We start from the raw sequence: 56,148 nt of genomic DNA on the forward strand, positions 1-56,148 counted from the left end.
CGCCTTGCCTTCGGGCACGACTGCGCGGCTGTCCGGAACTGCCTAACCGGCTACTTGGCCTCTCTCAGCACGAGTGAATTTGACTCATCCTGGATGAGATCAATCCGGGTTGCCCGCCCAATGACCCTCGCGCGATATCCGGCCTGTCAGGCGGGGGCGTGCAATGGAATCTTTGACTTGCGGTAAGCGTGGTAAGGCCAACAAATCAAGCCGGCCAAGCGTCATGTCCGCGCTCAAACTGTCTCTTCTCGCGTCGGTTGCCTGCGTTTCCGTCAATCCGGCCCGCTCGGAAACCATCACCATTTCGGCGCCTCAAACGGTGCCGGTGGCCGCCGTGACGGATCCGACAGGCATCATCAACATCACGCAGACGGGATCTATCGTCACGCAATCTGGAGCCAACGTCCAACCCCTGATGTCTCCGGGCCTCGGTGCATGGACGGTCAACGTCGACGGTTCCTCGCAGGTTCTTGACGCTGACGCTAACTCGAACATCTGGCTGCGCGCTGGAGGAACCGTCAAAGTGGGCGCGACGGGTACGGTCGAAGGCGCCAGAGACGCTATCCTGATCCAAGGTGGTCCGGCTGACGTTCAGAATGACGGGATTATCTCGGCCAGTTGGATCGCCGTTCACGCGCTTGAGGGAGGCACCGTCGAAAATCGCAATACGATCCTCGGCGGTGTGGTCTTCGCGACCTCACCCACGGCCGGGCATTTCATCAACAACGGCAACGTATCCAGCAATGGCGGCGGCTTCGGCGTCATCATGAACGGGGGCGGGTCGCTCGAAAATTCGGGGACCGTGGCCTTCACCAACATCGGCCAGGGCTTTTGGAGCCGGGGAAACACGACATTCGCCAACAGCGGAACATATACGGCCCATGGGGACAGTTCGTTCACCGGCCCGATCTACGCGGTACTGTTGCAGAACGGCAATGTGGTGGCGACCAATTCGGGAACCATCGAGGGCCGCGATGTCGGTCTATTCGTTTCACAAGGAACCGCCGAAATTGTCAATTCCGGCACCATCAACGCCACCGATGTACATGCGGTGGTCCTCCAAACCGCCGGCGCTGCTTCCTTCAAGCAAACCGCGGGAGCGCTTAACGGGGGGACGCACGGCCTTTCGGTGGTGACCTCAGGCGACACGACCGTGACCATAGAAGGCGGCTCCATCAAAGGCGGGCTGTCGAGCGCAAGCGGCATAGGTGTGCGCTTCGGCGGCAGCGGCATGACCCAGATGAGCGTCGCCAATGCATCGATCACCGGCGTTGCTGCGGCTATCCAGGGCGGCACGGGGCGGTTCGACCTTTCGCTGCTCGGGGGCAGCGCCATCATCGGCAATGTGAGGCTTGGTGCGGGAGACTCAAACCTGACGCTGGAGACCGGAGCCTCCGTTCAAGGCAACATCGACGGCGAGGCGGGGAGCAACACGCTCCTGCTGACAGGGTCAGGCGATGGCAACTTCCATCGGGACCTGCTCAATTTCGCTTCCGGCAAGCTCGACGCGACCGGTGGGACATGGACGCTCGGCGGGAACGCCGCTTTTTCCGGCGGAATGGAGCTTGTCGCCGGCTCGCTTGCTATCGATGGAAGCCTGACAGGCACGGTAGCGGTCAGAACCGGCGCTACTCTCGGCGGCACAGGCACCGTCGGTGCTACCACGATCGAGGCGGGTGGCATCCATGCGCCCGGCAATTCCATCGGCGTGCAGACTGTGGATGGAAACTACGTCAACCACGGCACGCTCCAGATCGAGGCGACACCGGCGCTCGCGGACCAGGTGAAGGTATCGGGGACCGTCGACATTGCCGGCGCGACGCTCGCCCTGGATTTGTCGCCTAATCAGGCCTCCGGTTGGAGCGTTTCAAACGGACCTTTTGTCATCATCGACAATGACGGCTCGGAGGCGGTAACCGGAGCGTTCGGCGCGGTCGACAAGAACCTGCTCTTCCTCGACGAGAAGCTCGACTACGCCGGCGGCGACGGCAACGACGTGACCCTCCAACTGGTCCGAAACGATATAGAATTCTCCCAGGTTGGCATTACACCCAACGAGCGCGCAGTCGCCGGAGCGGTGGACAGCCTCAGCTCCGGCAATCTGCTTTGGAACGCCATTGCCCTGCAGAGTGATGCCGCCGCCACCCGCGCCGCATTCGACCAACTGAGCGGCGAAATCCATCCGTCGATCAAAGCTGCGCTGGTCAGTGATGCGCACTTATTGCAGGACCTGGTGAACGAAAGGCTGCGTATTGCATTTGCCGGGGCAGATACCACTGCACCGGTGCCGCTGATGGCGTTTGGCGATGGCGCGCCGGAACTGGGACCGGCGGCAACCGACCGTATCAACGGGTGGGGAGCCGCCTATGGCGGCTGGGGCGAGGCCGACGGCGGAGGCACGGCGATGCTGAAACGCTCGACCGCGGGGTTGGTGGCCGGCGCGGACGGTACAATGTTCGATAGCTGGCGACTTGGTGGCATGGCGGCGTACAGCCACACTAGTTTCGACCTCCCTGGCCGCGCCTCCTCCGCCGACAGCAATAACTTTTCCCTCGGCGTTTATGGCGGCACCCGGTGGAACCGGCTCAGCCTGCGCGCGGGTGCGGCCTACACCTGGAGCAAGATCGAAACGGCGCGTTCGGTCGCCTTTCCGGGCATCGCCGATAGCCCTGCAGCGAAATACCAGGCGGGCACGTTCAATGTCTTCGGTGAGGCCGGATACCGTGTCGAGGCCGGTACACTCGCCTTCGAACCCTTCGCCAACCTGTCCTATGTTGGTCTTCATACGAATGCCTTTACTGAAAGCGGTGGCGCGGTCGCTCTTCATGCCGAAAGCGAGACCACCGGAACAGCTTTTACGACGTTGGGGCTCCGCGTCGACAGCGATCTCGGCTTGTCAGGCATCCAAGTCTCAGCAAGGGGCGAGATTGGCTGGCGCCATGCCTATGGCGACAACCCATTGCTCTCAACATTCACCTTCAGGGGGTCGGACGCATTTGGTGTCGAGGGAGTGCCGATCGCCAGGGACGCAGCTGTCGTTGATGCCGGACTCGACCTCGAACTGACGGATAGGGCGGTTTTAAGCGTCAGCTATAACGGCCAAATGGCCTCCGACGCGCAAGACCATGCCTTCAAGACAAGGCTACAGGTGAATTTTTAGCCTACAGGGGGCGTCCGCTCATCGGCAACGCAAGCAGCTCTCCCTTCATGCAATACCTTGGTCCGTAGTCAACGGCGCGGAGTTCTCGTCGTCGATGACCCAAGCGGCGCTCAAACAGCGACAAAGGAGGATCGAACGATGCCCAGCGTGTCGGCAGCCGGCAAAACGGAATTGCATGCATCTGTTTCCGGACGGCGCCCCATTTTTGCCCGCGTCTGGCGCGCCCGCACAAGATTTCCCGATTTTGAAGCCTACACGCACTACCTTTATGAAAGTGGTGTCCTGAAGATCGAGCGTATGCAAGGCTGCCTCGGCGTTCAGATGTTTCGCAGCATCACCGGCGATGTCGCGGAATTTACCGTCACTTCGTTTTGGCCGACGCTTGAGGCAATACGTGTCTGGTCAGGTGACGACCTTACGCGCACGCGGCACCTGGAAAGAGATCCCGAATTCCTGCTCGAACTGCCGGAGCGGGTCGCCTTGGTCGAGGTCTACGCCAATGACTGGCTGCTCCCGGCATAGAAGCCCCGCATGATGTTGTTGCTCGGTACAGCTTAAGTCCTCACCTGCAAGTCTCTAGGAGCTCGGCTTTTTCCGATCGCTTTTCGGGGATGTCCCAAAGCTTGCGCGATATCGTTTTGCGAAATGAGACCGCGAGGCGTATCCCGCCGCCTCTGCGGCTGCAAAACTCGGCGCGCCCGACACAAGCGCATTTCTGCCCGCCTCCAGACGTTCCGAGCAAACAATCTCGCGAAAGGAGCGTCCTTCGCCTGCAAGACGCCGGCGGAGAGTGGACGCCCCGAGTCCCAACCGGCCTGCCATGCGGGCCACCGTCCAAGAGCTCGCGGGGTCGGACCTCACCAGCCACGCGATCCGCTCGGCGAGGCTCGTTTCGAACAGCGGGCTAGCCGCCGGCCAGGGACGCAGAAGTGTCAGAACCTCGCTGAACCGCAGGACCTTCACCCGTTCGCCAATATCAGTGTTCGCAATTGCGCTGGCCGCATGGACGAGAGCATCCATGAGGTCTTGGCTTAGCGGCACCTGGAAACGCGTGCTCGCATCCTGTTTCGGTTTGGCCCCCGCCCCGACCTCCGGCTCAATGCCTTGCGGCAGCGAACGCACTTCGAGCAGCAGGGACTCGTAAGGCGCAGAGAGGCTCGCAGGCACGTTGACCACGTCCATTGGCACTTTGCTGGGCAGGATGAAAACGGTGCCGGGTTCGAATGTATGCGCAGCGTCGCCCAGCCAAACTTCCTTGTGCCCGCGCAGCATGATGCCGAGGATAGGGGCGGGGAGTTCTACCGACTTCAGTCGTTCTCGAGCAATCGAGCAATAGGAGAAGAGTTGGTCGCCGTGAAAGAAGCGTCCATTGGTGCCGTCTGGCGCCATCAGATGGCGCAGCCGCCTGACAAGGGCTGCCTTCAGCTCGGCGTCAGCGCCAGATTTGAAATGCATCGTCATGGGAGAAGGATACCGCAAAGGAAAGCCAGCACGAACCCTCATGGGAGCGTTTCGGGCTCATCCGCGATCTAATGCGGGCCTTGGTCATAGGTTTAGTTCGGCATTGTCTCGCCACCAACCCGTGGAGATAGACATGAACTCGCTGACCGTTCCTTTCCTGGTAGTGGCGCTGACCACTTCCAGCGCCACCGCCGCTGAACTCGAACTCTGGCGCCTGGACTGCGGCAAGATTGAAGTCCGCAATCTCGCTCTCTTTTCCGACACCTACAATTACGCTGACCAACAGCGGACCTTGACCGACAGTTGCTACCTCATCCGCCATGACCAGGAGTATATGCTTTGGGACACAGGGCTGCCGAAGGCGCTGGTCGGCGCCAAGGTTGATCCCGGGTCTGCTCTACAGCCAAGCCTGTCCAAGGACATCGAAACGCAGCTTGCCGAAGTCGGCTTGAAGGCAGGCGATATTGCCAAGGTCGGGATCAGCCACAACCATTTCGACCATATCGGCCAGGCCGCGAGCTTTGCCGGTGCAACATTGATGATTGGCGCAGCGGACTTCGCGCAGTTCAAGGCCAATCCGTTGCCTTTTGCCGTCGATCCTGGCCTCATTGCGCCATGGCTGACTGGAGGCTCCAAGGTCGATTTGATCACGGGAGACCGCGATGTTTATGGAGACGGAACTGTCACCATCTTGTCGACACCAGGCCATACGCCGGGGGAGACCAGCCTGTTGGTCCGTTTGAACAAAACAGGGCCGGTGTTGCTGTCAGGCGACGTCGTGCATTTCGAGGAGCAGTTCGCCAACCGCGGCGTACCCCCCTTCAATTTCGATCGTGCCCAGACACTGGCTTCCATGGATCGTCTTACCGGGATAGCGAAGCAACTGCATGCGAAGCTGATCGTCCAGCATGACGCTACAGATGTGGCCTTGCTGCCGGCGTTTCCGAAAAGCGCAGAGTGAAGGACGGGCATGTATCGAGCGCGGAGATGCCGAAGGGGAAGCGGCGGACCGGTGTCTCCCGGTTTCCTCACTGGCCGCCCCATCTCACTTGCTAACCAAGCCCCAATCGCTCTAGACGGTTCGGCTTCCGCCGGAGAAGCGGTCCGTGCGCGCCTCGATAGCCTTCGTGACCGCGATCATGTCGAGATCGCCATGGCCCAGAGCAAGGGTCTCCGCGTAGAGGTCGCAGCAGACCTCCAGCACCGGCACGGCGACACCACCACTGCGGGCGGCCGGCCGTTCTTCAGAACGTCTGAAATCGCGGCATGAGCGGAGAAATCGCTTTTGACCAGCTTTGGTGCCTTGAGACGCGAAATGTCGCTCGCCATCTGGCTTGCTGCCAGGACTTCCGTGACCTGATGGAGGTCCAAGCCGCCACGCCTGGCGAAATGCAAGCACTCCGCCAAGCCGGTGACGGTCGCCAGCAGGAGGATGTTGACTGCAAGTTTCATCAGGAGCGCCTTTGGGACGGCACCGCACGCAATCGAGCTTTTGCACATGGGCGCCAACACTGGCCGTGCGCTGGCAACTGCCGCTGGATCGCCGGCAAGCATGGCGATCAACTGGCCAGCCTCGGCCGGCTTGCGCGAACCCGAAACGGGCGCCTCTACATAAGCCCCGCCGGCTGTTCGAATATCCTTTTCCAGCCCGAGCGAAAAATCAGGTGATGTCGTGCCCATATGCACGATGACGCGCCCCTTCACATGCCTCGTAAAACGGCTCGAAGACCGATCGAGAACCGCGTCGATCGCCTTTCCGTCGCTCAGCATCAAAATCACGATGTCGGACGACAAAAAAAGGTCGTCGCGGCTTGCCGCGATCCTGGCTCCGGCCCGTTTGAGTCCCGCGGCTTTTCCAGCCGATCTGTTCCACACCGTCAGGGGCCCGGCATTGGCCAGGTTCAGCGCCATCGCCGATCCCATATGGCCCAGCCCAATGAAGCCTATGCGCGGCGTCTCACCCATCATGAAGCTCCTGTGAAGCGCCCGGCACCGACCTGCAGCATTGCAGGCCGCGGCGTACGTACACATCGGGCTCCGCGAGACCAACGGACAAGCTTTCGGGCAAGGTGAGCATTTCTCATCTTGGTGGTGCTGCTATGGATGGCGCAGATGCCGTCGCGTGTCCGTCACGGGACCGCGGGTCGTCCTTCGCTTGCGCACCGATGAAGCGTTGTGACGGTCAGCCGGGACTTAGCGCGACCAGAAGCTCACGCCTGGCCCCTCAGGGAAAGCCCGATCCTTTTTGCGCTGCCTGAACCCCTGGTGTCATGAGCAGGAAATTGCTCTAGTGGCGCCAATTGAGCCCTGAGCTCCTGCATGATCCAGCTCCTGAAGGATTTGATCTCAGGGCGGTCGAAGGATTTGTGCGTCCCCACCAGCCAGTACCGTGTCGCAAGCGAGATGGCTGGGCCAGCTATTTCGACAAGGTCGCCGGCATCGATGTAGCTGTTCATCACCGGCTTCCGGCCCATGGCGATGCCGAGTCCTTGCACCGCCGCCTCCGCGGCCAGCTGTATCGTGTCGACCTTGATTGTGCGGGAACCTGGAACCGTCGCGATCCCCTTTGCCTGAAACCACGCCGCCCAGTCTTCGGAAGCTGCCGTGAGATGGATCAACGGCCCCCGCTCGATAAGTCCGTTTTCATCGCCCGAACCTTTGGTGCGGGCGAAATCTGGCGAGCAAACCGGTACGAAGGTTTCCGCGACCAGCTCCGTCCAGGATTCGCTGGGTCGCGATGATGTAGCCATACGGATTGCAAGATCGAAACCATCGGTCAGAAAATCAACATGGCGCCGGGCCGTGTCGATCGTGATGCTGATGTCCGGATAACGCTCCGTGAATTTTGTCAACCGAGGCAGCAGCCAGCGATTTGCGAATGTCGGCGCCACACTGACCGACAGTGCCCCCGTTGCCTTGCGCCGGCCTGGAAAAACCTGCGTCGCACCCGCCAGGATTGCCAGCGCGTGGTGAACTTCGGCCGCGTAGGCTTCTCCTGCCTGGGTCAAAGTGAGGCCCTTGGCTTCCCGCAAAAAAAGCTCCGCACCCAACCAGTGTTCGAGCGTACGCAATCCGTGGCTCACCGCGCTGGGCGTGACATGCACTTCTTCGGCTGCGAGCTTGAAGCTGCCGAGTCGGGCGGCAGCTTCAAACAGGCGCAACGTGTTCATGGGAGGAAGCCTGAAGCCCATTTCTGTTTGATCTCAATCTCGGGGTCCGGACCCGCAAAGTACTCCCATTACGCTTGTCGCGAAGTCAATGTTGATGTTGTCACTGCTACAATATCCTGGGGACCCATCTGCCGGTGAGCCCTTCTCAAGAGTGGCGAATAAGTCTCGTTTGCGGTGAGGTCGACGCACGGACTCCTTTGGCGAGGAAAGATCCTGCCAGGGAGCCTGCCGTGACAATGAAATTCACCCAGATGCGCGTCAGACCTGGACGCGGAACTACGCGCTGGCTGGCGCGCTTGCTCCGGGCCATTCTCAACCGGCGCCAGGTGGTGGCAATGCTGGAAATGGACGAGCACGAACTGAAGGATATGGGGTTGTCGAGGCAGGATGTCCGGCAGGTGCTGAAATTGCCTTTGTGGCTCGACCCAAGCTCACCGCTCAACGAGGTGGCCCGGCGTCGGATTGCAGAGTAAGATCCGGCTCGCGGTCGCTGTGGTTCATCGACCATTGCAGCAGGAACGCCAGAAGCCCCACGATGACCATTGAGGCCCAGGCCACTCTGTAGGAGCCGGTAACATCATAGGACACACCGCCAAGCCATGAGCCAGCGAAGCCGCCGAGCTGATGGGTTAAAAAGGCGATCCCGAAGAGCGTGTTGAAATGGCGCAGGCCGAACGCGTTCGAGATCAGGGCTGAGATGAGAGGTACCACCCCGAGCCAAAGAAAGCCCATAACACCGGCGAAGGCCAAGGTGGAGAATGTGCTGACCGGGAATGCAGCAAAAACTGCGATAGTCAGTGTGCGCAGAAGATAGATCAGAGCAAGCAGCTCTTTTGGATTGTGACGGGCAGCCAGCCTTGCCGTGACAAAGGAACCGATCGCATTCATGATGCCGATAACGCCCAGCGCCAGCGCGCCTACCTCCGTGGAGACACCGCAGATCCCAAGATAGGTCGGTAGATGAACAGTGATGAACTGGAGCTGGAATCCGCAGGCAAAGAAGGCAAGCGACATCGCAATGAAGCCTGGGTGCCGCAAGGCCGCGAGAATCGCCGACGTCGTCCGCGAGGCCGTTGCGACAGGCAGCTTGTCCACTGTTGGCTTGCCGCCGACAAGGAACGATATGGGCACCATTGCCAGAGCAAGCGCAGCATAGACCGCCAATGCCACCTGCCAGCCGGCGTGATCGATCAGCGATTGCCCCAGAGGCGCAATAGCAAGCGTCGCCAACGACCCCGCTGCCGACACAACGCCGAGCGCCTGGACGCGCCCAGGCGCCGGGACACTGCGCGATACCGCGCCGAGAACGACGCCAAAGCCGCACCCGGCAATTCCGATCCCGACGAGAACGCCTGCGCCCAGATTGAGGCCCGTGACCGGTCCGCCCCAGATCATCAACAAAAGCCCTGACGCATAGATGAGCGCGCAGCTTATCAGGATCGGGCGGGGACCATAACGGTCTCCTGCAACGCCGACGACGGGTTGTGCCAGTCCCCACACAAGGTTCTGCAAGGCAAGCGCAAAACCGAACGCGCTTGCCGAAACACCCATGTCGGCACGGATGGGCTGTAGAAACAGGCCAAGGCTCTGTCGCAGTCCCATGCAGATCGACAGGATGGCCCCGCCAACGATGATGAGCAGCATCGGCGAGGGGGGTGCACCACTTGGTGCGACTTCATCCGATGAACCGTCAATGGAAGAGCGCAACGGTACCCCCGAAAAAAGGAAAACGGCGGATCATTGATAGACCAGCCGTCGAAGCATCTGGGATGAGAACGGCTCGTGCCAGACGAGAGCCATTCATCTTCGGCGAGGGGTCCGCCTAAATCTGGCTATACATGAATTTCCCGTCGGCACCCTTCTTCCATCTGTAGACGACATAGTCGGGATTGGTCGTATCGCCCTTTTCGTTGAAGCTGCGATCGCCAAGCACGGTATGAAACGTACCGTGTTTCTTTATCTGCTCGGCCACCGTCGCCGGGTCGGTGCTGTTGGCGGCTTTCGCTGCATCGGCGATCACCTGGACCGATGCGTAAGCGTAAAGCGTGTAGGCTTCCGGCTCGAAGCCCGCCTTGCGGAACGTATCGACCGCACCTTTGGCCGCTTCGCGATTGCGCGGGTCCGGCGGGAAGGTGAAGATGAAGCCATCGATAGCGTCTCCGGCGATTGACGAGATCTCCGTCGACACGGTGCCATCATCGGACATCACCGTGGCCTTGAGCCCCTGATCGGCGAGTTGCCGAAGAATGAGGCCCGCCTCCGTATGGAGACCGCCATAGTAAACGACGGTGACACCGGCATCCTTCATTTTCGCAATGAGCACGGAAAAGTCGACGTCGCCCGGATTGATGCCCTCATACATCACTTCATGCACGCCCGCGCCGTTCAGCGCCTTCTTGGTTTCGTCCGCGACCCCCTGGCCATAAGGCGTCTTGTCGTGAACGACGGCGATCTTGGCATCCTTGAAGTTCTTGGTGAGGTAGGCACCCGCGACGATGCCTTGCTGGTCGTCACGTCCGCACATGCGGAATGTGTTCCACAGGCCGCGTTCTGTGTAGCGCGGGTTTGTCGAGGCGGGGCTGATCTCCAGGACGCCGTTCTCGGCCAGCACTTCGGAGACCGGTATCGAAACGCCCGAGTTGTAGTGACCGACAACGAATTTCACCCCGTCGGCGACGAACTTGTTGGCGACCGAAATGCCTTGCTTGGGGTCGGAAACATCATCGCCGACCACGATCTTGAGCTGCTCCCCATTGACGCCGCCACCCGCGTTGATGTCATCCGCCGCCTGCTGTGCGCCGCGCAGAATCTGGGCCCCGAACGCGGCGTTGGGGCCGGTTATCGGGGCGCCGACGCCGATAAGAATCTCGGCATGCGCACTGGTTCCAAGGACCGCAAAGACCGCGGCAGCCATGATCGGCACTAATCGTTTTCTCATCACTGTGCTCCACTCGTTGGATGGTGAGGTTCGTTCGTCCCGCGGCACTCACCATTTTGCCGAGGGTGCTCGATCACCGGCGCAAGGCTCCGGATAACGGCGCGTATGGTGGAAAGCTGTTCAGACCTTCTCTACGTCGGCCTTTCCCAGCAGGCCGGACGGGAGGAAGATGAGAACAAAGACGAGGATCGAGAAGGCGGCCACGTCCTTGTAGTCGACGGTGAAATAGGCTGACCAAAGCGCCTCGATGAGGCCGATGAGCAATCCACCCAGCACCGCTCCCTGTATGGAGCCGATGCCGCCCAACACCGCGGCGGTGAACGCCTTCACGCCTGGAATAAAGCCGCTCGAGAATGAGATGACGCCGTAATACATGACGAACATCGTGCCGGCGACGGCTGCAAGGGCGGCACCGAGTATAAAGGTAAGGGAGATAGTCCGGTTGACGTCGATGCCGAGCATGGCCGCCATCCTGGGGTCCTGTTCGCAAGCCCGCTGCGCGCGACCGAGCGATGTCTTGTTGACGAGAAACCAGAATATGCCGAGGAGCACCGAGGTGACGGCCAGGATCACGATCTGCTTGAGCGTCACCACGACGCCGTAGAATTCAAACGTCTGCGAGATCATGGGTGGGACCGGCTTGTTGCGGGGGCCCTGGACCACCTGGACGAAATTTGAAAGCATGATCGAGACGCCGATCGCCGTTATAAGCGGCGCCAGGCGAAATGAACCTCGAAGCGGCCTGTAGGCGATCCGCTCGATCATCCAGCTCCAGAGCGCCGTCAGAAGCATCGCGACGATGGCCATGACCACCAGGGCGACAGCTGCCGGCACCGAGTAGAACAAACTCACAAGGATGAGGAAAACAATCATGGCGATGAAGGCGCCGATCATGAAGATATCGCCATGGGCGAAGTTGATCATGCCGATGATCCCGTAGACCATCGTATAACCCAAAGCGATTAGTGCATAGATTGACCCTAAAGTGACGCCGTTAAAAACCTGCTGCGCGAAATATTCCATGCCGTCCCCTGAGTGCGAAGCCTTGCTCGCGCACAACAGATGATGCAGGTCACACCGTCTCAAGCGACTTGTTCTCGTCGGGAGTGAATAGCGTTCATGCCGCCGGAGCAGGCTGGGTCAGGCGGTCCAAACGAGCGTGGATGAGCGGCGCTAATGCTGGCTGAGGATCGTTCGCTTGCCGCGCCGGATGCAATTCCTCTACCAACGACGGGTACCCACGTACACCCTGCGGATTGACGGCAAGCTTGTGGATGAGCATTGCCCCACTCTGCTGGAACGGTCGACGGAAGCGGAGCGGTCAGGGTTCCCATTCCTAACTAACTCCTTGGCTGTCGGCCGTTCCCCTTTTAAGGGTGCTGCCATGTTGGAGTCTGGCGAGGAACCGCTTCGTGGGAAATTCGGAGCCGATCGAGTTTTGGTTCGAGTTCTGCTCTCCATACGCCTTCTTCGCGGCGCCGCAGATCATTGACATAGCGCAACGGCACGGCAGGTCGATTGCTTGGCGCCCCTTCCTGCTTGGGCCAGTGCTGAAGGTCACGGGGATGAGCCCCCTGCCTGGGCAAAAACTGCGTGGAGAATATGCTTTGAGGGACTGGCAGCGGTTGGCTCGGCTGCACGGAGTGGGCTTTTCGTTGCCAAAGCTATTTCCTTTCCCGTCTTTGGCGCCGGCGCGCATGACCTACGCCATCGAAAGCATTGATCCTGAAAAGGCCGGCCTTCTGGCAAGCCATTTGCTATCGGCGCTGTTCGAACGGAGCGAGGATATAGGAGACATTGCGGTTTCGGCCCGCCTCGGAGCAGAGATTGGGCTCGACGCGGCCGTCCTGGCGGACGCAGCCCGTGATCGCTGCTGGAAGGACATGCTGCGGATGAAAACGGATGAGGCGATCAGCAGAGGCATTTTTGGATCCCCATTCGTTCTTGTCGACGGCGAAGGGTTTTGGGGTTCCGACCGGATGGCGATGATCGATCTCTGGCTGTCGCGCGGGGGTTGGTAGAGCGGTTCCTGGCGCAAAATCCCGAAATTCATCTCAAAACCTTTGTCTACCTAATTTGTAGACAAAGGAGAGCATCTGTTGGACCGCGGCACGAGGGCGTGATTTTCCAATCGCTACCCGCGAGCGGAAACAATGATCTCCCGAGGAAGCAGTTGAGGGAACCGGATAGTAGTAGCGTGCGCTCTTGCACGCACGAGACGCTCGCCGGATGCAGACGCGGGCCCTTGAAGCTGGCTGCGCGTCGTGAGCATCTCGCTAGATCAAATTGCGTAGCAAAGCCTCGGCCAGACACAACTTAACTTGACGTCGACGTCATCACTGTCCGAGCTGGATCCTGATGTCGCGGGGAGCAGCGAAGTGTTGCAGGTAACAAAACGGCGGATGGCGGCTTGAGGAGGGTCAGGCCGGCACCGGTATGGTGCGATCGCGCAATTATGCGGGTCGCGGCTTTCGCTAGAGTGGCTGGACGGCGGATCTGATCCGCCAAGGCCGGCGCCTCTCAGGCCCAACCCATTCCCCCGCCCCCTGAGGGCGCCGGCCGCCCCTTCTTCCAGTGAGATGCCCTGCCACGAATCGGTGCCTCGACCAAGGGTGAGCCGGCCGCCCTGCTTGGGCTGCGAAGTAACCACACCGTCGACCTCAGGCGATCCACCAACTCGCTGTTTGGCGCTGGTCAAACCGACATTGGCTTGGCACAGTCGCGCAAACAGGAGGTCCTTCATGGCCAAGAATGCGTCGGTGCAAGCGACAAAGCCCAGGCCGTGGACCGAGATGGCGACGCATCTGGTCGATGTCGCGATGGGCCGCGAGCCTGCCGACCTCGTCATCCGCAACGGGCGCTGGGTGAACGTCCATTCCGGCGAAATCATCGCCGGCACCGACATTGCCATCGCCGGCGGCCGCTTCGCCTATTGTGGGCCGAATGCCAACCATGCCATCGGCAACGGCACCAAGGTGGTGGACGCCGGCGGGCGCTATCTGGTGCCGGGCCTTTGCGACGCGCACATGCATGTCGAGAGCGGCATGGTGACGGTGACCGAATTCTGCCGCGCCGTCATTCCACACGGCACCACCTCGATGTTCATTGACCCGCATGAGATTGCCAACGTCCTTGGGCTGCCGGGGGTGCGGCTGATGCATGACGAAGCCGTGGCCATGCCGATCAACGTGCATGTCCAGATGCCCTCCTGCGTTCCCTCGGCGCCGGGACTGGAGCATGCCGGCGCCGAGTTGACGGTGGCCGATGTCGAGGAGGCCATGACATGGGAAAACATTATCGGCCTTGGCGAGGTGATGAACTTTCCCGGTGTCGCAGCCAACGACCCCGTCATGTCGGGCGGGATTGCCGCGACGGTGAGGGCTGGCAAGACCGTGGGCGGGCACTACGCCTCGCGCGATCTCGGCCTGCCGTTTAACGGCTATGTCGCCGGCGGCCCTGAGGACGATCATGAGGGAACGCGCGCGGAGGACGCCATCGCCCGTGTGCGCCAGGGCATGAAGGCGATGCTGCGGCTGGGGTCGGCCTGGTACGACGTCGCCGCGCAGATCAAGGCGGTGACCGAGAGCGGCGTCGATCCGCGCAATTTCATCCTGTGCACCGACGACAGCCATTCCGGCACGCTGGTCCAGGAAGGTCATATGGACCGCGTGGTGCGCCATGCCATCCAGCAGGGACTGAAGCCGGTGACGGCGATCCAGATGGCGACGCTCAACACCGCCCAGCACTTCAACCTGGAGCGTGAAATCGGCTCGATCGCGCCCGGGCGGCTGGCCGACCTTTTGATCGTCTCGGATCTCACCGCGATGACAATCGACGAGGTCTATGCAAGAGGCGTCAGGCTCGCCAACGGCGGCAAGCTCGAAGCCGATATTCCGGCCTATGATTATCCGAGCGCGGCCAAGAACACCGTCAAGCTCGGCAAGCTGCTGAAATCACGGGATTTCGACATCGCGGCTCCCAAAGGCGCCAACGAGGTGAGGGTGCGGGTTATAGGTGTCGTCGAAAACCAGGCGCCGACGCGGGCGCTCGAGGCGGACCTGCCGGTCGAGAACGGGCTGGTCGCCATGGATCGCCGCAACGACATCTGTCAGATCGCGCTGGTCGAGCGCCACAAAGGCACAGGCGGCATCACCAACGCCTTCGTTTCCGGTTTCGGCTATATGGAAGATTGTGCCATGGCGTCGAGCGTGGCGCATGACGCGCACCACATCATCGTCGTCGGCACCAACAAGCAGGACATGGCGCTGGCGGTGAACAGGCTGGGAGAGGTCGGCGGCGGCGTGGTGCTGTTCTCCAAGGGCAAGGAACTGGCCCTGGTCGAAATGCCGATCGCCGGGCTGATGTCGGACGAGCGGGCTGAGGTTGTCGCCGCCAAGGCCGAGAAATTGACCGACGCGATGCGCACGATGGGCTGCTCGCTGAACAACGCCTATATGCAGCACTCGCTGCTGGCGCTGGTCGTCATCCCGGAACTCCGGATTTCTGATGTCGGCCTGATCGACGTGACGACATTCAAGAAGGTCGAGCTGTTCGTCTGAGGTTGGGCATTGACGAGGACCTTGACCGTTAGCCGCCGGTGGCGATTGTCAGTACCTTGAACGGGGTGGTGATGACGATCTCGGCGACCGAGCCGACCGCCTTGCCAAGGCCTTCGCCTACATCGTCGAGCTTTCCCGAAGGTGGTTCGTCGGATGCCAGACCTGCAGGCGTGCGCAACCGGTCGCCGAGCAATCGCACCAGGATCGGGTTGTCGGCGAATTTGGCATGGTTCAGCCGATCGCCGGATTTCAGCTTGCTCAGATCGACGACCGAAACGCCATAGCTGGCGAGATCGGCCGCGTCGTCGTAATCACCCACACGCGCCTTCTCTCCCGAGAGGAAGGAGGAGACTTTGAGGGCCCGGTCGTCGCCGGAAAGCAGCACAGCGAACGGCTTGTCGGGCTTGCCGTAGCGGATCATCTGCTTCTTGAAGACGTCGACATCGATATCGGGCGAGGCCAGGATGACGTAGCCGAGCTTGCCGCCGAGATCGCGGTCGCCCGTGATTGCGAGCTGGCGCAACGCCTCCATCGTCAACCAGGTCCCCATCGAATGAGCGACGATGTCGATGCTCTTGACCTTGGTCCCGGCGAGCATCCTGAGCGTCGCTTCAAGGTCGTCGCGCGCTGCGTTGGCGCTGTCCTTATCGTAGAGATAGCCCGTTGTCTTGCCGCTGGATGCCCAGGAGAACAGCACCGGAGTGCCGGGATACTCCGTGTCATGCGCGATCTGCGTCAGCCGATAGACGCCGTCGTCGAAACCGTTGTTGAAACCGTGCACGAAAACCAGCGCCCGGTCGCCGCGCAAGGCGATATCGGTTCCCACCGCCTTGGCGAATTGCGAAGCGTCCCCGTAGTGGACGACATCCGTGGCGGTGAACTGTTTGGCCGGGTTAGAGTTGGCTGAGCCCTGGGCCCGCTCTATCGCCCCCAGCTGGTGGGTTTTCGGCACGGTGACATCGACGCGGGCATAAGCGGTCGTCAGCGAGCGGTCGCCGTCGAACACCTGGCGCGGATCCGTCTTTGCCTGCTTGCGGGTGGTGGCGACGAAAATCTCGTGGGTGGCCGCGATATCGGCGGCGGGCGCCGCGATCGTGGTGCTGTTGAGGAGATCGTGCGTGTTCCGGCCGGCGCAACCGCTGACGGCGAGCGCAAACGCCACGACGATGAAACTCTTCACACGCACGGTTACGCCGGCTCCAGCCAAGTGGACGTCGAACGCGTGACGTCGCTGGCTATTCCGATAGAGCCGGAGGCCTGCGCGGTCCAGTTCAAAATGAGCGGTTTGCCTCGAGGCAGCGTACGCCCGGCCGGCCGGCGTACGACACCTATTGGCCTAGCAGGCTTATGCGGTCGGTCACTTCGCGGTCGCTGGCGAAACCATCGTCCTCGCGCAGCCGCTGTCCGATCATCTTCACCAGGGCCGGATTGTCGGCGAATTTCGTATGGTTGAAACTGTCGGTTCCCTTGACCTTGGATAGATCGACCACGGTGACGCCGTAAGAGGCGAGGTCGGCGGCATCCTTATAGTCGCCGACGCGCGGCCGCGAACCCGCGATCATCCCGGAAAGCCGCAGCGCGCGATCGTCGTCCGACAGCAACAGGATGAACGGCTTGTCGGGCTTGCCGTAGCGGCGCATCTGGCTCTTGAACACGTCGACATCGATGTCGGGCGAGGCCAGCACGACGTCGCCGAGCTTGCCGCCGAGGTCGCGGTCGCCGCTGATGGCCATCTGGCGCAGCGTTTCCATGGTGACCCAAGTTCCCATCGAATGGGCGACGATGTCTATGCGGCGCGCGCCCGACTGCTGAAGCATCCGCAAGGTCACTTCGAGCTGATCGCGGGCGGCACTGGCGCTTTCCTTGTCATAGACATAGTCGGTGGTCCGGGCGCCCGACGCCCAGGAGAACAGAACGGGCGTTCCGGGATAGCCGGAATCGTGGACAAGCTGTGTCACGCGATAGACGGCTGCGTCGAAGCCCGTGTTGTAGCCATGCACGAAGACCATTACGCGGCCGCCGCGAGCCGCGATATCGGCATTGAGCGCGCTGGAAAATTGCGGCTGCGTGTCGTAGCCCACCACCTCAGAGGCCATGAAATACTTCGCCGGATCATTCGACTTGCCGCGCGAGCGCCGCTCGATCTGACCTGCCTGGTGAACGCCCGGGACAGTGACGCTGACGCGGGCGTAGTTCAGGGTGGCCGAGCGCTCGCCGTCGAAAACCTTGTTCGGGTCATCGGACTTCTTGCGCGTCGTGGCGATGAAGATGCTGTGGTTGCCGGCGATCTCCGTAACCGGCGCGGCGACGACGGCGCTGCCGAGCAGTTCCTGCGTTTGCGGCCCGGCGCACCCGGCGACGAGCAACGCAAAGGTAACCACGAGAAACGTCTTCAAATGCACTTTCGAAATTCCAACTCTGGCCAGCCGGCCCATCCTACCCCCACGACAACCTCCCGGACAGGGAGAGTGCGGCAGAACTAAGTCGCTTCGAGCCGAAATCTGGTCAGCGGCCGATGACAGCCATCGCACTGTTGCGCGAAAGCCAAAATGGCGGAAGGAACGCGGGAATATTGGAGAATGGCAGCACCTCGGGCTTCAGGCGTATGCCGAGCACATCGCCCATGAAGGCGCGCCGCGCCTGGATGCGCCTCCAGGCCTCAGGATAGCGGGCGGCGATCTCCTCACGGAGACCATCGTCCGCGAGCGCGATGCCATCTTCGATGTTGGTCGTGAAATAATCGCCGCCGGTCGCAGGAATGATGTCGACCTGCAACGCCATGCCCGATCTGAGTTTGATATCGGAGCCGCAAAACACCGGAGAATGCATCCATTCGTCGATATGGACGAGGTGGCCCGGATTGAGTGAAACGCCGAAGAACGGGTCGCCAATACGGTCATGCACGGCTTTCCACAATGTGCCGCCGGTGGTGCCGATGCCGATCGCTTCGTACCAGTCGACGACGGCTGAGAAGTAGGGCGCGACCAGCTTCTCGACATAGTCACGGATAGCCGGTGGAAGTTCGGAAGCATCCTCGGCGAGGAAGCCCGCACGCGCGTTGAGCGCTCCCTGGATGCCATAGGCCATGGTGATCGGAGCGCCGCGCGAAATGACGTCGAGGCGCGGGCTTGGCAGGCCGTAGGGCGCGCGCCTTCCTGCAGACAGCATCGGGTGGCAGCCGAGCGGCAGGCCGTTCATGCCCATCAGCCGGGCGGCCTGCAATTCCGTCATGCCCGGCTCGATTCCTTGCAGGACATTGCGCAGGCCCTGCGAGCTGAAGGTGGCGGCGAATTCGAAAGCAGCCAACTGGTCGGCCTCGTTGATGGCACGCAGGCCGTCAGCGGGGTTCATCAGAAGGTTTGCGGCGTTCACCACGGCGCCCTTGTCGCCAACGAGCGCCCGCAGCGTGTCGGCGATGAAGGATGGCAGGTCAAGTGTCATCTCGCCAAAGCCGGCATCGCCGGCCCCGAACGGTTTCCAGCCGATGGCGCCGATGCGCTGTCCTGGCCTGAGGCCGGACTCGGCCAGGATGTCGGGCAGCGCATCCGAGCGGTCGCGCGGCTGCGCCGGCAGCGAGAACGTCTGGTAGAGGACGCGCTGGTAGGGGCCGTCGCAGATCTCGGCATAGCCCCAGCCCTCATTGCCGACGAGCAGCGTGGGCTGTCGCTGGGGAACCACGATCAGAAGCGTTTCCTCGAAGCGCGGATCATAGCCGGAAAGGTAGGCGACGTTGGCGGCATGTTCGCGGTCGCCGTAGACGACCACGCCATCTAGGCCGGCCGCCGCGGCGAGCGCCATCAGCGCCTCGATGCGGGTCTCATGGAGGCTTCGCGCAATCAGCGGCATCACCGTCGGCTCGCCGAACTCGGGCAGCGACATGGATTTAAGGCCAACCGATGCTACAGGCATGAACAAACGCTCCCAAGTGCTTGCTAGGATTCTCTGAAAGCCCGTTATGGAGGGCAGGAATCGCGCGACAATGGCGTCGCGTGCATGGATATGCAATAGGCAGGGCCCGAGCTGCATGACGGCTGGGTGCGGAATGCGCGTTCGATCAATGGCTGATTGCGCGAAGGTGCGGCAAGGTGGGTCTTCAATGAGCAGTTTCTCTTCGCGCGTTGCCGTCGCTGCCGACGCGATCCGCCAGATTTTTCCCGAGACGCCGTTACAGGAGAACGACTATCTGTCGAAGAAGACTGGTGCGCGGGTGCTGGTCAAGCGTGAGGACCTGTCGCCGGTGCGGTCCTACAAGATCCGTGGCGCGTTTAATTTCTTCCGCAAGACGCTTGCCGCCGGGAACCAGGCCGAATTGTTCATCTGCGCTTCGGCCGGCAACCATGCGCAAGGGTTCGCTTTCGTCTGCCGTCATTTTGGCAAGCAGGGCGTGGTGTTCATGCCGGTGACGACACCGCAGCAGAAGATCGACAAGACCAGGCTGTTTGGCGGCGATTTCGTCGAGATCAGGCTGGTCGGAGACTTTTTCGACGATTGCTATCGCGCCGCCTTGGACTTCACCGAAAGTTCGGGTGCCCACATGGTGCCGCCCTTCGACCACAAGGACATCATAGAGGGCCAGGCCACGGTCGCCTTTGAGATCTCAGCGCAGATGCCGGGCGCGCGCATGCCCGACATCATTATGCTGCCGGTCGGCGGCGGCGGATTGGCGGCCGGAGTCACGCATTACTTCCACGATCAGGGTCGTGAAGCCCGGTTCGTATTCTGCGAACCGGCCGGGGCGCCAAGCCTCCGCGAGAGCCTGTCGGCGGGAAAGCGCATGAAGCTCGCCAAGGTCGACAATTTTGTCGACGGCGCGGCGGTTGCCGAGATCGGCCGCGAGCCGCTGCGCCATCTCAAGGATTTCCCGGCCGACTCTGTGCGGCTGATCCCCGAAAACCGGCTCTGCGCGACCATGATCGAGATGCTCAATGTCGAAGGCGTCGTTCTGGAGCCGGCAGGCGCGCTGGCTATCGATGCGCTGAAGGATTTTTCAAGGAAGGAGATAAAAGGCAAGACGATCGTCGCGGTCGTTTCCGGCGGCAATTTCGATTTCGAGCGGCTTCCCGACGTCAAGGAACGGGCGCTGCGCTTCGAGGGACTGAAGAAATACTTCATCATCCGCTTCCCGCAGCGGCCAGGGGCACTGCGTGACTTCCTGGAAATGCTCGGACCCGACGACGACATTGCTCGCTTTGAATATCTAAAGAAATCGGCGCGCAATTTCGGCTCGGTGCTCATCGGCATCGAAACCAAGGATTACCGCAATTTCGAGCTGCTCAAGGCGAAATTTGGGGCCGAAGGCGTCCAGTATCAGGACATCACCGACAATGAGACATTGGCCGGCTTCATCATATGAATAATCCGGGCAAGGTTTTCGTCGCCCTGTTTTCAGGCATCAATGTCGGCGGCAACCGCATCGTCAAGATGGCGGAGTTGCGGTCGTTCTTCGAGGATCTCGGTCTTTCCGATGTCGCCACCTATGTCCAGAGCGGCAACGTCGTCTTCAAGGGCAGGGAGAGCGACCGGGCCACACTGACGAAGCGGGTCGAGGCGGCGTTCGAGAAGAAATGGGTTTTTCTTCGCGCATTTTGGTGCGTGATCTCGAATGGTTCGAGCGTCTGGTGGACGAAAACCCTTATCCGGACGTCGCTGCGGACCCCACCAAACTGCATGTCTACGCCCTGCAGCGCGAGCCGACCGCCGAGGAGGAGGCGCGGCTGGCGAAAAAGTGCACCGGCCCCGAACGTTTCAAGGTTAAAGGCGATGTGCTCTACCTGCATGCGCCGGACGGGCTTGGCAAATCGGTTTTTGCCGGGCTAATCCCGCGTACGCTCAAAGTGCCGGGCACCGCACGCAACTGGCGTTCGGTGCTGGCGCTGCTGGAGATGGCCGATGAGGCCGGTAGCGATGGTTAGATCGGAACCAGTTGTATTTTGAATGGATCGAGTTGATCCAGCAAGGTTACTGATAGGGGATATTATCCTTTGCCCTTTCTCGTACTTGCCTCCCTGTTTGTCAGCGCCTGGGTAGGCTTGGCGCTGCATGAGGCTTCTCACGCCGCGGCCGCGCGTTTGGCGAATTTGCAAGTAAGGGAAATTCGCGTCGGCAAAGGACCGACAGTGTTGCGCACCCATCTCGTTGAGGCAGATGTCTATCTTGGACTCATCCCTCTGGGTGGTTGGGTCAGGACATTTCCTTCATGGCGCTTTTCGAAATCTGCGACGCTGTCTTTTTACGCCGCAGGGCCGGCGATGGACATCGCTTGGCTCGCCGTTTTGATCACGACATTGGTCACCTATCGTGATTCAGAACTGGTTGGCACTGTCCTGGCGCCGGCGATCATAGTGCAGGGTATGATGCTGTTCGGGAATCTTGTGCCGCACCATAGCACAGTCTTTGGCAAACGCCTGCCCAACGATATGATGGCATTGTTGAAGACCGCTTTTACAAAGGGCGATCCAAATGCTGCATATCGCGAGAGTTATCTGAACGCGGTGCGGCGATACGCCGATGCTACGGAAGCGCCTTTTCGACCGTCAAGTCGTTCCGAACGAATCGCGGCCTATCTGTACGGACGGCATGCGTCATCGCCGCAAATGAGCGACCAGGAAATTGCCACGCTTGAGCATGAATTGGCTTTCACGACGTACCGAAGCGAGCAACTTCTCATAATCGATGAGATCACAACCAATATTCTAGCCCGCAAGAGCCGGCACCATGATGCTTGCCTCGATCGCCTGACTGCACGGGCTGTCACACTTTCTCCTGAAATGCCGACGCTGAAGGGAACCCGTGGCGCCGCGCTTGCGAGATTGGGACGCTACGAGGAGGCGCTGACTATCCTTGACGGCGCCGACCACTCCAATGACTTCAACCGCTGCCTCAATGCAGCCTTTCGGGCATTGGCCCATTTCCATCTGGGCAGAGGCGAGTTGGCAGCAGCGGAATTTGACATCGCAGCTGCCATCTTGCGAACCCAGGACTGGGCAAACTGGATTGGCAGCGAAATAGTAAGCGCCATCGGAACGGAGATCGGGTATCCGGCACAGACGATTGAGGGTCGCTCCGCAACCACGGAGTCGCTTAAGAAGCCTGCTTCCAGTCGACGGTCAGCTCTTCGCGGAAGGCAAAGCGCTTGATGTGATCGGCGGCTACGCTTCCCAGGCGCTCGATCGATCCGGCCTCATCCGTCGACACGGTGATATGCTGCGCTGCCGCATCGGCATCCATGACGGTGCGGCCCAGCGACGTCAGGTCGATGGTGCGGTGGGTCGGGTTGAACTCGACGGGAAATTTATGCGCCCAATGCTTGCACAACTTCTGCAGATAGCGGCTGGCGCGCGCGGTGGCGGTGGCGACATCAGAATGGCTGGCCGGCATGAGTGAATTCCTTCCTCGTTCAGGCGCAATTCACTATGGAAAGCGATAGGCACAGTTCTCCGCAAACACCGCTTGACACTTTCTGGAATTGTTTTTGGCGCTGGCTGACGGCAGGGCGCGGTGTGCGCCAACATAGGTGGCGCGACCCGCGATCGCAAAGGCGGCCGGCTTTTACCCCGGCCGCCTCGCTTCAAGATGACGGGATCGGCTACCAGCTCCCGCTGTTGGCCATCGAGGCCCACGGCTCGGCCTTTTCCTTGGCTGGGCCTTTCTGCAGAAGCTCGATCGAGATGCCGTCCGGCGACTTGACGAAGGCCATGTTGCCGTCGCGCGGAGGCCGGTTGATGGTGACACCCATGTCCAGGAGCCGCTGGCAGGTTTCGTAGATGTCGTCGACCTCATAGGCGAGATGGCCGAAATTGCGCCCGCCCTTGTAGTCCTCCGGATCCCAATTGTAGGTCAGCTCGACCAGCGGCGCCTTTTCGTTGATGCCGCTCTGTTCGTCTTCCGGCGCGGCAAGGAAGATCAGGGTGTAGCGACCCTGCTCGCTTTCGAAGCGGCGAACCTCCTTGAGGCCAAGCTTGGCGCAGTAGAAATCGAGCGATGCGTCGATATCGGCGACGCGGACCATGGTGTGCAGATAGCGCATATGATTTCCTCGATGACTGGTTTGCGGCGCAACATACGGTTGGCCGGCACAAAGGGCAATCGTGCGGAGGCAGCAATGCCGACAAAGAACAAATCCGGTATACCGCCGTCGAACCGTAAAAAAAGGCACGGAAGGTCTTGCACAGACCGGAAGCCACAGTGTTAATCTGACGGTAAGAATCAGTTGCGGTGTTCTGGAAAGAGGGGGCATTCTAATGGGGGAAAAGGCCTCTTTGACGGGCCGGGACGGACCCCTTGGCGAGGCCTTGCATCAAGACGCAGGCGGCCATGCCGCTGAATTGCTCGAAATAGCCGGCGCCATAAAGTGGTTCGATGTTGCCAAGGGCTATGGCTTCATCCTTCCCGATGACGGTGTTTCGGGCGATATTCTCCTCCATGTGACATGTCTGCGACGAGACGGCTTTCAGACCGCCCTGGAAGGTGCGCGCGTGGTTTGCCTCGTCAAGCAAGGCGATCGCGGATTGCAGGCTTTCCGGGTGCTGTCCATGGATGTCACCACCGCGGTCCACCCAGCGGAAATGCAGGAGCAGCGCACGCATGTCGCGGTGACGCCGGAAAGCGGTCTCGAGCGCGCTCTGGTCAAATGGTTCAACCGCACCAAAGGGTTTGGGTTTCTGACACGCGGCGAGGGCACCGAGGACATCTTCGTTCACATGGAGACCTTGCGCCATTACGGCATCACCGAGCTTCGTCCGGGGCAGGTCGTGCTCGTTCGCTTCGGCCGTGGCGACAAGGGCCTGATGGCGGCCGAAATTCATCCAGACGTCGGGACCCTGCCGGTCTCGCATTAGCGCGGGCTCCATACCCGCATGCGGGGTGATGCTCTTCCCTTCGTTTGACCATGATCTTGTCGGAAACCCGGTTTCCCTTTTAGGGTTCGTGGTCTAGGACGCTGTCCGGTCGAGGATTTGCATGGCACACAGGAACTGGCTGACGGCGGGCGTTATGGTCGCTGCGATCGCCGTCATCGTCGCGGTAAGCGCCTTCTTCTACTTTCAGAAACCCAGCGTCGCCGATGGCCAGGCGATGATGCTTCCGGTCGACCCGGCTCCGCTTGTCGCGGTTACCAAGGGCGGCGAACATTCGTTCTCGATCGAGGTCGCGGACACCGAGGCGGAGCGCGAGGCCGGTCTGATGTTTCGCCAGGACATGGCCAGCGATCATGGCATGCTGTTCGTCTTCGAGGAGACACGCGAAGTCAATTTCTGGATGAAGAACACGCCGATGCCGCTGGACCTCGTCTTTATCGGCCAGAACGGCAGGATCCGCGCCATTAAGCAGGGCGAACCTCTGTCTGAAGCAGTGATCTCGCCTGGCGAGCCGGTGCGCTTCGTGCTGGAGCTAAAAGCGGGGACGGCGGCGAGCGACGGCATCGCCGCCGGCGACTTGCTGCGCCACCCGGCCATAGGGGGCGCCGCGGGCGCCGGTGTGCCGCCCGCGGACAAGGGCGATTCGCCCAATGTCGATTCCGACTGAGCGCGCGGACTTAATGGCGATGCAGTTTTTTTCGCATGACGGCTTCGATCTCGCGTTCCTCGACCGCCAGCCGGCGTCGGGAGAGGGCGACCCGGTGCTGATGATCCATGGTTTTGCTTCGAGCCATTATGTCAATTGGGTATCGCCGGGTTGGTTCAAGACGTTGAACGAGGCGGGCTACCGTGCCATCGCCCTGGACAATCGCGGCCATGGCTCATCGTCGAAGAGTTATGAAGAGGCCGACTATACGCCGGCGAAAATGGCGTCCGATGCCGCCGCCTTGCTCGATCACCTGGGCATCGAGCGCGCCCATGTGATGGGCTATTCGATGGGCGCTCGCATTGCGGCGTTCCTGGCACTGTCCGACCCGCACAAGGTGGCGACGCTGGTCTTGGGCGGCCTCGGCATAGGAATGGTCGATGGCGTCGGCGATTGGGATCCGATCGCCGCGGCATTGTTGGCCGAGGACCCGGCCGCGACCGCCCATCCGCGCGGCCGCGCCTTTCGTGCCTTCGCCGATCAGACCCGCAGCGATCGGCGCGCGCTGGCCGCCTGCATTGTCGCCTCGCGCGAACTGTTGAGCGCCGACGATATCGCCCGTATCGCGCAGCCAACGCTGATAGCTGTTGGAACCCGCGATGATATCGGCGGCTCGCCCGATGAGCTGGCGGCGCTCATGCCCAATGCCCGTGCCTTTCACATCGAAGGCCGCGACCATATGCTGGCGGTTGGGGACAAGACGTTCAAGCAAAACGCGCTAGAGTTTTACGCGCAACATCCGCTCTGAGAGATAGCCCGGCACAGACGTGCACGGTGGGCAAGGGGAAGGGCAGCTATGCCGGGCGCCGTCGCCCGCAAGACATTCGGCAAACGATCAGTCGTATTGGCCGTTGTGGCGCCTTTACCTGATCGCATCCAGTCGCTCCAGCGACCGTAGCAGGTTCAGCCGGGCCGGAGGGCCGAAGCGCTGTCGAAATTCCTCCGTGTGGAAGATATGCGGCCGACCGAGGAAATTCCTCAGCACAGCGCCACGGCCGGCCCGCCACATCGGTTCTTCCACCCAGCCATATTCCCGGCGCACCGCCTGCTCGTAAGCGTCGAAGGCATTCGGCGCGGCGCCCAGGATGGACAGATCCATGTCGAGGAAGAAAGCGGCATCGCGTGTAGCGGCCGCATCTTCAAAATGAGGCAGGTCGTGCGTGACGGTCGCGGCGATCATGGCCATGACGCGGTCAAGACGAGCGGCATCGGCGCGCCCGGAGAGCTCTCTCCGGGCAAGGTCAGCACTTTGCGTCTCGTTGTCCTTGGCCTTGCTGTCATAGATCGCATCATGGAACCAGATCGCCGCCTCGACAGCCTCCGGATCGCTCAGGAGCTCCCGATAGTCGGCGGCGAGCGCCAGCATGGCCTCTACATGGGCAAGGTTGTGATAGTGCCGGCCTTCGGCCCGGTAGAGTGACGAAACTGCGCCTTTCAGCGCGTCATCCATCAAGGGTTCGTTTTCCATGGCTGCTTGAATTCCCGCGAACCAAATCCATTTGACACAGCACTAAGGAAAATTGAGTTCAATCGTGCCATGATCTGCCTTATATGTGCGGCGGGACAAGAGGCAAGCACGGTAGGCATGCCTGGCAGCACGCAGGACGAGACGGCGATGAACAGCATCAGCATTTCCCGGCACAGCGCTTTGCAGCCTGTCGATCCGATCTGGCGTTCGATCCGCGATGAAGCCATGGAGGCGGTCAACCGGGATCCGTTGCTGGCGGCGTTCCTCTATTCGACGATCCTCAACCAGGACAGTCTCGAAGAGGCGGTCATCCACCGGATCGCCGAGCGGCTTGCCCATCAGGACATCGGTTCCGACCTGATACGCCAGACTTTCAAGTCGATGCTGGCCGACGACAAGGATTGGCCGACGACGGTGCGCGTTGACATCCAGGCCTATTATGATCGCGATCCTGCCTGCGACCGGTTCATCATGCCGGTGCTCTATTTCAAGGGTTTTCACGCCATCCAGACCCATCGCCTGGCGCACTGGCTATGGAACCAGGGCCGCAAGGATTTCGCCCTCTATCTGCAGAGCCGCTCGTCCTCGGTCTTCCAGACCGATATCAATCCGGCTGCCCGAATAGGCAAAGGCATCTTCATCGATCATGCCACCGGTCTCGTCGTCGGCGAGACCGCGGTGATCGAGGACGATGTGTCGATCCTGCACGGCGTGACGCTGGGCGGCACCGGCAAGGCCGGCGGCGACCGTCACCCCAAGATCCGCTACGGCGTGTTGATCGGCGCCGGCGCCAAGATCCTCGGCAACATCGAAATCGGCCATTGCTCGAAAATCGCGGCGGGTTCCGTAGTGCTGTCGCCGGTACCGCACAACAAGACGGTCGCGGGCGTGCCCGCCCGCGTCGTCGGCGAGACCGGCTGTGACCAGCCCTCGCGTCAGATGGACCAGCTTCTGCCATCGAAGAAGATGGATCAGGTGGTCAGTTTCGACATCTGATTTTCCACGCCCGGCGCGTTGCCTAGGGTGGTTGCGACGCGCCCGGCGGCGACGTCGTTGCGGTGCAATAGCGCCGGCTTGCCTTTACATCGCCATCGTCGACGTGCCAGAAGCGCCGTTCAAACCAGCAAGCCGATGATCGGAGAAGACTGTTGAAGCCTGACGAAATCAGAAAGCTGGACGCCTATTTCAAGCGCGTCTTCCAGAACCCCAAGCTTGAGGTCAAGGCACGGCCGCGCAAGGACGATTCGGCCGAGGTCTATGTCGGCGACGAGTTCCTCGGCATCGTCTTCAAGGATGAGGACGACGGCGACTATAATTTCTCGATGGCTATCCTGGACATCGATCTGGCCTGAGGCGGATGGCTGGCCGGATCCGCGTAAAGCGCGGCCGGCTTGCTCCCCATGTTACTCAATGTTCCGTCTTCAATATGCGTGCGGCCTGCGACTCGATCGACGTGTCGAGCGCCTGCCAGTCTCCGAGAAATTCCTTCGGGAAGCGGTAGGTGAGGCTGAGATCCTCGCCGACATGGATGTCTCGCTCGCAAGGCGCCAGCGACTCGTCGGCGCTCGGCCCGCCCAGGCATCGGGCCACGAACGGCTCCTTGCCGGTGCGCTTACCGACAATCAGTTCCTCGTTCATATAACCTGACTTCTCGTTGAAGCTGTATACAGTCGTCCCGCCTGGCCCCGGAACGCCGGGCTGGGTGATAAGGGCGCTATAGATCGGCGCGAAGCGGCCGCTCATGTCGCGCGACATCACACGCTGTTCGAAGGTCATGAAGATGATGGTCTTGCTCGTCCCCGTGTGGTTGAAATCATCGCGCGCCGCCTCGCTGTAGCCGGTCATTTGGGGGTAGCGAAGGTAGAGGTCGAGCCGTGATGCGATGCCGTCGCGGCGGGCCTGTTCGAAGCGGATGGCATTGGCCGGCACGGCCATGACATTGTTGCCGATCACCACCTTGTGGATCGTCTGGTCGTCGGTATATCCCGCCATCGCTATCGAACGGCCGAACCATTTGCCGCCAAGGCTGATCGCGATGGACAGCACGGCCAGCGCCGCGAAAGTCTGGAACACCCGCCTCATCAGCCTGGAATCAACGACGGTGGGCTCGGCACCATCGGCGATCGTAGCCTGTTTCATCTTGCTCCTCGGATCCCGCCTGTCCCCTGCCGGCACATTTCCTGTGGCACGGCTCTTGCGGGGATATGGATCGACTGTGCGATTTCATGGTAAACGGATAGTAAAGATGATCTCGCTGGGACCCACTCTCTTCGCTTTTGTCGTCGGACTGACGGCCTGCGGGCTGCTCGGATCCATGATGGAGTCGATATCCGGCCGCAAGCTCGCCTTCGCCGAACCCTATCTGTCGCCGTCGCATGTGCTGCGCTCGCTTGCGGCGGCTGCCTGTGCCGGCCCGTTCATGCTTTTCAATGATGCCCTCGATGCCCGGCGCGATGGTCGCATTTCGTTGCTGATGCTGATGTCCTGCGCCTGCACGGCCATCGCCTGGACATTGGCCCTGGGCGTCGTCGTGCTCGCCATTGCCTCATGGGCAGTCCGCCTCCTAGGTTGAGGACTTCCTGCCTGAGAGACGATTCGGAGACGACAATGCCGCTCTATGCGATCGATGGAAAACAGCCGAGCTTCGCCGATGCCGACAGCAACTGGGTGGCGTCAGATGCGACCCTGATCGGGGATGTTCGCGTTGGCCGCAATGCCGGCTTCTGGTTCGGTGTGGTCATTCGCGGCGACAATGAGCCCATCACGATCGGCGACGACACCAACGTGCAGGAGCACACCGTCATGCACACCGATCCCGGCTTCCCATTGACCATTGGCCAGGGCTGCACGATCGGCCATCGTGCCTTGCTGCATGGCTGCACCATCGGCGACAACAGCCTGATCGGCATGGGAGCCATCGTGTTGAACGGCGCCAGGATCGGCCGGAACTCCCTGGTCGGAGCCGGCGCACTGGTCACCGAGGGCAAGGAATTTCCGGACAATTCACTGATTGTCGGCTCGCCCGCGAAAGCCATCAGGACGCTGGACGACACAGCAGTGGCCAAGCTGCGCGGCTCGGCGGCACACTATGTCGCCAACGGCAAACGCTTCAGGGATGGGCTGACAGCGGCCTGACACGCAATAAGCACTGCACCAATGCCATCACCGTGTCAGCTACTGTCCTAAAGTTTGTCCAGATGCGGCGTTACTTCTTTAGGTTCGTCGCCTACGCGACTGTGCTTCCAGACTTTCTCGAAAATGCGTCCCTTGTCCGGATCCGCATTGCCCCGGCTTTGGTCGTTTCGATTTCAAATGCGGCAGTACCCTTTACGAGATCGCTTAGTTTGCTGAAGCCATAGGCGCGAGGTTTGAAATCTGAAAACAGAGTTGAGAGCTGTTTTCCGAATGCACCTAGCGGTACCCAGCCATCTTCGCTTTCCATCTGGCTGATAACCTTCTTGAGCATGGGCGTCGCTGCGCTCGATAGTTTGAGCGTTTTTGCTGCCGGTACCGCTCCCTGAATTTTCACCGGGCTTCGCTCGAAATCCTCCGTGTAGATGAAGCGGCGACAGGCTAGCCGAAAACTCTCCGGGGTCTTCTTTTCGCCGAACCCGAATACAGCGACGCCTTGTTCGCGGATCCGCGAAGCCAGCCTGGTGAAGTCACAATCGGATGAAACCAGACAAAAGCCGTCAAAGCGACCGCTGTGAAGTAAATCCATGGCGTCGATCACCAGTGCGATATCGGTAGCATTCTTGCCGCTGGTGTAAGCGAATTGCTGATGCGGAATGATCGCGTGCCTCGCCAGGAGTTCCGCCCATCCCTTGGAATGCGCGCTGGAGAAGTCGCCATATATCCGGCGCACACTTGCCTCGCCGATCTTCGCAATCTCCTGGAAGAGACCGTCGGCGATCTTGGCGGACGCATTGTCGGCGTCGATAAGAACGGCAAGGCGTGGCAAGCCACTTTTGGTTGGCATCGGACAGTTTCCTGGCATGTTAAGCGCTATGAACCGCCCGCCAAGCACAGTCGCGCCGAAAGGCGGAGCCGGCCCGGGGACGGGGCCGGCTCCTTGACCCGGTCGTTGGGGACGGGGAGGGTGGGGGCTCGACCGGGTTTCTCGTCGGCGTGTCGCATTCGGGCGGCGCGCTGGAACTCTGTTCCACGCATGCCATCATCCCAGGTCGAGACCCGGTTTGAACGACATGCGTCCGCGTCCTCAGCGGACGCTGGCGACCGCGTCGGAACGGCCGTCATTGATCGTGACCCAGACGCCGGAGTTCTGATCCGACTGGCGCTTGAGGTAGGTGTAGTCGGTGTCCGTCCAGGACAGGACCTTGGTCTCGAGATTGTCGAGGATGAACTCGCCCAGGCTGGTGCGCACGGTCAAAACGGCGTGACCGTCGCCATTCGGCTGGCGCGCCACAGTCATCAACAGATTGCCGGCGGGTACACCAGCATCCATGAGCTCACGGCGCTTCTCCAGCGCGTAGTCCTCGCAGTCGCCGTAGCCATTCTCGGGATAGGCCCAGTATTCATCGACACCGTAGTTCGCCATGTCGGTGCGCGGCTTAACCTTGCTGTTCACTGAATTGTTGATGTTGACAATCGTCGCCCAGAGCTTGCGGGTCAGTTCAACCGGGGCTCCCTTGCGGGTCATCTGCCTGCATTCGCCAGCCACGCGCTGGCAAAACTCATAGTGACCAACAGGCTGCGTGGTACGTCCGCCGGTATGCATGTAGGTCGGTCCCGCGGCATATGCAGAACCCAAGGCGGAAAACTGGATTGCCATCGCCACCAGCAACAGCATGCCCCTCGTTTTCTTCATTGTTGCAGTCTCCCCGTTCGAAGGAGACATTGCCAGATGTGGATTTATTTGACGCAAAAGCGCGAAGCAGATATTGAGTAAAACGCCAATAGAATAAGCATAAAATTTGAATCATTTAAGTATTAAATTGTTGAGTCCCGTGGCCACCAGCTCGCCTGCGGCGCACTATGAGACCTTGCCTTCAATTCCTGAATGCTCCCAATGGGCGCTTGGAACAAAAAAGCCGGCCGCGAGGGGCCGGCTTGGTGCTTCTCGTGCCGTCTGTCAGGTGCCCGGCGGACTGAATTCGGAATCGAGCGTTTCAGGACGCTGAATGACAGCGAACTCAATAGCGACGCCGTCCTCGAAATGTCGAACGACCTGCCCGCGCATGGTGCCAAGCAGGACCTGGACACCGATTGCGGGTTTGACCTCGATTTCGACTGCCGCGCCGGAAAGCGACAGGTCGATAATGCGGCACTGGTATTGGCGACCGTCGGCGAGCTGCAGCACACTGGTTGGATTGCGCGGCGCGACACGATCGTGACGTCGGTCTTCCGGGAGGTCGAGCTCGTGCTTGTTGGCGAGCCAGGTCAACTGCGCGGCAAGCTTGTCCTTCTTGCGGTCCGACGCGATGACCGTCATGGCGAAGCCGTCGGGCAGGGTGCGTGTGACGACACCTTCGATACGGCCGATATGGTCGATATAGGCGATGATCTTTTCGCCGGGCGTCCCGATGGTCTCGGTTCGAAGTGCTACATTGCCCGGAGACATGTCGACGACCTGGCAGGGGTGCTCGGTGCGGTCTTCCAGCATGAAGCGGCCATAGATCTTGACCCGGACGCGCTGAAAGTTGCGCCTTTCAGCTTGGGACGGCGCGTGATCGACCGCCGTTGACCTCATGACCGCCTACACCCCCATTTGGCATTTCCGCGCGCCGATGCGGGGAACTCCATCGAAGAACTACAACAAAGCAGGTTAACAAAGGGAAAAAGCCGGCCCGGTGACTTCAGGATTTGCGGCCTATTCTTCACGTCCGCCGTCGAAAACGACGAGATGGCGGATGCGCCGCGCCCGACCGAGCGTCGATATCGTCTCCGGCGCCTCGAATTCATCGGGCACGAGCGACGGGACATCGATCGCCGACCGGTTGCTCGTCAGCTCTTTCTCCGGATCTATAACCCGGATGGAATCGATCAATGCATCCGTGATCGGATCGGCACCCAGCCAGAACGGCTTTTCCACCGCGCTAATGACGCCCAGGCAACGCGGGTTCTCGACACCGCCGTCGAGCGGCAAGGCGAGCAATTCGAACTTGTTGGATCGGCCGCTTCGGCTGAAACCCTCTAGGTGGATGACCACGACCGATTTTTGCTCGAAAACGCCGTGGATCAGCCGCGCCACAAGCCTCTGATCCTTTTCCCGCCACAGCGATGGAAACGAGAACCCTTTAAGTTCACGTCCATAATAGGCACAGAGCCTGGTACCGGCCAGCCGGAACACGGCTTGCCCGCGTGTGTCCCGCTCCAGAATGAAGGTGTCCGCGAGCAGCGACTTGATATCGGCAGGCTCGACTTCAGACCGCTTGGGTGCCGAGCGTCCGTCACGCAGCCGATTCCAATATTGGAACAGCGTGATCGATCCGTTCTGTTTCATGCTAGGCAGCTCCGCACGATCTGTCGTCTTGTGTCCCGTCGGTGAACAGAAGGGGCGCCCTCCGATGACTTACATGCGTCGCGCAGCAGGAAGCGTGCCAGCATCGTTAACACTTGTTCACGGGTGGGGGCCGTTAAGGTTAACGATTGGTTTACGTTGCGCTGGAGCGATCTCGATGACACGTTAAAACCACTTCAGAAGCGATCGTTTCGCGACGGTCAACAGCACTTCGTTAAGAGTTTTTTAGGGGAGCAGGGGGCTCGGCCGGCCGTTCAAGGGAAACCTTGAGCGGCCATTTTTTGATTCGCCCCTCATGATTCGCTTTTTTGATGCGGCCTGATGTGCTGCGTTGACAGGAAGCGGGGCCGGCGGACACATGGTCAATAATGGCAAGCATCTTGTTCCTTCAGGGTCGATCGGCGATTTTTCTCCGGTCGCCGCAGACGATGACGGCGCGGATCGGCTGGCGTTGGCCATAATTTGTGGGTAAGCGGCGTAAATGGCCGCTAGAACAGATATCCCCACCGATTGTCGAAGCACATGAGCGAAACCGGAGGTCCTTCGGAGGTCGAACCGGAGCCCAGCTCGGGGCGAGAGCCTGTGTTCAATCTGCCGCCAGTCGTTCTGGCGGTTATCGCCATCTGCGCAGCCGTCTATCTGCTGCAGCAACATGTGCTCACCGAGAACCAGCAACTGACACTGCTTTACGATGGCGCCTTCATTCCCGTCCTCTACACCGGCCAGTATGGCTTCGACTGGTTCCTGTTTTCCAGGCCGTTCACCTATGCCTTCATGCATGGCGGCTTTGCCCATATCGCCATCAACATGGTCTGGCTTGCCGCATTTGGTTCGCCCTTGGCGAACCGCTTGGGAGCGCTCCGGTTTGCCATTTTTTTCGCTGTCACCGGCTTGGCTTCCGTCGTGCTGTTCTGGGCCGTGCATCCTTACGGCGAGGCACCGCTTGTCGGCGCTTCCGGCGCCATATCGGGCATGATGGGGGCGGCCGCACGTTTTGGTTTCCGCATCGACCGATCTGCCGGCAAGGCGGCTTTCGCAGGAGCGCCTCTGCCGATCGCGACGGCGTTGCGAACACGGAGCGTGATGACCTTCCTCGCCATCTGGATGGTGATAAACTTGGTCACGGGCCTGATCGGCATTGGATCGGGGGTTGACGGGCAAATCGCCTGGGAGGCCCACATTGGCGGCTTCCTCGCCGGCTTCCTCGGCCTGCGTTGGTTCGACAGGCGATGGTCTGCGCCTGAATGGGAGAGCCCCAACCACCGCACTTGAAATACAGCCGATCGCGGCGCACGATGTTCACACTTGCGCGTGCCGGTTGGGGCAGGGGCCGGCGGGCGAAGCAGAGGAGGACGCCATGACGGTTAAGGCAATTCTGGAACGAAAAGGCCACGACGTGCTGACGCTCGGGCCGAACGAAAAGCTCAGCGAGGCCATTCGCATCCTGTCCGAACACAAGATCGGCGCGCTGGTCATTACCAATGGCGATCGCAAGATCGTCGGCATTCTCTCGGAACGAGACATCGTGCGCGTCATTGCCAGGGAAGGCGCAGCCGCGCTTGATATCGCCGTGCGTTCGGCGATGACGCCTAAGGTCAAGATTTGCAACGAGAACCACACCGTCAACGAGGTGATGGAGATCATGACGCGTGGCCGCTTCCGCCATCTGCCGGTTGAAAAAGACGGAATGCTGGACGGCATCGTCTCCATCGGCGACGTGGTCAAGCGGCGCATCGAGGATGTGGAGCGCGAAGCCGACGAAATCAGGGCCTACATCGCCACGGCGTGACGTCGCTTATCTGTCGGCTCGACCTGCACCGGCAACGTGCTGAAGGCGTGCGATGAGGTCGCCGTTGCGGCAATAGTCCGGCGGCGACTGCGGCTGCAGGCTTTCTTCGAGCCAGGCGGCGCATTCGTTTTGATGGCCGCAGGCACGACATCGGTCAACCGCACGGTTGGTCACGGCCGCGTGGTCGGCAACATGCTTCAACTGTTGGACGAGTCCCAGCTTCCGCATCATGCGACCGAACAGGGCTGTCCTGGCGTCCACTGAAATCAGGTAGTCGACAAAGTTCATTCGGGTCACTCCTGCCTGTTGGCGATCGTGCCATGCGGGCGTGCGGAGACATTGATCCAGGTCAACAGGCCGGACGGCGTCGTCTCCCTTGCCAGTCCGCCCCGATTGATCTAGCCAACGGTTGATTTTGTTGGCCGACAGCGCCAGACATCGTGAACAATAGTATCCGGATCGCCATGACCCTTATCGATACCCGCACGCCCGACGCAAAACGCCTGATCCCCGGCGCCACCGGGGACTGGGAAATCATCATCGGGCTCGAAGTGCATGCGCAGGTCATCTCGCAAGCAAAATTGTTTTCCGGCGCCTCGACTGCTTTCGGTGCTGCCCCCAACGCCAATGTCAGCCTGGTCGACGCGGCAATGCCTGGCATGCTTCCTGTCATCAACGAGGAATGCGTCAAGCAGGCGATCCGGACGGGTCTGGGGCTGAAGGCCCAGATCAATCACAAATCGGTTTTCGACCGGAAGAACTATTTCTACCCCGACCTGCCGCAAGGCTACCAGATCTCGCAGTTCAAGCAGCCCATCGTCGGCGAGGGAACCGTGATCGTCTCGGTCGGACCGGACCGCCAGGGCGAATTCGAGGACATCGAGGTCGGCATCGAGCGGCTGCATCTGGAGCAGGATGCCGGCAAGTCGATGCACGACCAGCACCCGACCATGTCCTATGTCGACCTCAACCGCTCCGGCGTCGCGCTGATGGAAATCGTTTCCAAACCCGACCTGCGTTCGGGCGATGAGGCGAAGGCTTATGTCACCAAGCTGCGCACGATCATGCGCTATCTCGGCACCTGTGACGGCAACATGGATGAAGGCTCGTTGCGCGCCGACGTCAACGTTTCGGTCCGTCGGCCCGGCGGCGAGTTCGGGACCCGCTGCGAGATCAAGAACATGAACTCGATCCGCTTCATCGGCCAGGCCATCGACTTCGAAGCGCGCCGGCAGATCGCCATCCTCGAGGACGGGGGCAAGATCGACCAGGAGACGCGGCTTTACGACCCCATCAAGGGTGAGACGCGCTCCATGCGCTCCAAGGAAGAAGCGCACGATTATCGCTATTTCCCGGATCCCGATCTTCTGCCTCTTGAATTCGACCAGGCCTATGTCGATGCCTTGGCCAAAGGCCTGCCGGAACTGCCCGACGACAAGAAGGCGCGGCTGATCTCCTCGCTCGGCCTATCGACCTACGATGCCTCGATCCTCGTTTCGGAAAAGTCGATCGCGGATTATTTCGAGAAGGTGGCCGCCGGTCGCGACGGCAAGCTGGCCGCCAACTGGGTCATCAACGATCTGCTTGGACAATTGAACAAGGCCGGAAAGGACATTGAAAACGCACCGGTTTCGCCTGATCAGCTTGGCGCCATCATTGATCTGATCAAGGACGGAACGATCTCCGGCAAGATAGCCAAGGATCTGTTTGAGATCGTCTGGGCCGAAGGGGGCGACCCGCGCGAAGTGGTGGAAAGCCGTGGCATGAAGCAGGTCACTGACAGCGGCGCCATCGAGAAGGCCGTCGACGAGGTCATTGCTGCCAATCCCGACAAGGCCGAGCAGGCTCGCGCCAAGCCGAGCATGGCTGGCTGGTTTGTCGGCCAGGTGATGAAGGCCACAGGAGGCAAGGCCAACCCGCAGGCGGTCAACGACCTCGTCAAGGCCAAGCTGGGCATCGACTAGGTGTTTGTCCGTACCGCCGGAGAACGCGACCTTGCCGCTGTGCGGACGCTGCTGGTCGAGACCTGGCACGCGACCTATGACACCATACACGGCACCGCCAGGGTTACCGAGATCACCGATGACTGGCATTCCATCGGCTCGCTCCGTTCCCGGCTGACGCGGCCGCATTCGGAATTCCTGGTCGCCGATGACGGCAAAAGGATTGGCGGCATGGCTTTTGCCGCTGCCACTGCCGATGCGAAAATCATCCTGGTGAACCAGATATACGTCCATCCGGACCTCCAGCGGCGCGGCATCGGCCGCGCTCTGCTTGAAGAGATCGAGGCCAGTTTCCCGGAAGCACAAATGTTGCGCGTCGAGGTCGAGGAGGCCAATGGCGGCGGGATTGCCTTCTTCCGGTCGGCCGGGTTCCTGCCTGCAAGCGACGACGTGGATCCTGGCGACGATGAGAAGCTGGCGATCAGGAGTTTCGAGAAGCCGCTCGGATAGATTCCGGCATGCCCAACCGGCTGTTCATTGTCGCGGGTTTTGATTTGACCCGGCTCGATCTCCGGCCGGTCAGCGCGATCGAAGCGGCGGCGACAGGTCCCTTATCAGCAACTCCAGCCCACGTTGATCGCCGATCCCGGTCTTGTCGAAGACGGTCGCCAGTTGCGACTTGACCGTGCCATCCGACACACCGCTGGCGGCGGCAATTTCCTTGCGCGTCATGCCCGCCGCGATATGGCCGGCGACGCGCCTTTCAGCCGCCGTCAGCCCGAACAGCGCGGCAACCGCGTCAAGCGCCGGTATAGGCGCGGCGCCCGCGGCCGTGACGAAGATGGCGGCGGCGGCACGCTGCGATAGTCGCGCCGAAATCTCACGCCGGGCCAATGGCATGACATGCGCGACCGCCGGGATGCTGGCCTTGGCGAGCGGAATATTGATACCGGCCGGGCCAAGTGCGAACTCGTCGCGCGTTCCGAGTTCCACCGCGCGGGCAATTGCGGTATTGGCATGCGGAAAGGCGAACGCCAGGTGCCCGCGAATTGAAGAGACAGCCGAACTCTCCGTCAACAGGGCTTCGGCAGCCGGGTTCGCGAAGAGTATCCGCATGTCGACGGAAACGATCAGCACCGGGTGGTGAAGGTTCTCTACGATCGAACGGAAGACGTCCGCCTTGCGCCGTTCGCATTCGAAGAGGTCCCCAATGGTCACGGCGCGACGCACATGCGGCGCCAAAGCTGAAACCAGGTTGAGATCCTCGTCAGAAATCTGTGGCCTGTCCCTGTCCGTCACTACCATCAGCGTGCCGATGCGGCCGGGTCGCTTCATCAGAGCCACCCAGAAGAAATCGTCCAGCCGGTTGGGTTCCACCCACTCGCGCACGATCCGGCTTGCAACCCAGTCTTGCCGCGCGTCCGGGCCCTGCAACGCATAGATGGAGTCGACAGTGAAAGGCACGTCGATATCCATCTTGGGTAAAGCGGCCAGGAAAGGCACCTCGGACCCGTAGTCGCGCTGCAACGGCTCAAGCACCGCCGCGTCGCCGCAGGAAACCGAAAACCGGGCCGAGTTGCTGGCCGTGTCGACAACCGCCAGCATGGCGAGGCGGCCGAGCGTCAGCCGGCGGATCTCATCCAGCGTCGCCTGCCAGCGATCGACGTCGGTAACTGAATCATAGATTGCCTCGACGATCCGCGGCAGGGCGCCATCATCCCTTTTCGTCAGCTCAGCCATGTTCCACGGTGTTCGATGTGAGTAAGGTTCCACAAAGTCTGTGCCGATGTCGCACAATCCTCTTGCTCTGTAACCTTTTGATGCCGCTGTGCCTGTCGATTGCAAAGGTTCGGAACGCTGCGGCTGCTTCACATGAAGAACGTGCCGATGGCGCGTCCGAGCGGCCAAGCATCCGCCACCTCATCGGCGGACCAATATCCCGCGTTGCCGTGTCGGCTAACGGCGGCTATGCAGGGATATGATCAGATTGTCCCGCATCACGGCCTTGGCGTTGCTCGCCATCATAGTCTTCTCAACCCTGTCGCCGATCCAGATGCGGCCTCACCTTGCCGATGCGAACGCCGAGCGCGGCCTGGCTTACGTATTGCTGGGCCTCGCCCTCGCAGTCGGCTTTCCGAATCGGCTTTATCAAGCCCTGATCTGTGTGGTTGTGGTTGCCGGCGTGCTCGAACTGCTTCAGATCATCGATCCCGGCCGCCACGCGCGGCTCTTGGACGCGGTTGTGAAGGCGTTGGCGGGCGTCATCGGGATTGGCTTGGGCCAGCTTCTCGTAAAGGCGGTCAACCAGCGAGAGAAGACGGGAAGGTCAGCAGACCGCAAGCGGCACGGCGCTGAATGAACAGCCGCTCTATGCGGACGCAACTTCGACATTGTCGATCAGCCTGGTCTTGCCAAGCCAGGCGGCAGCCAGCAGCCGCCCTTCACGGTCGCGGCGCCATGGGGCGAGCGTCTGGCTTTCGCGTGCCTCGACATAGTCGACCGATTGAAAGCCGGCTGCGATGAGGTGGCGGCAGGCTGCTGCCGTGGTGGCTTTCTCGTCAGCGCCAGCTGCCAGACTCGCCGCGGTATCGCGCAAGATGGTGTTGAGCCGACGTGCAACCGTCAGTTCGCCTGCATCGAGATAGACGTTGCGTGATGACATGGCCAGACCATGCGCGTCGCGTATCGTTGGGGCGCCGATAATCTCGACAGGCAGGTCGAGGTCACGGCAAAGCCGCCTGATCACGCAAAGCTGCTGATAGTCCTTCTCGCCGAAGATCGCCACGTCCGGGTTTACCTGCAGCAGGAGCTTTGCCACCACCGTGGCGACGCCGTCGAAAAGGGTCGGACGGAAGTCCGACTCGAGGCCGAGGGCGGGACCTGCAACGGAAAGCTTGGTGGCGAAGCCGGCGGGATACATCTCGCTTACCGTCGGTGCGAAGGCAAGGTCAGCCTTGGCCGCCCCCAACCGGTCGAGGTCGAGGCCGAGCTGGCGCGGATATTTGTCGAGGTCTTCGCTCGGCGCGAACTGTGTCGGATTGACAAAGATCGACACGACGCAGCGATCGGCTCTTTCGAGCCCGATCCTGACCAGCGAGATGTGCCCGTCATGCAGGGCTCCCATCGTCGGGACCAACGCCACCCGAAGGCCTTGGCCGCGCCAGTCGCGGATCTGTGCGCGAAGTGCGGCGACGCTGTCGACGGCAAGGGGACGTGTCATGCATCACTCCGGTTCGCCGCCGAAAACACATGGGCGGGGCCCGGAAATCTCCGGCTGCGCACTTCCGACGCATAGAGCTCGGCGGCATGCGAGATCACGTGTCGCAGATCCGCGTATTCCTTGACGAATTTCGGAACGCGGTCCACCGTCAGCCCAACCATGTCGTCGATGACGAGCACTTGGCCATCGCAGTCGGCACTGGCGCCGATGCCGATCGTTGGAATGGAGACGCGGCGCGTGATGTCTGCCGCGACGTGCTCGATCGTGCCTTCGATGACCAGTGAGAATGCCCCTGCATCCTCCACGGCAAGCGCATCGGCAAACAGGTCGGCCACGTTTTCATCCGTGCGCCCCTTGATCTTGTAGCCGCCATCCTTTTCCACCGATTGCGGCAACAGGCCGATATGGCCCATGACCGGAATGCCGGCTTCTACGATCGCCGCGATTTGCCGGGCGATGGCGACGCCGCCCTCCAGCTTTACCGCCTGGCAGCCGGTCTCATCGACGAGCCGTCGCGCCGAGGCAACGGCCTGTGGCACTGAATCTTCATAGCTGCCGGCCGGCAGGTCCACGACGACGCACGCCCTGGTCGATCCGCGCATGACCGCTTGGCCATGCGCGATCATCATCTCGAGCGATGCGCCAAGCGTGGTCGCGTGGCCATGGAGGACCATGGCGACGCTGTCGCCGACCAGCAGCAGGTCGACATGGCTGTCGAGCAGACGAGCAACGGGATAGGTGTAGGCGGTGAGGCAGACGATCGGCGTGCCGCCCTTTGCTTGGCGGATTAACTCTGGGCTGATGCGGGTGTCGGTGGACGGCGAATCCATGGCCAATCGTCACTCCTCGGCCCGAGGCCGTGTTCGATAGCTGCAGGCGCGCAGAGCTTTAGAAAGCGCCGAAAGGCTTGGCAAGCACGCATCCGTCATCCCGCAGATTCAGGGGTCGCATGTTCAGTTTCGATGAGCCATTTCCGTGCCCGCAATGGCAAAACCCTTGCCTTCCGGTGGGCCTGACGCCATAAGACGCCTGAAGCAGGAAACTGGCGCCGTCGGCCCGAGGTTTTTGGAATGAAGATGTTCCTGACGCAGTTTTTCACCTGGTGGAACAGCCAGACGCTGGGAACGCGCTTTCATACCTGGCGGTATGGCAGGCAAATCGGCCAGGACGAGCTTGGTAATGTCTACTACGAGGGCGGGATCGATTCGGAAGGCCGCACGCGCCGTTGGGTCATCTACCGGGACTATTCGGAGGCCTCTGCGATTCCTCCGGGCTGGCATGGCTGGATCCATCATCGGGTCGATGCCGCTCCTGTGAGCGAAGGCTACAAGCCGCGCGAATGGCAGAAGCCGCATCTGCCCAACCTGACGGGCACCCCCGCCGCCTATCGTCCGAAAGGCTCCGTGCTGACCAATCAGCATCGTCCGCAGGTCACCGGCGACTACGACGCCTGGACACCGGGCGCGTAACGACAAGGTGGCCCACCGCGCTGTGCGGTCGGTCCGTTATCGCCACAATTGGTGTTTAGCTGCTTGTGGATCATGAAACGGCGACTAGCCTTGGCGATCGACAGAATCACCCCGGGCGCGAACCACCGGTATCCCTAGATGAACTTCTTCAGCCTGACATCGATGGGCGGCATCGCCCTTGCCGCTGGCCTTGCCGTCAGCACGGGCGCCTTCGCGGCTTCGCCTGAGCCGGCAACGCCACCGCCGGCGTCGGCGGGCTCCGACCGCATCGCCAATCCGATCGCCGAATTCGCAGGCATCGACAAGATCACCGGCCGCATCATCACCTTCGATGTCTATATCGACGAAACCGTACAGTTCGGTGCTTTGCAGGTTACCCCGCGCGTCTGCTATTCACGGCCGCAGGCAGAGGCGCCCAAGACGGATTCCTTTGTCGAGGTCGACGAAATTACGCTCGACCGCAAGATTCGCCGCATCTTCACCGGTTGGATGTTTGCCGAAAGCCCGGGGCTGAACGCCGTCGAGCATGCCGTCTATGACGTCTGGCTGAAGGAATGCAAACAAAAGTCGGATGTTCCGGCCCCCGGCGCTGCCGCTGCCAAGCCGAAGACCACCGTCGCGCCTGATCAGGGCGATCCCGACACCACGAATACCAACTGACCGCCCGGAACCCTCGCGGCCACCACACGTTGGATCACGCACGAGCGCGCGTCGAGCGCCTGGAGGTTCCATGTCGGACAGCAAGCGGATCACGGCCAGCAAGAAAGAGCTTCTCGAACTCGAGAAGGGTTTCTGGACCGGTGACGAGGCTTATTATTCAGCCCATGCCGACACCGAATGCCTGGTGGCTTTTCCTGGCATGGCACAGGCAATGGACAATGCGGATCTCGCCAAGACGGCGACCAATCCCAACCGCTGGCGCGGCCTGAAGATCGACCTGAAGGGAATTATCGAGCCGGGCAGCGATATCATTATGCTGACCTATGAGGCTCATGCGACGCGCGAGAACGGCGAACCCTATGCCGCATTGGTCAGCAGCGGCTATGTCCACCGCGTCAACGGCTGGAAACTGATGTTCCATGCGCAGACGCCGTTGGAGACGCAAAAGGCTTGATCCTCAGGGAAAGAACGCCGCTTCACCCTTCAGCGCTTCGGCCAGCATCTTCTCATATTTGGCGCGCGGCACATCGACCGCGCCGAAGCGTTTCAGGTGCTCGGTGGTGAACTGCGTATCGAGCAAGGCGAAGCCGCGTTCCCTCAACCGTTCGACAAGATAGAAAAGGCAGGTCTTGGAGGCATCCGTCTCCTTGGCGAACATGCTTTCGCCGAAGAACACCCGTCCCAAAGACACGCCATAGAGGCCGCCGACGAGTCGGTCTTCGCGCCAAGCCTCTACCGAATGGCAATGTCCCATCCGGTGAAGTTGCACATAGGCTTCGCGGATCGGCGCGTTGATCCAGGTAGAGCGGCGTTCGGCGCGCTTTTCGGCGCAGCCATCGATCGTCGCCTCGAAGTCAAAATCGAAACGAATGTCGAACGGACTTCTCCTGATCGTTTTCCTGAGGCTTTTCGGCGTGTGGAAGCCGTCGAGCGGGATGATGCCGCGCGTCTCCGGCCGCACCCAAAAAACCTCCGGGTCGCCGGCACTTTCCGCCATCGGGAAGACGCCCGAGGCATAGGCCTTGAGCAATAAGTCGGTGGGGATGCGATAGCCGGGCGCGTAGGGACGGGTCATCGCGCCTCCGCGCTATTCGCCTTTGGCCAGGTATTTTTCCAGCCAGTGGATGTCGTAATCGCCATTGGCGATGTCGGCATTGCCGACGAGATCGCGAAACAGCGGCAGGGTCGTCTTGATGCCGTCCACGACGAACTCATCCAGTGCCCGCCGCAATCGCATCATGCACTCGACGCGATTGCGTCCATGCACGATCAGCTTGCCGATCAGGCTGTCGTAATAGGGCGGGATCTTGTAGCCGGAATAGACGCCGGAATCGACCCGGATGCCCAGGCCGCCCGGTGTGTGGAAATGGGTGATCGTTCCGGGCGAGGGGGTGAAGGTGCGCGGATCCTCGGCATTGATACGGCATTCAATGGCGTGGCCATTGAATTTGATGTCTTCCTGACGGACCGAAAGTCCGCCGCCCGATGCGACGCGGATCTGCTCGTGCACCAGATCGATGCCGGTGATGGCTTCCGTTACCGGATGCTCGACTTGCAGGCGCGTGTTCATCTCGATGAAATAGAACTCGCCATTCTCGTAGAGGAACTCGATCGTGCCTGCGCCGGAATAGCCGAGGTCCGCAATCGCCTTGGCGCAGATGCCGCCAATGCGCGCGCGTTCTTCGGCGTTGAGTGCGGGCGAGGGCGCCTCCTCCCAGACCTTCTGGTGACGGCGTTGCAGCGAACAATCGCGTTCGCCGAAATGCACGCCACCACCGAATCCGTCACCGAACACCTGGACTTCGATATGGCGCGGCTTTTCCAAGTATTTCTCGATGTAGACGGCATCGTCGCCGAATGCCGCGCCGGCTTCCGTGCTGGCAGTCTGCAGGGCGACCTCCAGGTCAGCCTCGGTGAGGGCGACCTTCATGCCACGTCCGCCGCCGCCTGCCGATGCCTTGATGATCACCGGATAGCCGATCTCGGCGGCAATGCGCCTGGCTTCCTTTTGATCGGTCACCGCGCCGTCCGAACCTGGCACCACAGGAATGCCGAGGCGTTTGGCGGTGCGCTTCGCCTCGATCTTGTCGCCCATGATCCGGATGTGGTCGCCGGTGGGGCCGATGAAGGTGATGTTGTGCGCGGCCAGGATGTCGGCGAACTTGGCGTTCTCCGACAGGAAGCCATAGCCGGGGTGCACCGCGTCGGCCCCCGTGATCTCGCAGGCGGCGACGATCTGGTGGATGTTGAGATAGCTGTCGCGCGACGGCGGCGGCCCGATGCACACGCTCTCATCGGCGAGCCTCACATGCATGGCGTCGGCGTCGGCGGTCGAATGCACCACCACCGTCTGGATGCCGAGTTCTTTGCAGGCGCGCAGCACCCGAAGCGCGATTTCGCCGCGATTGGCGATGAGAATCTTCTGAAACATCCGGCCCGCTCTATTCGATCACGACGAGCGGCATGCCGTATTCGACCGGCGTCGCGTCCTCGAACAGGATCGCCGCCACCGTGCCGGCGCGCGGCGAGGGGATCTGATTCATCGTCTTCATCGCCTCGATGATCAGCAGCGTCTGGCCTTCCTTGACCTTCTGGCCAACCTCGATGAACGGCTTGGCATCCGGCGACGGCGCCAGATAGGCGGTGCCGACCATCGGGGAAGTGACCGCGTTCTTGGAAGGCTCGGCCGCCGCGGGTGCCGCAACGGCGGCAGCCTGCGTCGAGGCAGGCGCATAGCTCTGCTGTGGCGCCGCGATCGCATGGACGGCAGGCGCCTGCCGCGAGACGCGCACCTTCAGGTCGCCCAGTTCCACCTCGATCTCGGTCAGGTTGGTGTCGTTCAAGATACCCGCAAGATCACGGATCAACTGCTGGTCAACACCGGTCTTTTTAATCGACATTTTCGAGCCTTCTGTTTGTTGGCCGGTCATAGGCGTGCCGCCAACGCTTGCAGCGCCAGCGTGTAACCGAGCGGCCCAAAGCCACAGATCATGCCGACCGCCACCGGCGAGACCATGGAAACGTGGCGGAATGGTTCCCGCGCATGGATATTGGAAAGGTGAACCTCGGCGACCGGCAAAGGCGCGACCGCCCGGATAGCGTCGTGGATGGCAATCGAAGTATGGCTATAAGCGCCCGGGTTGATGACGATGCCGACGGCCTTGTCGCCCGCTTCCTGGATCCAGTCGACGAGGTCGCCCTCATGGTTCGACTGACGGAAATCGATGTCGAGCCCCAGCGCTGCTCCGGCCTGCTTGCAGTCTTCGCCGATGGCGGCCAGCGTCTTGCCGCCATAGATCCCCGGCTCGCGCTTGCCGAGCGCGTTGAGGTTGGGACCGTTCAGGACAAAAACCGTTTTCAAAAAACCGACCTTTTCAACGCCGAAATCAACCGGCGCGCTGGCCCTCTATAATGGGCATAGACGCCTGCGAAAAGAGCGAAAGTGCCCTTCTTTCACTGTCCACAACGGGCGGAAATGTGTCCGTGAGCAGAATTCAGAGGGCGGCTTTCGCCTCCTGGATCTTTTCGGCCAGGACTTCCTGTCCCAGCGCACCGAATACAACCTCATTGCCGACGACGTAGGACGGCGTCCCGGTGATCGCCAGCTTGTTGGCGAGGTCGTAGGTCTTTGCGAAGGCCTCAGGGATCGACGGATCTTTCATCTTCTGGCGCAACGTTGCTTCATCCGCGCCCAGGGAAATCGCGACCTTGATGGCCGCCGCCTCGGTGGCGCGGCCTTGTCCGCCTAGCAGGGCGCTGTGGAATTCCGCGTATTTTTCCGGCATCATCAGATGGAACGCCATGGAAACGAAGCTTGCCTTCTGCGAATCGGGCCCCAGGATCGGGAATTCCTTGAGCACGAAGCGCAGGTCCGGATCGGACTTGGTGAGTGCCTGCATGTCGTCGATGGCGCGTTTGCAGAAGCCGCAATTGTAGTCATAGAACTCGACGATGGTGACCTTGCCGTTCGGATTGCCGACCACGCCGTCGAAGGAAGAGTTGAAGATCTGGTCCTTGGCACTCTGGATGACACCCAGATGGGCAATGCGCTGCTCTTCCTTCTGCTTGGCTTCGAGCGCGTCCTGGACTTCCAGCAGAACTTCAGGGTTCTTCAGGAGATAGTCGCGGATGATGCCTTCGACCTCGGTGCGGTCGATCTTGGTATCGACGGCGGCCGCCTGGATCGGCTGTGCAGTGCCGGTGCCGGCGTTCGCCCTCTCCGGGCTCCCGGCCACGAATCCGACAGCCAACATGGCAAGAGCGACCGCTACGCCCGTGGTCCCCAACAACAGTGCCTTTGTCATCGCGCCTTTTCCTTCTGCCTGTTGTCCGGCCGCTCTGTCCTGGCTGTGTCGCGCCGAGCGGCCGTAGGGTTCACTTGATCTTTTTAGAGGGTGCGTAGTTTATAATATCCTGGGCGCGAAGCCAGCGCGGCTCGCCGCGCTTCATCTGCTGCTGCGCCCGCATGGCGAATATCTTCGCGTCCTTGTAGGCGCCTGAATAGAAGTGACCCTCGGCAGTGGCAAGTTCGGCGCCCGGAATGTCTCCCAGTTCGCCATAGGCCTGCGCCAGATACCGGTATCCCGCAGCGTTTTCCTTGTCGCGCCCGAGCCCATTGTTGATCTGCACCACGGCTTTCTTCAGGGAGTCGGGCGTACCGACGGCCATCAGCGCCTGACCCAACGACACCGGCAGCAAGCCTGACCGCGCCGGATCGAGGCTGACGGCCTTGGCATAGGCATCGGCGGCATCCTTGGGCTTGTTCGCCTTCATCAGGATGTCGCCACGCAATTCCTGAAAATAGGCGTTTTTCGGCTGCTCCTTGATCAATGCGTTGGTCTTGGCCAGCGCCAGGCCGATGTCACCGAACAGGTATGTCGACTGGGCGTCGCCGTATCGCGCGGCGAGAGTGCCCGGCATCTTGCGCATCAGCCGCGATGCTGCCGCCTGGCCTTCCATATAGGCAGCGATCTTGACCCGCATCATGTCGTGCCGCTGCTGCAGGGCCGGCGGGTCGGCCTTGTCGACATACGGGCTCTGTTTCACCAGAACGTCGAGATTGGAGATGCGGTCGCGCGGCATCGGGTGGCTGATGCGGTAGGGATCGACCTGGGCGCCCGACAAAGACAGTGCGCTCTGGAAGCGCTGGAATGTCTTCAGCATACCCATGCCCGACTGGCCGGTGGCGTTGAGATAGGTGATCGCCGAACGATCGGCGGTCATCTCCTCGGTGCGCTGATAGGCAAGGATGCTGCGCTGCGCCATCTCGCCGCCGCCCGCCGCGACGCCCATGCCGGCTCCAGCCAGCCCGCGGCTGTTGGTGGTCGCCCCGGCCACCATGGCGCCGGCGCCGAGCAATGTCGCGATGATCGCCATCGTCTTGGCGCGTTCGAGCTGGTCGCGAAGCTTCTGCTGATGGCCACCGGCGATATGGCCGGCCTCATGCGCGATGACGCCAATGATCTCATTGGGCGTTTCCGCCGTCATCAGCGCGCCGGTGTTGACGAACAGGCGGCGCCCGGTGACGAAGGCGTTGAAACTCTGATCGTTGACCAGCACGATGTCGATGCCGTCGTTCGCCAGCCCGGCCGCCTTGAAGATCGGGCGCGCGTAGTCGCGCACCAGCGCCTCGATCTCGGCGTCGCGTACCACCGGCACGCTCTGCGCGAAGGCGGTGACGGAACTTGACAGGGCGACGGCGGCCGCGAGCAAAAGGGACGTGAAGACACGTGCTGCCGGGGCAATCGTCGATTTGGGTCGGCTGAACATGACAAGTCCACTGGTAGACGAGCGGGTGAAGGATGAAAAGTCGGCGCCGGAAACTTCCTCAACTTGTGATCCTCACATCAATCGGGCAATTGTGCGGCGCGGCTGGCCGAGCTTGGTGGGGCAGCCGCGGGAAAATGGGTTGCAGATGGTCGTTTCGCTCTCACGCCGTGGCAATGTCGAGCCGTTCCACGCCATGGATATCCTGGCCGAGGCAAACCGGTTGAAGGCGCGGGGCGTCTCGGTTATCTCCATGGCGGTCGGCCAGCCCTCCGATCCGGCGCCGGCCCGCGTTCGCGCGGCGGCGGCCGAGGCGCTGCGGGACGGTCGAATCGGCTACACCGACGCGCTCGGCCTGGCGCCGTTGCGCAAGGCGATCTCCGGACACTACGCCGATCACTACGGCCTCGATGTTTCTCCCAGCCGGATCGCGGTCACCACCGGTTCGTCGGCGGCCTTCAACCTCGCTTTCCTGGCCATGTTCGATCCAGGCGACCGTGTCGCCATCGCCGCGCCCGGCTACCCCGCTTATCGCAACATCATGGCCGCGCTTGGCATCGACATCGTCGAGATAGAGCTCGGCGATGCCGCCTATCTGCACGCCGGCCATCTGGAAACCGCGCACCGCGAAAAGCCGCTGAAGGGCGTCCTGTTCGCCAGTCCCGCCAACCCCACCGGCGCGGTGATCCCGGCGGATGAACTTGCAATGCTGGTGAGGACGGCGGAAACGCTTGGGATTGCGGTGATTTCGGATGAGATCTACCACCGGCTGGCCTATGCCGCACCCGACACGACCGCGCTCGCCTTTGGAGACGGCGTGACGGTGATCAATTCCTTCTCGAAATACTATTGCATGACCGGCTGGCGCATCGGCTGGATGGTATTGCCGGAGGCATTGGTCCGGCCGGTCGAGCGGATCGCCCAGAGCCTTTATATATCGCCGCCGGAGCTGTCACAGATCGCCGCGATCGAGGCGTTCGGCGCCACGGAGGAATTGGATGCGGTCAAGGGCCGCTACGCCTGGAACCGCGAGTTGCTGATGCAGCGCCTGCCGGAACTCGGCTTTCCTTTGGCGGCGCCCATGGATGGCGCATTTTATGCCTTCTGCGATGTCACGCGGCATACCAATGACAGCATGGCCTTCGCCCGAAAGATGCTGGAGGAAGCCCACGTGGCGGCCACGCCCGGCCGCGACTTCGATCCCCAGGCAGGACACCGCACCATGCGCTTTTCCTACGCCGGCAGCCATGACGACATGGTTGAAGCGATGGCGCGCATCGAACGCTGGCTGAGGTAGCGTCATGCCGGACCTGGAGCAGGCTCTGGCCGAAGTCGCATCCGAAATGGCGGAACGCACCGATCGAGGGGCCGTCGCGTCCTATATCCCGCAGCTGGGCAAGGTCGATCCGCGGAAATTCGGTATTGCCGCCGTCACCACTGACGGCCGGGTGCTGACCGCCGGCGATGCCGAACAGGCCTTCTCGATTCAGAGCATCTCGAAAGTGTTCACGCTGACGTTGGCACTCGGCAATGTCGGCGACGCATTGTGGAGAAGGGTCGGACGCGAACCGTCAGGCAATCCATTCAACTCGATCGTGCAGCTCGAACATGAGAACGGCATTCCGCGCAATCCGTTCATCAATGCCGGCGCCATCGTCATTTCCGACATCCTGCTGGCCGGCCATCAGCCGCGCGAGGCGATCGGTGAGATCCTGCGCTTCATCCAGTTCCTTGCCGACGACGACACGATCATTATCGACCGTGAGGTTGCCGCGTCGGAGCGTGCAACCGGCTACCGCAACTTCGCGCTCGCCAATTACATGAGGTCCTTTGGGAACCTGCAGCATGAACCCGAACTGGCGCTCGGCGTCTATTTCCATCATTGCGCCATCGCCATGAACTGCCGTCAACTGGCTCTCGCCGGCCGCTTCCTTGCCAATGGCGGCAAGAACCCGGCGACGGGGCATACCGTTGTGTCGGCCGAGCGCGCGCGACGCATCGGTGCGATGATGCTGACCTGCGGCCACTATGACGGCTCCGGGGATTTCGCCTTCCGCGTCGGCATTCCGGGCAAGAGCGGCGTCGGCGGCGGCATATTGGCAATTGTCCCAGGGATCGCCTCGCTTGCGGTTTGGTCACCGGGCCTGAACGCCAACGGCAATTCCAAGCTTGGCTCGATCGCGCTGGAGAAGCTTGCCAAAATGATGAACTGGTCGATCTTCGCGCCGTAACTCTAGACATGAAAATCCCGCGCCGTCTTTTGACGAGCGCGGGATTCTGTTTGTCGGAAAATCAGTTCAAAGATTTGAAAAGCTTAGAAAAAGCCCTTCCGCTGCCACCAGCCCGCACGCTTTGGCTTTTCTTCGGTCTTGGCGTCCGGCTCATCGGCCACTGTCGAGGAAACCACCGGCACCACAGGTGTATCGATGGCAGCCGTCGGCTTGCGTCGTGACGGCCGGGCCTTCGCGGGCTCTTCCGCGACAACCGGGACCGCTGTTTCCGCGGCAACCTCCACCGGCTTCTCAGCAGCCGTTTCCACGGCCGCTTCGACAGCGGTCGTCTCGGCGACCGCCTCGGCGGCTGCCTTCTTCGCTTTGGCCGGGCGCCGTGCCCGCTTGGGCTTCTCGGCGCTCTGCGCGTCGTCGCTGACGGGAGCCGCCGGCTCTTCCACTACGGCGACAGCCATTGGCTCCATCGACGCGGGTTCGCTTTCGGAAGCATCGGTCTCGGAAGCCTCGGTCGCTTCGCCGGTCCTTGCCTCGACCTCGCCTTCGCCGTCCTCGCGGCGATTGCGTTTGCCGCCGCGCTTTCCGCGCCGACGCTTCTTACCCTGGCCTTCGTCCGAAGCCTCGGGGGTCTCGGAGGCTTCGGCCACGCCGGGAAGGGCGTCCTCGTCCGCTTCCGCGTCGCCGTCGCCGTCGCCGGCCTCGTTCGCCGAAGCGGAGAACTCCTCGGCCGCAGCGGAGATGGAAGCGCCATCCGCCGGGGCTCCATGCTCGCGGTCGCGATCCTTGCCGCCGCGCCGCCTACGGCGCTTGCGGCGCTTGCGGTCGCGGCCTTCGCCTTCCTCGCCGACGGCGGCGGGTCGCGGCTGTTGCTGCTGCGGTTGGCGCGGCTGCTCGGCCTGCACCGGTGCCTCGTCATCCTCTTCATCCAGGGCGACGATGTCCTCCTCGGGCTCCTCCGGCTCGGCATAGGCCGGGAAACTGCGGGCTTCGACGAAGCCCTCAGGCTTTTCAGCCAGCGCGCCGCGCAAGATCGCATAGTGCTGCGAGCCGACCGAATCGTCAGCTTCGATGGTGATTGTCAGCCCGAACCGGCTTTCGAGTTCCACCAGCGTACCGCGCTTGTGGTTGAGCACGTAGAGCGCGGTCGCCGCTGGCGTCCGCACGGTGATGTGGCTGCGCGAATCCTTGAGCAGGAATTCCTCGATTGCCCGCACCACCATCAGCGCAACCGATGAATCGGAGCGCACATGGCCGGTGCCGCCGCAATGCGGGCAAGGCTTCATCGTCGATTCCAGCACGCTGGCGCGGATGCGCTGACGTGACATCTCCATCAGGCCGAAATGCGAGATGCGGCCGACTTGGATGCGCGCGCGGTCGTTTTTGAGGTGATCCTTCAGCCGCTTCTCGACGGAGCGGTTGTTGCGGTTCTCCTCCATGTCGATGAAGTCGATGACGATCAGGCCGGCGAGGTCGCGCAATCTCAACTGCCGAGCGACTTCCTCGGCGGCTTCGAGATTGGTGTGCAGCGCCGTGTCCTCGATCGAGTGCTCCTTGGTGGAGCGCCCCGAATTGACGTCGATGGCAACCAGCGCCTCGGTCTGGTTGATGATGATGTAGCCGCCGCTCTTCAGCGTCACCTGCGGCTGCAGCATGCGATCGAGTTGTGCTTCGATGCCGTTGCGCACGAAGATCGGCGTGGTGTCGCGGAACGGCTGGACCACCTTGGCATGGCTGGGCATCAGCATGCGCATGAAGTCCTTAGCCTCGCGGTAGCCTTCCTCGCCCGAGACAAGGATCTCGTCGATATCCTTGTTGTAGAGATCGCGGACCGAACGCTTGATCAGGCTGCCTTCCTCGTAGACCAGGGCAGGGGCAGTCGATTGCAGGGTGAGATTGCGGACGTTTTCCCAAAGCCGCATCAGATATTCATAGTCGCGCTTGATCTCGGCCTTGGTGCGGCTTTCGCCTGCGGTGCGCAGGATGACGCCCATGCCCTGCGGCACCTCGAGGTCGGCAACGACCTCCTTGAGACGCTTGCGGTCGACCGCGCTGGTGATCTTGCGCGAAATGCCGCCGCCGCGCGCCGTGTTCGGCATCAGCACCGAATAGCGGCCGGCAAGCGACAGATATGTGGTGAGCGCCGCGCCCTTGTTGCCGCGTTCTTCCTTGACGACCTGCACCAGCAGGATCTGCCGCCGCTTGATCACTTCCTGGATTTTGTACTGGCGGCGCACCGGCTTGCGGCGGTTACGCACTTCTTCCAGCGCATCCTCGGCGCCGACCGATTCGACCTCGTGGTCGTCGGGATGCGAGGACTGTACTTCCTCCAGCATGCCGCGGTCATTGTCGCCGGTCGTTGCCTCTGTACCTTGTTCGGTCTGCGCGACGGCTTCCGAAATCACATCGCCTTCGATGGCGGCGGCGATCGATGTTGGTCCACCCTCACTTGGCTCTGAGTCGTCCGGCTCGGCCGAACCTTCTTCACCAGGGGTGGCATCGGCCTGTTCCGGACTATCTGAATGCTCCGATGCGTCGGCTGCGTGCTCGATGACTTCCGAAGTGTAAGAGATCTCCTCGACAACGACGTCGCCATCGTCGCCTTGCTCGCCGGAGCCTTCGCCTGCATCGCCGGAATCGCGCTTGTTTTCACCGCGGTCGCGGGTCTTGCCGCCCCGGCGGCGGCCGCGCCGACCGCGGTCACGGTTCTGGCGGTCGTCACCTTCGCCATCCTCGTCCTCTTCGTCCTGAGCCTCCTGCGCTTCCGCGCGCAACAGGGCCTGACGGTCGGCGACCGGAATCTGGTAGTAGTCGGGATGGATCTCACTGAAGGCGAGAAAGCCGTGGCGGTTTCCGCCATATTCGACAAACGCCGCCTGAAGGGAAGGTTCGACGCGCGTTACGCGTGCGAGATAGATATTTCCTTTGAGCTGCTTCTTGTCCTGGGATTCAAAGTCGAATTCTTCGATGCGGTTACCGCGGACGACGACAACGCGTGTTTCCTCCGGGTGGGAGGCGTCTATCAGCATTTTGTTGGGCATTATTTCGTTTCCTTCCGGCAGCCATCAGCCGCAGTCTGCGAGGCAAGGCCTGCTGCTGCGTGCGTGCAATGTGGGTGCCGGATACTTGAACGTCCGCCGGTCGCCGCTTGAGCGCGATGGCGGTGCCGCCCGCAGCCATATTGGCGCGGTTTGATGCGGACCTTTCCATGATTGCGCTTGAAGCCATCGTCACCGGCGAAACCTTTTGAACCAAAGCCCGGCAGAACCGGACCAGCTTGTTTGCTCGTACAGAGCCGGCGCGGGGACAAACCCGGCCGTTTTCCTCACGCAGGCGATTCCCCCGCCACGGGAGCACACCTGCGAAATTCGTCGCAACCACTTGAACCCTTTTCGCAAGAAGCGAAAGGAGCCGCCTTTCATCTGACCCTGTAGCAGGAAGCTGCGGAGGAGGGCGGTTCCAGGATTGCAGTGATCCACCATCGCTTTTATGATTTGGCGGGGTGGAAGGCAACCCCGATTTCCGATGCCGGCAAAAAGCAGTTCCGTAACGGAAGGTGGGGCCAAACGAGGCGTGAAAAGGCTTGGTTAACCTTCTCTGGATACCAATCGTTAATCGAGTTCGCGGCCTGAACGGCATTTCGATGAACGAGGGCGCCTGGCGCCAAACCCGGAGCGACTGGAAGACAGATGGGATTGGCGGACTTCACGAACAAGGCAGGTCGTGTTGGCGGGTGGATTCCTGGCGCCCTATGCCTCTTGCTGCTGGCGGCAATCTCGTTCGGGTTTCCATCGATTGCCAATGCGGCCGACGCGCTTCTTGTCGCGAAAAGCTACAAGATGGCGGGCGATGCCACCAAGATGCGCATCGTAATGGATTGCGATCGCGAGCCCGAAATCAAATGGTTCCTTCTGCGCGCCCCGAATCGTCTTGTAATCGATCTGGCGAATACGCGATTTGCCTTTGACGCCAAGGATCTGAAGGCTCGAGGGCTGGTCAAGGGTGTGCGGCTGGGTCAACTCGGCGATGGCGTTTCGCGGTTGATTCTCACCGGCAAGGGGCCATTCGCCGTCGACAAGCTGGACGTGCTCAAAAACGAGGACGGGAGCGGCTATCGTATTGCCATAGACATGTCGGCGGCTTCCGAGCGCGAGTTCGAAGCCGCGCTTGCCAATCAGGCCCTGACCACCGGATCGACCGTGTCCGCTGACAAGGGCGGGCGGGTCGGCACCGGACCGGTCTCCAATCCAGGCCATCGCTTCACCGTCGTCATCGACCCCGGCCATGGCGGTGTCGACGGCGGCGCCGAAGGCCTGAACGGCACCATCGAGAAGAATGTCACGCTCGCCTTCGCCACGGAACTGCGTGATAAGCTCTCGGCCGTCGGCAATTACGAAGTCTTCATGACGCGCGATACCGATGAATACCTGCGTCTCGACGATCGCGTTCGCATTGCCCGGCAGCACGAGGCCGACCTGCTGATTTCCATCCATGCCGACACGATCAGTGTCAAAGGCATCCGCGGCGCCACCGTCTACACTGTCTCCGACAAGGCTTCGGACCCGCAGGCGCAGGCGCTTGCCGACCGTGAAAACCTGTCCGACCAATTCGCCGGCCTGGAGATCAAGAACGACAATAAGGAGGTCACCGACATCCTTATCGACCTGATCCGCCGTGAAACGCACAATTTCTCGATGAGTTTTGCCCACACGCTCGTCGGGCAGCTCTCGACAAGCGTCGGCCTCATCAACAATCCGCAGCGTTCGGCGGGTTTCAGGGTGCTCAAGGCGCCGGACGTGCCGTCGGTATTGGTCGAACTGGGCTATCTCTCCAACGCCAAGGACGAGGCGCAACTGCTCGACGCCGACTGGCGCGGCAAGGCCGCCCAGAGCATTACCAACGCCATCGCATTGTTCGCTTCCGCCCGTACCGAAACGAGGGCAGGCGGCTGAGATGCCCGGCGACGCTCCGCAACCCTGGGCGGCGTTGCGCGACGACAACACCCAGCGGCTTTATTTCCGGCTTACGGTCATGAAATCCGGCATTGCCGCATTTTGTCCACATGGCCGCGACATGGGTTTCGATCATGGATTGGGACCGGCTCGGAAGCTTGCGCGAAAGGCGGCTTCGTTTAGGGAATTCCCGAACCAAGGACTGGAGCGGGTATGATTCGCCTTATTGGCTATTTCTTTGGCATCGGCACGACGCTGGCCCTTCTGGTCGCGGCGGGCATTGCTATTTACATCGGCCATCTGTCGAAGGATCTGCCTGACTACGAGGTGCTGGCCAAGTACGAGCCGCCGGTTACCACCCGCATTCATGCATCCGACGGCGCGCTGATGGCGGAATACGCACGCGAACGCCGCCTTTACCTTCCGATTCAGGCCATCCCGGATCGGGTCAAGGCGGCCTTCCTCTCCGCCGAAGACAAGAATTTCTACAACCACCCCGGCATCGACGTGACCGGCCTTGGCCGTGCCATCCTGGTCAATCTGCAGAATTTCGGTTCCGGCAGGCGGCAGGTCGGCGCCTCCACCATCACCCAGCAGGTGGCCAAGAATTTCCTCTTGACTGCTGACCAGACCTACGAGCGCAAGATCAAGGAGATGATCCTCGCCTTCCGCATCGAGCAGGCCTATCCGAAGGATCGAATCCTTGAGCTTTATCTCAACGAGATCTTCTTCGGTTTCGGCGCCTATGGCGTTGCCGGTGCGGCGCTGACCTATTTCGACAAATCGGTGAACGAGTTGACCGTCGCCGAGGCGGCCTACCTCGCTTCCCTGCCGAAGGGTCCGAACAACTACCATCCTTTCAAGCATGCCGACCGCGCGATCGAGCGCCGCAACTGGGTCATCGACCAGATGGTCGAGAATGGTTACGTCACACGCGAGGAAGGCGACAAGGCCAAGGCCGAGCCGCTGGGCGTGACGCCGCGCCGCAACGGCACCTATCTTTTTGCCGGCGAGTATTTCACCGAGGAAGTCCGCCGCCAGATCATCGCCCGTTACGGCGAGAATGCGCTTTACGAAGGCGGCCTTTCGGTCCGCACGACGCTCGATCCAAAGATCCAGCTCATTGCCCGCAAGTCGATGCAGAGCGGCCTGTTAAAATACGACACCCTGCGCGGATATCGCGGACCGGTAAAGACCATCGACGTGTCGGGGGACTGGGGCGTGCCGCTGGGCAACGTCAAGGGGCTCGAGGATGTGCCCGAATGGTCGCTGGCGGTCGTACTGGAAAGTTCGGCCTCCGGTCTGACGATCGGGCTGCAGCCGGCG

55 protein-coding genes and 1 pseudogene (1 of these 56 only partly in view) are annotated in these 56,148 nt (G+C 61.4%); 28 read left to right on the forward strand and 28 right to left on the reverse strand.

Annotated elements, in window-relative coordinates:
- Positions 1-223 precede the first annotated feature (223 nt).
- Positions 224-3,160, forward strand: coding sequence for an autotransporter domain-containing protein (locus LB513_RS14135; RefSeq protein WP_224664125.1), 2,937 nt, complete (start codon positions 224-226; stop codon positions 3,158-3,160).
- Positions 3,161-3,298: 138 nt separating this feature from the next.
- On the forward strand, positions 3,299-3,682 hold the full coding sequence (locus LB513_RS14140; protein WP_224664126.1) for an antibiotic biosynthesis monooxygenase family protein: 384 nt from the start codon (positions 3,299-3,301) through the stop codon (positions 3,680-3,682).
- Positions 3,683-3,736: 54 nt separating this feature from the next.
- On the opposite strand, the gene LB513_RS14145 is transcribed toward LB513_RS14140, so the two are convergent.
- Positions 3,737-4,621 carry a helix-turn-helix domain-containing protein gene (locus LB513_RS14145; protein WP_224664127.1) on the reverse strand — a complete coding sequence of 295 codons (885 nt, stop codon included), beginning with the start codon at positions 4,619-4,621 and terminating at the stop codon, positions 3,737-3,739.
- Here LB513_RS14145 and LB513_RS14150 point away from each other — a divergent pair.
- The gene (locus LB513_RS14150; protein ID WP_224664128.1) at positions 4,605-5,582 is read left to right on the forward strand and encodes an N-acyl homoserine lactonase family protein; all 978 of its coding nucleotides are present in this window, start codon (positions 4,605-4,607) and stop codon (positions 5,580-5,582) included. The two genes, LB513_RS14145 and LB513_RS14150, sit on opposite strands and share 17 nt — an antisense overlap.
- A gap of 176 nt (positions 5,583-5,758) precedes the next feature.
- Here the strand turns inward: LB513_RS14150 and LB513_RS14155 are convergent, their stop codons facing one another.
- Entirely contained in the window at positions 5,759-6,586 is an 828-nt protein-coding gene (locus LB513_RS14155; protein ID WP_224664129.1) for an NAD(P)-dependent oxidoreductase, read from the reverse strand.
- 245 nt (positions 6,587-6,831) lie between these two features.
- The gene (locus tag LB513_RS14160; protein WP_224664130.1) at positions 6,832-7,791 is read right to left on the reverse strand and encodes a LysR substrate-binding domain-containing protein; all 960 of its coding nucleotides are present in this window, start codon (positions 7,789-7,791) and stop codon (positions 6,832-6,834) included.
- 236 nt (positions 7,792-8,027) lie between these two features.
- Between LB513_RS14160 and LB513_RS14165 the strand changes: the two genes are divergently transcribed.
- Positions 8,028-8,264, forward strand: a complete 237-nt coding sequence (locus tag LB513_RS14165) for a DUF1127 domain-containing protein (RefSeq protein WP_224664251.1) — start codon at positions 8,028-8,030, stop codon at positions 8,262-8,264.
- Here the strand turns inward: LB513_RS14165 and LB513_RS14170 are convergent.
- From LB513_RS14170 to LB513_RS14180, 3 genes are all read right to left on the reverse strand, one after another.
- Complete coding sequence (locus LB513_RS14170; protein ID WP_318011191.1) at positions 8,230-9,435, reverse strand: MFS transporter; 1,206 nt, start codon at positions 9,433-9,435, stop codon at positions 8,230-8,232. The two genes, LB513_RS14165 and LB513_RS14170, sit on opposite strands and share 35 nt — an antisense overlap.
- A gap of 178 nt (positions 9,436-9,613) precedes the next feature.
- The gene (locus LB513_RS14175; protein ID WP_411962708.1) at positions 9,614-10,705 is read right to left on the reverse strand and encodes a branched-chain amino acid ABC transporter substrate-binding protein; all 1,092 of its coding nucleotides are present in this window, start codon (positions 10,703-10,705) and stop codon (positions 9,614-9,616) included.
- Between the two features lie 144 nt (positions 10,706-10,849).
- Positions 10,850-11,752, reverse strand: a complete 903-nt coding sequence (locus LB513_RS14180; protein ID WP_224664132.1) for a branched-chain amino acid ABC transporter permease — start codon at positions 11,750-11,752, stop codon at positions 10,850-10,852.
- A gap of 389 nt (positions 11,753-12,141) precedes the next feature.
- On the opposite strand from LB513_RS14180, the gene LB513_RS14185 reads away from it, so the two are divergent.
- Positions 12,142-12,750, forward strand: coding sequence for a 2-hydroxychromene-2-carboxylate isomerase (locus LB513_RS14185; protein ID WP_224664133.1), 609 nt, complete (start codon positions 12,142-12,144; stop codon positions 12,748-12,750).
- A gap of 720 nt (positions 12,751-13,470) precedes the next feature.
- Positions 13,471-15,288, forward strand: a complete 1,818-nt coding sequence (gene ade, locus LB513_RS14190) for an adenine deaminase (protein WP_224664134.1) — start codon at positions 13,471-13,473, stop codon at positions 15,286-15,288.
- A gap of 28 nt (positions 15,289-15,316) precedes the next feature.
- Here the strand turns inward: ade and LB513_RS14195 are convergent, their stop codons facing one another.
- The 3 genes from LB513_RS14195 to LB513_RS14205 all read right to left on the reverse strand — a co-directional run bounded on the left by LB513_RS14195 (position 15,317) and on the right by LB513_RS14205 (position 19,197).
- On the reverse strand, positions 15,317-16,474 hold the full coding sequence (locus tag LB513_RS14195) for an alpha/beta hydrolase (RefSeq protein ID WP_224664135.1): 1,158 nt from the start codon (positions 16,472-16,474) through the stop codon (positions 15,317-15,319).
- 142 nt (positions 16,475-16,616) lie between these two features.
- Entirely contained in the window at positions 16,617-17,723 is a 1,107-nt protein-coding gene (locus LB513_RS14200; RefSeq protein ID WP_224664136.1) for an alpha/beta hydrolase, read from the reverse strand.
- Between the two features lie 70 nt (positions 17,724-17,793).
- The gene (locus tag LB513_RS14205; protein WP_224664137.1) at positions 17,794-19,197 is read right to left on the reverse strand and encodes an aminopeptidase P family N-terminal domain-containing protein; all 1,404 of its coding nucleotides are present in this window, start codon (positions 19,195-19,197) and stop codon (positions 17,794-17,796) included.
- A 187-nt stretch (positions 19,198-19,384) separates the two neighbouring features.
- On the opposite strand from LB513_RS14205, the gene ilvA reads away from it, so the two are divergent.
- The 3 genes and pseudogenes from ilvA (at position 19,385) to LB513_RS14220 (ending at position 22,424) form a co-directional block, all read left to right on the forward strand.
- Positions 19,385-20,641, forward strand: coding sequence for a threonine ammonia-lyase IlvA (gene ilvA / locus LB513_RS14210; protein WP_224664138.1), 1,257 nt, complete (start codon positions 19,385-19,387; stop codon positions 20,639-20,641).
- 68 nt (positions 20,642-20,709) lie between these two features.
- Positions 20,710-21,200, forward strand: a pseudogene (locus tag LB513_RS14215) (DUF1697 domain-containing protein).
- Positions 21,201-21,269: 69 nt separating this feature from the next.
- Positions 21,270-22,424, forward strand: a complete 1,155-nt coding sequence (locus tag LB513_RS14220) for a site-2 protease family protein (protein WP_224664139.1) — start codon at positions 21,270-21,272, stop codon at positions 22,422-22,424.
- Here LB513_RS14220 and LB513_RS14225 read toward each other — a convergent pair.
- A complete protein-coding gene (locus tag LB513_RS14225; protein WP_224664140.1) occupies positions 22,369-22,665 on the reverse strand; it encodes a DUF2218 domain-containing protein in 297 nt (98 codons plus the stop codon). The two genes, LB513_RS14220 and LB513_RS14225, sit on opposite strands and share 56 nt — an antisense overlap.
- 208 nt (positions 22,666-22,873) lie before the next feature.
- On the reverse strand, positions 22,874-23,314 hold the full coding sequence (locus tag LB513_RS14230; RefSeq protein WP_224664141.1) for a VOC family protein: 441 nt from the start codon (positions 23,312-23,314) through the stop codon (positions 22,874-22,876).
- Between the two features lie 214 nt (positions 23,315-23,528).
- On the opposite strand from LB513_RS14230, the gene LB513_RS14235 reads away from it, so the two are divergent.
- The 3 genes from LB513_RS14235 (at position 23,529) to LB513_RS14245 (ending at position 25,597) form a co-directional block, all read left to right on the forward strand.
- Complete coding sequence (locus LB513_RS14235) at positions 23,529-24,125, forward strand: cold-shock protein (protein ID WP_224664142.1); 597 nt, start codon at positions 23,529-23,531, stop codon at positions 24,123-24,125.
- Between the two features lie 121 nt (positions 24,126-24,246).
- Entirely contained in the window at positions 24,247-24,810 is a 564-nt protein-coding gene (locus tag LB513_RS14240) for a DUF192 domain-containing protein (protein WP_224664143.1), read from the forward strand.
- Positions 24,811-24,829: 19 nt separating this feature from the next.
- Positions 24,830-25,597 carry an alpha/beta fold hydrolase gene (locus LB513_RS14245; RefSeq protein ID WP_224664144.1) on the forward strand — a complete coding sequence of 256 codons (768 nt, stop codon included), beginning with the start codon at positions 24,830-24,832 and terminating at the stop codon, positions 25,595-25,597.
- 114 nt (positions 25,598-25,711) lie between these two features.
- On the opposite strand, the gene LB513_RS14250 is transcribed toward LB513_RS14245, so the two are convergent.
- Positions 25,712-26,317: a hypothetical protein gene (locus LB513_RS14250; protein ID WP_224664145.1), complete on the reverse strand. Its 606-nt coding sequence runs from the start codon at positions 26,315-26,317 to the stop codon at positions 25,712-25,714.
- Positions 26,318-26,464: 147 nt separating this feature from the next.
- On the opposite strand from LB513_RS14250, the gene cysE reads away from it, so the two are divergent.
- Together cysE and LB513_RS14260 are read left to right on the forward strand one after the other, a co-directional pair.
- Positions 26,465-27,313 (forward strand): serine O-acetyltransferase, encoded by an 849-nt coding sequence (gene cysE, locus LB513_RS14255; RefSeq protein WP_224664146.1) that lies wholly within the window; start codon positions 26,465-26,467, stop codon positions 27,311-27,313.
- A gap of 152 nt (positions 27,314-27,465) precedes the next feature.
- Entirely contained in the window at positions 27,466-27,669 is a 204-nt protein-coding gene (locus LB513_RS14260; protein ID WP_013531334.1) for a DUF3126 family protein, read from the forward strand.
- 55 nt (positions 27,670-27,724) lie between these two features.
- Here the strand turns inward: LB513_RS14260 and LB513_RS14265 are convergent, their stop codons facing one another.
- Complete coding sequence (locus LB513_RS14265; RefSeq protein ID WP_224664147.1) at positions 27,725-28,456, reverse strand: hypothetical protein; 732 nt, start codon at positions 28,454-28,456, stop codon at positions 27,725-27,727.
- 106 nt (positions 28,457-28,562) lie between these two features.
- On the opposite strand from LB513_RS14265, the gene LB513_RS14270 reads away from it, so the two are divergent.
- Together LB513_RS14270 and LB513_RS14275 are read left to right on the forward strand one after the other, a co-directional pair.
- Positions 28,563-28,889: a DUF6949 family protein gene (locus LB513_RS14270; protein ID WP_224664148.1), complete on the forward strand. Its 327-nt coding sequence runs from the start codon at positions 28,563-28,565 to the stop codon at positions 28,887-28,889.
- Between the two features lie 35 nt (positions 28,890-28,924).
- A complete protein-coding gene (locus tag LB513_RS14275; protein ID WP_224664149.1) occupies positions 28,925-29,452 on the forward strand; it encodes a gamma carbonic anhydrase family protein in 528 nt (175 codons plus the stop codon).
- A gap of 91 nt (positions 29,453-29,543) precedes the next feature.
- On the opposite strand, the gene LB513_RS14280 is transcribed toward LB513_RS14275, so the two are convergent.
- The 4 genes from LB513_RS14280 to LB513_RS14295 form a co-directional block, all read right to left on the reverse strand.
- The gene (locus tag LB513_RS14280) at positions 29,544-30,296 is read right to left on the reverse strand and encodes an NYN domain-containing protein (RefSeq protein ID WP_224664150.1); all 753 of its coding nucleotides are present in this window, start codon (positions 30,294-30,296) and stop codon (positions 29,544-29,546) included.
- A 240-nt stretch (positions 30,297-30,536) separates the two neighbouring features.
- On the reverse strand, positions 30,537-31,145 hold the full coding sequence (locus LB513_RS14285; RefSeq protein ID WP_224664151.1) for a transglutaminase-like cysteine peptidase: 609 nt from the start codon (positions 31,143-31,145) through the stop codon (positions 30,537-30,539).
- 264 nt (positions 31,146-31,409) lie between these two features.
- A complete protein-coding gene (locus LB513_RS14290; protein ID WP_224664152.1) occupies positions 31,410-32,027 on the reverse strand; it encodes a PilZ domain-containing protein in 618 nt (205 codons plus the stop codon).
- Positions 32,028-32,147: 120 nt separating this feature from the next.
- Positions 32,148-32,780 (reverse strand): PAS domain-containing protein, encoded by a 633-nt coding sequence (locus tag LB513_RS14295; RefSeq protein WP_224664153.1) that lies wholly within the window; start codon positions 32,778-32,780, stop codon positions 32,148-32,150.
- A gap of 540 nt (positions 32,781-33,320) precedes the next feature.
- Here LB513_RS14295 and LB513_RS14300 point away from each other — a divergent pair.
- Together LB513_RS14300 and LB513_RS14305 are read left to right on the forward strand one after the other, a co-directional pair.
- Positions 33,321-34,070 carry a rhomboid family intramembrane serine protease gene (locus LB513_RS14300; protein WP_224664154.1) on the forward strand — a complete coding sequence of 250 codons (750 nt, stop codon included), beginning with the start codon at positions 33,321-33,323 and terminating at the stop codon, positions 34,068-34,070.
- A gap of 85 nt (positions 34,071-34,155) precedes the next feature.
- Positions 34,156-34,587, forward strand: coding sequence for a CBS domain-containing protein (locus tag LB513_RS14305; RefSeq protein WP_224664155.1), 432 nt, complete (start codon positions 34,156-34,158; stop codon positions 34,585-34,587).
- A 6-nt stretch (positions 34,588-34,593) separates the two neighbouring features.
- Here LB513_RS14305 and LB513_RS14310 read toward each other — a convergent pair whose 3' ends face one another.
- The gene (locus LB513_RS14310) at positions 34,594-34,875 is read right to left on the reverse strand and encodes a DUF6455 family protein (protein ID WP_224664156.1); all 282 of its coding nucleotides are present in this window, start codon (positions 34,873-34,875) and stop codon (positions 34,594-34,596) included.
- A 176-nt stretch (positions 34,876-35,051) separates the two neighbouring features.
- Here LB513_RS14310 and gatB point away from each other — a divergent pair, with 176 nt between their 5' ends.
- Both gatB and LB513_RS14320 read left to right on the forward strand, forming a co-directional pair.
- Complete coding sequence (gatB, locus tag LB513_RS14315) at positions 35,052-36,551, forward strand: Asp-tRNA(Asn)/Glu-tRNA(Gln) amidotransferase subunit GatB (RefSeq protein ID WP_224664157.1); 1,500 nt, start codon at positions 35,052-35,054, stop codon at positions 36,549-36,551.
- Positions 36,552-37,040 carry a GNAT family N-acetyltransferase gene (locus tag LB513_RS14320; protein WP_224664158.1) on the forward strand — a complete coding sequence of 163 codons (489 nt, stop codon included), beginning with the start codon at positions 36,552-36,554 and terminating at the stop codon, positions 37,038-37,040.
- Positions 37,041-37,109: 69 nt separating this feature from the next.
- Here LB513_RS14320 and LB513_RS14325 read toward each other — a convergent pair whose 3' ends face one another.
- Positions 37,110-38,270, reverse strand: a complete 1,161-nt coding sequence (locus LB513_RS14325) for a LuxR C-terminal-related transcriptional regulator (RefSeq protein WP_224664159.1) — start codon at positions 38,268-38,270, stop codon at positions 37,110-37,112.
- A 265-nt stretch (positions 38,271-38,535) separates the two neighbouring features.
- Between LB513_RS14325 and LB513_RS14330 the strand changes: the two genes are divergently transcribed.
- Positions 38,536-38,889 carry a VanZ family protein gene (locus LB513_RS14330; protein ID WP_224664160.1) on the forward strand — a complete coding sequence of 118 codons (354 nt, stop codon included), beginning with the start codon at positions 38,536-38,538 and terminating at the stop codon, positions 38,887-38,889.
- 9 nt (positions 38,890-38,898) lie between these two features.
- Here LB513_RS14330 and panC read toward each other — a convergent pair whose 3' ends face one another.
- Together panC and panB are read right to left on the reverse strand one after the other, a co-directional pair.
- Positions 38,899-39,750 carry a pantoate--beta-alanine ligase gene (gene panC / locus LB513_RS14335; protein WP_224664161.1) on the reverse strand — a complete coding sequence of 284 codons (852 nt, stop codon included), beginning with the start codon at positions 39,748-39,750 and terminating at the stop codon, positions 38,899-38,901.
- Positions 39,747-40,580 carry a 3-methyl-2-oxobutanoate hydroxymethyltransferase gene (gene panB, locus LB513_RS14340; protein WP_411962704.1) on the reverse strand — a complete coding sequence of 278 codons (834 nt, stop codon included), beginning with the start codon at positions 40,578-40,580 and terminating at the stop codon, positions 39,747-39,749. The genes panC and panB overlap by 4 nt, the downstream gene beginning before the upstream one ends.
- A 240-nt stretch (positions 40,581-40,820) precedes the next feature.
- Here panB and LB513_RS14345 point away from each other — a divergent pair, with 240 nt between their 5' ends.
- The 3 genes from LB513_RS14345 to LB513_RS14355 all read left to right on the forward strand — a co-directional run bounded on the left by LB513_RS14345 (position 40,821) and on the right by LB513_RS14355 (position 42,333).
- Positions 40,821-41,219 (forward strand): NADH:ubiquinone oxidoreductase subunit NDUFA12, encoded by a 399-nt coding sequence (locus tag LB513_RS14345; RefSeq protein WP_224664163.1) that lies wholly within the window; start codon positions 40,821-40,823, stop codon positions 41,217-41,219.
- Between the two features lie 138 nt (positions 41,220-41,357).
- Entirely contained in the window at positions 41,358-41,879 is a 522-nt protein-coding gene (locus tag LB513_RS14350; protein WP_224664164.1) for a DUF2155 domain-containing protein, read from the forward strand.
- A gap of 70 nt (positions 41,880-41,949) precedes the next feature.
- Positions 41,950-42,333 (forward strand): hypothetical protein, encoded by a 384-nt coding sequence (locus tag LB513_RS14355; RefSeq protein WP_224664165.1) that lies wholly within the window; start codon positions 41,950-41,952, stop codon positions 42,331-42,333.
- 3 nt (positions 42,334-42,336) lie between these two features.
- On the opposite strand, the gene aat is transcribed toward LB513_RS14355, so the two are convergent.
- The 6 genes from aat to LB513_RS14385 form a co-directional block, all read right to left on the reverse strand.
- Positions 42,337-42,954 (reverse strand): leucyl/phenylalanyl-tRNA--protein transferase, encoded by a 618-nt coding sequence (aat, locus tag LB513_RS14360; protein ID WP_224664166.1) that lies wholly within the window; start codon positions 42,952-42,954, stop codon positions 42,337-42,339.
- Positions 42,955-42,966: 12 nt separating this feature from the next.
- Complete coding sequence (accC, locus tag LB513_RS14365; protein WP_224664167.1) at positions 42,967-44,310, reverse strand: acetyl-CoA carboxylase biotin carboxylase subunit; 1,344 nt, start codon at positions 44,308-44,310, stop codon at positions 42,967-42,969.
- 10 nt (positions 44,311-44,320) lie between these two features.
- Positions 44,321-44,779: an acetyl-CoA carboxylase biotin carboxyl carrier protein gene (accB, locus tag LB513_RS14370; RefSeq protein ID WP_224664168.1), complete on the reverse strand. Its 459-nt coding sequence runs from the start codon at positions 44,777-44,779 to the stop codon at positions 44,321-44,323.
- 26 nt (positions 44,780-44,805) lie between these two features.
- Positions 44,806-45,240 carry a type II 3-dehydroquinate dehydratase gene (aroQ, locus tag LB513_RS14375; RefSeq protein WP_224664169.1) on the reverse strand — a complete coding sequence of 145 codons (435 nt, stop codon included), beginning with the start codon at positions 45,238-45,240 and terminating at the stop codon, positions 44,806-44,808.
- A 133-nt stretch (positions 45,241-45,373) separates the two neighbouring features.
- On the reverse strand, positions 45,374-46,183 hold the full coding sequence (locus LB513_RS14380) for a DsbA family protein (protein WP_224664170.1): 810 nt from the start codon (positions 46,181-46,183) through the stop codon (positions 45,374-45,376).
- 70 nt (positions 46,184-46,253) lie between these two features.
- Positions 46,254-47,648 carry a M48 family metalloprotease gene (locus tag LB513_RS14385; RefSeq protein ID WP_224664171.1) on the reverse strand — a complete coding sequence of 465 codons (1,395 nt, stop codon included), beginning with the start codon at positions 47,646-47,648 and terminating at the stop codon, positions 46,254-46,256.
- Positions 47,649-47,793: 145 nt separating this feature from the next.
- On the opposite strand from LB513_RS14385, the gene LB513_RS14390 reads away from it, so the two are divergent.
- A complete protein-coding gene (locus tag LB513_RS14390) occupies positions 47,794-48,942 on the forward strand; it encodes a pyridoxal phosphate-dependent aminotransferase (RefSeq protein WP_224664253.1) in 1,149 nt (382 codons plus the stop codon).
- Between the two features lie 4 nt (positions 48,943-48,946).
- On the forward strand, positions 48,947-49,876 hold the full coding sequence (locus LB513_RS14395) for a glutaminase (protein WP_224664172.1): 930 nt from the start codon (positions 48,947-48,949) through the stop codon (positions 49,874-49,876).
- Between the two features lie 83 nt (positions 49,877-49,959).
- On the opposite strand, the gene LB513_RS14400 is transcribed toward LB513_RS14395, so the two are convergent.
- Positions 49,960-52,911 carry a ribonuclease E/G gene (locus tag LB513_RS14400; RefSeq protein WP_224664173.1) on the reverse strand — a complete coding sequence of 984 codons (2,952 nt, stop codon included), beginning with the start codon at positions 52,909-52,911 and terminating at the stop codon, positions 49,960-49,962.
- Between the two features lie 648 nt (positions 52,912-53,559).
- On the opposite strand from LB513_RS14400, the gene LB513_RS14405 reads away from it, so the two are divergent.
- Complete coding sequence (locus tag LB513_RS14405; protein WP_224664174.1) at positions 53,560-54,822, forward strand: N-acetylmuramoyl-L-alanine amidase; 1,263 nt, start codon at positions 53,560-53,562, stop codon at positions 54,820-54,822.
- 213 nt (positions 54,823-55,035) lie between these two features.
- Positions 55,036-56,148: the 5' end (the start) of a penicillin-binding protein 1A gene (locus LB513_RS14410; RefSeq protein WP_224664175.1), read on the forward strand. Its footprint extends 1,344 nt past the window's final position; 1,113 of the gene's 2,457 nt are visible here — the first part of the coding sequence; its start codon is at positions 55,036-55,038; its stop codon lies beyond the right edge, outside the window.

Origin of the sequence: Mesorhizobium sp. ES1-1 (assembly GCF_020164785.1) — a bacterium.
In the GTDB taxonomy this organism is placed as follows: domain Bacteria; phylum Pseudomonadota; class Alphaproteobacteria; order Rhizobiales; family Rhizobiaceae; genus Mesorhizobium.

Coding starts and splice junctions, on each gene's coding strand:
- LB513_RS14305 (WP_224664155.1), top strand. CDS start 34,156: ATGACGGTTAAGGCAATTCTGGAACGAAAAGGCCACGACGTGCTGACG.
- LB513_RS14230 (WP_224664141.1), bottom strand. CDS start 23,314: ATGCGCTATCTGCACACCATGGTCCGCGTCGCCGATATCGACGCATCG.
- LB513_RS14290 (WP_224664152.1), bottom strand. CDS start 32,027: ATGAGGTCAACGGCGGTCGATCACGCGCCGTCCCAAGCTGAAAGGCGC.
- LB513_RS14140 (WP_224664126.1), top strand. CDS start 3,299: ATGCCCAGCGTGTCGGCAGCCGGCAAAACGGAATTGCATGCATCTGTT.
- LB513_RS14235 (WP_224664142.1), top strand. CDS start 23,529: ATGGGGGAAAAGGCCTCTTTGACGGGCCGGGACGGACCCCTTGGCGAG.
- LB513_RS14265 (WP_224664147.1), bottom strand. CDS start 28,456: ATGAAACAGGCTACGATCGCCGATGGTGCCGAGCCCACCGTCGTTGAT.
- cysE (WP_224664146.1), top strand. CDS start 26,465: ATGAACAGCATCAGCATTTCCCGGCACAGCGCTTTGCAGCCTGTCGAT.
- LB513_RS14160 (WP_224664130.1), bottom strand. CDS start 7,791: ATGAACACGTTGCGCCTGTTTGAAGCTGCCGCCCGACTCGGCAGCTTC.
- ilvA (WP_224664138.1), top strand. CDS start 19,385: ATGAGCAGTTTCTCTTCGCGCGTTGCCGTCGCTGCCGACGCGATCCGC.
- LB513_RS14300 (WP_224664154.1), top strand. CDS start 33,321: ATGAGCGAAACCGGAGGTCCTTCGGAGGTCGAACCGGAGCCCAGCTCG.
- ade (WP_224664134.1), top strand. CDS start 13,471: ATGGCCAAGAATGCGTCGGTGCAAGCGACAAAGCCCAGGCCGTGGACC.
- LB513_RS14390 (WP_224664253.1), top strand. CDS start 47,794: ATGGTCGTTTCGCTCTCACGCCGTGGCAATGTCGAGCCGTTCCACGCC.
- LB513_RS14295 (WP_224664153.1), bottom strand. CDS start 32,780: ATGAAACAGAACGGATCGATCACGCTGTTCCAATATTGGAATCGGCTG.
- panC (WP_224664161.1), bottom strand. CDS start 39,750: ATGACACGTCCCCTTGCCGTCGACAGCGTCGCCGCACTTCGCGCACAG.
- LB513_RS14395 (WP_224664172.1), top strand. CDS start 48,947: ATGCCGGACCTGGAGCAGGCTCTGGCCGAAGTCGCATCCGAAATGGCG.
- LB513_RS14205 (WP_224664137.1), bottom strand. CDS start 19,197: ATGCCTGTAGCATCGGTTGGCCTTAAATCCATGTCGCTGCCCGAGTTC.
- LB513_RS14380 (WP_224664170.1), bottom strand. CDS start 46,183: ATGACAAAGGCACTGTTGTTGGGGACCACGGGCGTAGCGGTCGCTCTT.
- panB (WP_411962704.1), bottom strand. CDS start 40,580: ATGGATTCGCCGTCCACCGACACCCGCATCAGCCCAGAGTTAATCCGC.
- LB513_RS14405 (WP_224664174.1), top strand. CDS start 53,560: ATGGGATTGGCGGACTTCACGAACAAGGCAGGTCGTGTTGGCGGGTGG.
- LB513_RS14240 (WP_224664143.1), top strand. CDS start 24,247: ATGGCACACAGGAACTGGCTGACGGCGGGCGTTATGGTCGCTGCGATC.
- LB513_RS14200 (WP_224664136.1), bottom strand. CDS start 17,723: ATGGGCCGGCTGGCCAGAGTTGGAATTTCGAAAGTGCATTTGAAGACG.
- accB (WP_224664168.1), bottom strand. CDS start 44,779: ATGTCGATTAAAAAGACCGGTGTTGACCAGCAGTTGATCCGTGATCTT.
- LB513_RS14280 (WP_224664150.1), bottom strand. CDS start 30,296: ATGCCAACCAAAAGTGGCTTGCCACGCCTTGCCGTTCTTATCGACGCC.
- LB513_RS14270 (WP_224664148.1), top strand. CDS start 28,563: ATGATCTCGCTGGGACCCACTCTCTTCGCTTTTGTCGTCGGACTGACG.
- LB513_RS14155 (WP_224664129.1), bottom strand. CDS start 6,586: ATGGGTGAGACGCCGCGCATAGGCTTCATTGGGCTGGGCCATATGGGA.
- LB513_RS14385 (WP_224664171.1), bottom strand. CDS start 47,648: ATGTTCAGCCGACCCAAATCGACGATTGCCCCGGCAGCACGTGTCTTC.
- LB513_RS14350 (WP_224664164.1), top strand. CDS start 41,358: ATGAACTTCTTCAGCCTGACATCGATGGGCGGCATCGCCCTTGCCGCT.
- LB513_RS14275 (WP_224664149.1), top strand. CDS start 28,925: ATGCCGCTCTATGCGATCGATGGAAAACAGCCGAGCTTCGCCGATGCC.
- LB513_RS14180 (WP_224664132.1), bottom strand. CDS start 11,752: ATGGAATATTTCGCGCAGCAGGTTTTTAACGGCGTCACTTTAGGGTCA.
- LB513_RS14245 (WP_224664144.1), top strand. CDS start 24,830: ATGCAGTTTTTTTCGCATGACGGCTTCGATCTCGCGTTCCTCGACCGC.
- LB513_RS14345 (WP_224664163.1), top strand. CDS start 40,821: ATGAAGATGTTCCTGACGCAGTTTTTCACCTGGTGGAACAGCCAGACG.
- LB513_RS14400 (WP_224664173.1), bottom strand. CDS start 52,911: ATGCCCAACAAAATGCTGATAGACGCCTCCCACCCGGAGGAAACACGC.
- LB513_RS14175 (WP_411962708.1), bottom strand. CDS start 10,705: ATGGCTGCCGCGGTCTTTGCGGTCCTTGGAACCAGTGCGCATGCCGAG.
- gatB (WP_224664157.1), top strand. CDS start 35,052: ATGACCCTTATCGATACCCGCACGCCCGACGCAAAACGCCTGATCCCC.
- LB513_RS14165 (WP_224664251.1), top strand. CDS start 8,028: ATGAAATTCACCCAGATGCGCGTCAGACCTGGACGCGGAACTACGCGC.
- accC (WP_224664167.1), bottom strand. CDS start 44,310: ATGTTTCAGAAGATTCTCATCGCCAATCGCGGCGAAATCGCGCTTCGG.
- LB513_RS14325 (WP_224664159.1), bottom strand. CDS start 38,270: ATGGCTGAGCTGACGAAAAGGGATGATGGCGCCCTGCCGCGGATCGTC.
- LB513_RS14170 (WP_318011191.1), bottom strand. CDS start 9,435: ATGCTGCTCATCATCGTTGGCGGGGCCATCCTGTCGATCTGCATGGGA.
- LB513_RS14225 (WP_224664140.1), bottom strand. CDS start 22,665: ATGCCGGCCAGCCATTCTGATGTCGCCACCGCCACCGCGCGCGCCAGC.
- LB513_RS14285 (WP_224664151.1), bottom strand. CDS start 31,145: ATGAAGAAAACGAGGGGCATGCTGTTGCTGGTGGCGATGGCAATCCAG.
- LB513_RS14310 (WP_224664156.1), bottom strand. CDS start 34,875: ATGAACTTTGTCGACTACCTGATTTCAGTGGACGCCAGGACAGCCCTG.
- LB513_RS14145 (WP_224664127.1), bottom strand. CDS start 4,621: ATGACGATGCATTTCAAATCTGGCGCTGACGCCGAGCTGAAGGCAGCC.
- LB513_RS14355 (WP_224664165.1), top strand. CDS start 41,950: ATGTCGGACAGCAAGCGGATCACGGCCAGCAAGAAAGAGCTTCTCGAA.
- aat (WP_224664166.1), bottom strand. CDS start 42,954: ATGACCCGTCCCTACGCGCCCGGCTATCGCATCCCCACCGACTTATTG.
- LB513_RS14250 (WP_224664145.1), bottom strand. CDS start 26,317: ATGGAAAACGAACCCTTGATGGATGACGCGCTGAAAGGCGCAGTTTCG.
- LB513_RS14135 (WP_224664125.1), top strand. CDS start 224: ATGTCCGCGCTCAAACTGTCTCTTCTCGCGTCGGTTGCCTGCGTTTCC.